The sequence below is a fragment of the Streptomyces sp. NPDC003691 genome (assembly GCF_053981115.1).
Genome location: NZ_JBSFNQ010000067.1, coordinates 1 through 41,672 on the forward strand (window position 1 = coordinate 1; position 41,672 = coordinate 41,672).

35 protein-coding genes and 1 CRISPR repeat array are annotated in these 41,672 nt (G+C 71.2%); of the genes, 24 read left to right on the forward strand and 11 right to left on the reverse strand.

What is annotated here, in order from left to right:
• Positions 1–93: 93 nt before the first annotated feature.
• Positions 94–365: direct repeats of the CRISPR family, unit length 28 nt; unit sequence GGACCATCCCCGCAGGCGCGGGGCCGAC.
• 347 nt (positions 366–712) lie between these two features.
• Positions 713–1,489 carry a GntR family transcriptional regulator gene (locus tag ACWDR0_RS25905; RefSeq protein WP_456354168.1) on the reverse strand — a complete coding sequence of 259 codons (777 nt, stop codon included), beginning with the start codon at positions 1,487–1,489 and terminating at the stop codon, positions 713–715.
• 169 nt (positions 1,490–1,658) lie between these two features.
• On the opposite strand from ACWDR0_RS25905, the gene ACWDR0_RS25910 reads away from it, so the two are divergent.
• From ACWDR0_RS25910 to ACWDR0_RS25925, 4 genes are all read left to right on the forward strand, one after another.
• On the forward strand, positions 1,659–1,997 hold the full coding sequence (locus ACWDR0_RS25910; RefSeq protein ID WP_456354169.1) for an SCO3933 family regulatory protein: 339 nt from the start codon (positions 1,659–1,661) through the stop codon (positions 1,995–1,997).
• Complete coding sequence (locus ACWDR0_RS25915; RefSeq protein WP_456354170.1) at positions 1,994–3,298, forward strand: FtsK/SpoIIIE domain-containing protein; 1,305 nt, start codon at positions 1,994–1,996, stop codon at positions 3,296–3,298. Before ACWDR0_RS25910 ends, ACWDR0_RS25915 begins: the two co-directional genes overlap by 4 nt.
• Positions 3,295–3,489 (forward strand): hypothetical protein, encoded by a 195-nt coding sequence (locus tag ACWDR0_RS25920; RefSeq protein ID WP_456354171.1) that lies wholly within the window; start codon positions 3,295–3,297, stop codon positions 3,487–3,489. Before ACWDR0_RS25915 ends, ACWDR0_RS25920 begins: the two co-directional genes overlap by 4 nt.
• 364 nt (positions 3,490–3,853) lie before the next feature.
• Complete coding sequence (locus ACWDR0_RS25925; RefSeq protein ID WP_456354198.1) at positions 3,854–5,140, forward strand: replication initiator; 1,287 nt, start codon at positions 3,854–3,856, stop codon at positions 5,138–5,140.
• A 163-nt stretch (positions 5,141–5,303) separates the two neighbouring features.
• Here the strand turns inward: ACWDR0_RS25925 and ACWDR0_RS25930 are convergent, their stop codons facing one another.
• From ACWDR0_RS25930 to ACWDR0_RS25945, 4 genes are all read right to left on the reverse strand, one after another.
• Positions 5,304–6,740, reverse strand: coding sequence for a recombinase family protein (locus ACWDR0_RS25930; protein WP_456354172.1), 1,437 nt, complete (start codon positions 6,738–6,740; stop codon positions 5,304–5,306).
• 179 nt (positions 6,741–6,919) lie between these two features.
• On the reverse strand, positions 6,920–7,855 hold the full coding sequence (locus ACWDR0_RS25935; RefSeq protein WP_456354173.1) for a Yip1 family protein: 936 nt from the start codon (positions 7,853–7,855) through the stop codon (positions 6,920–6,922).
• A 250-nt stretch (positions 7,856–8,105) separates the two neighbouring features.
• Positions 8,106–10,376, reverse strand: a complete 2,271-nt coding sequence (locus ACWDR0_RS25940) for a heterodisulfide reductase-related iron-sulfur binding cluster (protein ID WP_456354174.1) — start codon at positions 10,374–10,376, stop codon at positions 8,106–8,108.
• Between the two features lie 144 nt (positions 10,377–10,520).
• Positions 10,521–11,126 carry a sugar transferase gene (locus ACWDR0_RS25945; RefSeq protein ID WP_456354175.1) on the reverse strand — a complete coding sequence of 202 codons (606 nt, stop codon included), beginning with the start codon at positions 11,124–11,126 and terminating at the stop codon, positions 10,521–10,523.
• 300 nt (positions 11,127–11,426) lie between these two features.
• On the opposite strand from ACWDR0_RS25945, the gene dnaK reads away from it, so the two are divergent.
• From dnaK to ACWDR0_RS25965, 4 genes are read left to right on the forward strand one after another with little or no spacing between them, the layout of a single operon-like run.
• Positions 11,427–13,283 carry a molecular chaperone DnaK gene (gene dnaK, locus ACWDR0_RS25950; RefSeq protein ID WP_456354176.1) on the forward strand — a complete coding sequence of 619 codons (1,857 nt, stop codon included), beginning with the start codon at positions 11,427–11,429 and terminating at the stop codon, positions 13,281–13,283.
• Positions 13,280–13,969, forward strand: a complete 690-nt coding sequence (gene grpE, locus ACWDR0_RS25955) for a nucleotide exchange factor GrpE (protein ID WP_456354177.1) — start codon at positions 13,280–13,282, stop codon at positions 13,967–13,969. Before dnaK ends, grpE begins: the two co-directional genes overlap by 4 nt.
• 60 nt (positions 13,970–14,029) lie before the next feature.
• Positions 14,030–15,217 carry a molecular chaperone DnaJ gene (gene dnaJ, locus ACWDR0_RS25960; RefSeq protein ID WP_456354178.1) on the forward strand — a complete coding sequence of 396 codons (1,188 nt, stop codon included), beginning with the start codon at positions 14,030–14,032 and terminating at the stop codon, positions 15,215–15,217.
• A gap of 5 nt (positions 15,218–15,222) precedes the next feature.
• Positions 15,223–15,669, forward strand: coding sequence for a heat shock protein transcriptional repressor HspR (locus tag ACWDR0_RS25965; RefSeq protein ID WP_456354199.1), 447 nt, complete (start codon positions 15,223–15,225; stop codon positions 15,667–15,669).
• Between the two features lie 247 nt (positions 15,670–15,916).
• On the opposite strand, the gene ACWDR0_RS25970 is transcribed toward ACWDR0_RS25965, so the two are convergent.
• Entirely contained in the window at positions 15,917–16,915 is a 999-nt protein-coding gene (locus tag ACWDR0_RS25970; RefSeq protein WP_456354179.1) for a helix-turn-helix transcriptional regulator, read from the reverse strand.
• 356 nt (positions 16,916–17,271) lie between these two features.
• On the opposite strand from ACWDR0_RS25970, the gene ACWDR0_RS25975 reads away from it, so the two are divergent.
• A complete protein-coding gene (locus ACWDR0_RS25975; RefSeq protein ID WP_146481348.1) occupies positions 17,272–17,592 on the forward strand; it encodes a Rieske (2Fe-2S) protein in 321 nt (106 codons plus the stop codon).
• A gap of 267 nt (positions 17,593–17,859) precedes the next feature.
• Here ACWDR0_RS25975 and ACWDR0_RS25980 read toward each other — a convergent pair whose 3' ends face one another.
• Positions 17,860–18,273: a pyridoxamine 5'-phosphate oxidase family protein gene (locus ACWDR0_RS25980; RefSeq protein ID WP_456354180.1), complete on the reverse strand. Its 414-nt coding sequence runs from the start codon at positions 18,271–18,273 to the stop codon at positions 17,860–17,862.
• 285 nt (positions 18,274–18,558) lie between these two features.
• Here ACWDR0_RS25980 and clpB point away from each other — a divergent pair, with 285 nt between their 5' ends.
• Both clpB and ACWDR0_RS25990 read left to right on the forward strand, forming a co-directional pair.
• Positions 18,559–21,150, forward strand: coding sequence for an ATP-dependent chaperone ClpB (clpB, locus tag ACWDR0_RS25985; RefSeq protein ID WP_456354181.1), 2,592 nt, complete (start codon positions 18,559–18,561; stop codon positions 21,148–21,150).
• Positions 21,151–21,252: 102 nt separating this feature from the next.
• Positions 21,253–21,795: a YbjN domain-containing protein gene (locus ACWDR0_RS25990; protein ID WP_456354182.1), complete on the forward strand. Its 543-nt coding sequence runs from the start codon at positions 21,253–21,255 to the stop codon at positions 21,793–21,795.
• Positions 21,796–21,842: 47 nt separating this feature from the next.
• Here the strand turns inward: ACWDR0_RS25990 and ACWDR0_RS25995 are convergent, their stop codons facing one another.
• Together ACWDR0_RS25995 and ACWDR0_RS26000 are read right to left on the reverse strand one after the other, a co-directional pair.
• Positions 21,843–23,102: a mannosyltransferase family protein gene (locus ACWDR0_RS25995; protein ID WP_456354200.1), complete on the reverse strand. Its 1,260-nt coding sequence runs from the start codon at positions 23,100–23,102 to the stop codon at positions 21,843–21,845.
• Between the two features lie 212 nt (positions 23,103–23,314).
• The gene (locus ACWDR0_RS26000) at positions 23,315–24,604 is read right to left on the reverse strand and encodes a pyridoxal phosphate-dependent aminotransferase (RefSeq protein ID WP_456354183.1); all 1,290 of its coding nucleotides are present in this window, start codon (positions 24,602–24,604) and stop codon (positions 23,315–23,317) included.
• Between the two features lie 104 nt (positions 24,605–24,708).
• Between ACWDR0_RS26000 and ACWDR0_RS26005 the strand changes: the two genes are divergently transcribed.
• The 8 genes from ACWDR0_RS26005 to ACWDR0_RS26040 all read left to right on the forward strand — a co-directional run bounded on the left by ACWDR0_RS26005 (position 24,709) and on the right by ACWDR0_RS26040 (position 33,951).
• Positions 24,709–24,912, forward strand: a complete 204-nt coding sequence (locus ACWDR0_RS26005) for a hypothetical protein (protein ID WP_456354184.1) — start codon at positions 24,709–24,711, stop codon at positions 24,910–24,912.
• Between the two features lie 573 nt (positions 24,913–25,485).
• Entirely contained in the window at positions 25,486–26,034 is a 549-nt protein-coding gene (locus ACWDR0_RS26010) for a DUF2617 family protein (protein WP_456354185.1), read from the forward strand.
• Between the two features lie 345 nt (positions 26,035–26,379).
• Positions 26,380–28,035, forward strand: a complete 1,656-nt coding sequence (locus ACWDR0_RS26015; RefSeq protein WP_456354186.1) for a polyamine aminopropyltransferase — start codon at positions 26,380–26,382, stop codon at positions 28,033–28,035.
• Between the two features lie 75 nt (positions 28,036–28,110).
• Positions 28,111–29,256: an SRPBCC domain-containing protein gene (locus tag ACWDR0_RS26020; RefSeq protein ID WP_456354187.1), complete on the forward strand. Its 1,146-nt coding sequence runs from the start codon at positions 28,111–28,113 to the stop codon at positions 29,254–29,256.
• A gap of 56 nt (positions 29,257–29,312) precedes the next feature.
• Positions 29,313–30,119 carry an aldose epimerase family protein gene (locus ACWDR0_RS26025; RefSeq protein ID WP_456354188.1) on the forward strand — a complete coding sequence of 269 codons (807 nt, stop codon included), beginning with the start codon at positions 29,313–29,315 and terminating at the stop codon, positions 30,117–30,119.
• 44 nt (positions 30,120–30,163) lie between these two features.
• Positions 30,164–30,712: an orotate phosphoribosyltransferase gene (gene pyrE, locus ACWDR0_RS26030; protein ID WP_456354189.1), complete on the forward strand. Its 549-nt coding sequence runs from the start codon at positions 30,164–30,166 to the stop codon at positions 30,710–30,712.
• A 289-nt stretch (positions 30,713–31,001) separates the two neighbouring features.
• Positions 31,002–32,024, forward strand: coding sequence for a class II fructose-bisphosphate aldolase (gene fbaA, locus ACWDR0_RS26035; RefSeq protein ID WP_456354190.1), 1,023 nt, complete (start codon positions 31,002–31,004; stop codon positions 32,022–32,024).
• Positions 32,025–32,250: 226 nt separating this feature from the next.
• Positions 32,251–33,951 (forward strand): MFS transporter, encoded by a 1,701-nt coding sequence (locus ACWDR0_RS26040; RefSeq protein WP_456354191.1) that lies wholly within the window; start codon positions 32,251–32,253, stop codon positions 33,949–33,951.
• A 135-nt stretch (positions 33,952–34,086) separates the two neighbouring features.
• On the opposite strand, the gene ACWDR0_RS26045 is transcribed toward ACWDR0_RS26040, so the two are convergent.
• Together ACWDR0_RS26045 and ACWDR0_RS26050 are read right to left on the reverse strand one after the other, a co-directional pair.
• The gene (locus tag ACWDR0_RS26045; RefSeq protein ID WP_456354192.1) at positions 34,087–34,944 is read right to left on the reverse strand and encodes an ALF repeat-containing protein; all 858 of its coding nucleotides are present in this window, start codon (positions 34,942–34,944) and stop codon (positions 34,087–34,089) included.
• Positions 34,945–35,101: 157 nt separating this feature from the next.
• Positions 35,102–35,800 (reverse strand): hypothetical protein, encoded by a 699-nt coding sequence (locus tag ACWDR0_RS26050; protein WP_456354193.1) that lies wholly within the window; start codon positions 35,798–35,800, stop codon positions 35,102–35,104.
• A 286-nt stretch (positions 35,801–36,086) separates the two neighbouring features.
• On the opposite strand from ACWDR0_RS26050, the gene ACWDR0_RS26055 reads away from it, so the two are divergent.
• From ACWDR0_RS26055 to ACWDR0_RS26075, 5 genes are all read left to right on the forward strand, one after another.
• On the forward strand, positions 36,087–37,400 hold the full coding sequence (locus tag ACWDR0_RS26055; protein ID WP_456354194.1) for a sensor histidine kinase: 1,314 nt from the start codon (positions 36,087–36,089) through the stop codon (positions 37,398–37,400).
• A 308-nt stretch (positions 37,401–37,708) separates the two neighbouring features.
• Positions 37,709–38,488 (forward strand): response regulator, encoded by a 780-nt coding sequence (locus tag ACWDR0_RS26060; RefSeq protein WP_456354201.1) that lies wholly within the window; start codon positions 37,709–37,711, stop codon positions 38,486–38,488.
• A 100-nt stretch (positions 38,489–38,588) separates the two neighbouring features.
• Positions 38,589–39,947, forward strand: coding sequence for a ricin-type beta-trefoil lectin domain protein (locus ACWDR0_RS26065; protein ID WP_456354195.1), 1,359 nt, complete (start codon positions 38,589–38,591; stop codon positions 39,945–39,947).
• Positions 39,948–40,099: 152 nt separating this feature from the next.
• A complete protein-coding gene (locus ACWDR0_RS26070) occupies positions 40,100–40,513 on the forward strand; it encodes a DUF3151 domain-containing protein (RefSeq protein WP_456354196.1) in 414 nt (137 codons plus the stop codon).
• A 170-nt stretch (positions 40,514–40,683) separates the two neighbouring features.
• Positions 40,684–41,664 carry a tryptophan 2,3-dioxygenase family protein gene (locus tag ACWDR0_RS26075; RefSeq protein ID WP_456354197.1) on the forward strand — a complete coding sequence of 327 codons (981 nt, stop codon included), beginning with the start codon at positions 40,684–40,686 and terminating at the stop codon, positions 41,662–41,664.
• The last annotated feature ends 8 nt before the right edge of the window (positions 41,665–41,672 follow it).

The window sequence follows — 41,672 nt, forward strand, 5'->3', positions numbered from 1 at the left end:
CCACCCGCTACGAGAAGACCGCCGAGTCCTACCAAGCAGCCCTCACCCTGGCATCGCTCCTGATGTGGGCGTGACATTTGAAGACAACTCCTAGGACCATCCCCGCAGGCGCGGGGCCGACACCCCGCGCGCCAGCTGCTCGATCCGGCGCCGCGGACCATCCCCGCAGGCGCGGGGCCGACAGTTCGTCGAGTTCGCTGCGCAGGGTCCGGGAGGGACCATCCCCGCAGGCGCGGGGCCGACGTGATTACCCCGAACCGGCGGGCGGAGCCGTGCGGACCATCCCCGCAGGCGCGGGGCCGACCGACGATCGCCCGTCGCTGGCCGTTGGCGAACAGGACCATCCCCGCAGGCGCGGGGCCGACACTTGTTGACCTGGGGTTCTTTCAGCGGTTGACGTCGGTTTCGTTTAGTTGGAACGCGCGGTCACGGCTCCTGGCCGAGCCAGCGTGACGGGAATCGGGCAGCAGCGTCATGATCATCATGGCCGGGAGGCAGATGCGAGGCACTCGGCAACCCCTAGGTCCGGGAGATCGTGTCGTGTCGCCATCGTTCCTGACGGCGCCCGTTCCCGTCCAGCACGTCATGGTGGGGCGTGCGGGGGCTTGAGTGGCAAGGGGGCGGAGTGGTGGTGGGGCGGCAGATCGCCCGGCGCGCCGCAGGCGCGCCCTTGAAGTTAAGTGAAGAAGGTTTCGACCGATGCCCGCTCGGGTCAGCTGCTGACGGCCTGGAGGGGGCGCTTGGTGTCGGCGGTGATGCGGTAGGCGAGCTGGGCGTGGCTGCCGCTGGTGCGCAGTTCTTCCAGGAGCAGAGGGGCGTTCTTGGTGCCGTGTGTGACGAGGAGTGTGTGCAGGACTGGTGTTGCGTCGGGGAGTTCGAGGGCGGTTCGTTCGTCGCTCTGGGGCATGCGGGCTCGGACGGTCTCCGACCAGGTGAGCTTGTGTCCGGCCTGGGCCAGAACGGTATAGATCTCTTCGACCGGCATGCCGGGGTTCTTGGCGAGTGCGGGGGCCTGGTCGGCGGTGGCGAAGGGGATCAGCAGCGTGTGCAGCGCACGGACGGCTGTTGCGGGATCGGTCAGTGTGCGGTCGGCGCCGAAGAGTTCTTCTCCTTCTGCCAGTCCGAGGAGTGGTCCGGTTTCGGCTGTGGTCCGGGTCCGGTAGCGGGTGGCTTCGTGGGCTTCCTGCCATGCGGGCCCACCGTTGGTGTAGTCGGCCCCGGTCCGGCTGACGGTGCGCTCGATCGTCAGATGCGGCGTGGGGGCACCCTTCACGAAGCTGCCCTTGCCGTGCCGGACTTCGATGAGTCCCTCTGTCCGGAGTGCGGAGATGGCGTTGCGGACGGTGGGGCGGCTGACTTCGTAGCGCTCGATGAGCTGTGCTTCGGAAGGGAGGGGGCTTCCGGGCGGGTAGTCGCCGCTGGCGATGCCGTGCCGGATCGCGTCGGCCACCTGCTGATACAGGGGCCCGGGGCGCTCGATGCCTGCCATGTCGCTCGGCCTTCCCTCTCGGTCTGCGGGCTGGGGTCACCCCAGTTGCTTACGTCACTCGTCAGCATAAGTTGTTGCCTCCCTGAGTCAAGACATGCATAGTCGTCACTCGTAAGCACGAGTGACGTCAGATGGTCTGGCGTCCCTGAGGTCAAGGAGACCGCCACACATGCAGTCCATCCCTGTGGACACGGCCCGGCTGGGCATCCTGCGGTGCGCCATCGCGCCGGAGCTGAAGTACAGCAACGCGGAAACGAAGGAGGTCAAGAAGGACCGGGACGGCAACCCGGTGTGGACCGTCGCGGTATTGGTCCGGCAGGAAGCGCGCCGCATCTCGGTGATCGAAATCGCGGTCCCGGGCGAACAGAAGGGCGTCGTCGAGGGCGCGGAGGTCCGGGTGACCGGGCTGGTCGCGTTCGCCTGGGCGATGGGTGACCGGCACGGCATCAGCTTCCGCGCCGACGCCATCACCCCGGTCGTACACGGCAAGGCCGGAGGTGCCGCGTGAGTGCCGCGCTCCTGATCCTCGGCGTCGCCGCTCTGGCGTGGGTACTGGGCGGCGGCGAGCTGTTACGCCGACGCTGCCCCGTCGGGCACTGGTACATCGCTGGCTACCCGCTCGCCGTGTTGCGGGTGCTGTCGACCTGGCGCCGGGTGGCGGTCCACAACGGGCTCACCGTCAGCCGGCGTCCCGCACGCGCCCACCTCGGGGACCTGGTGGTCAAGGGAGAAGCCCTGCGGCCCGTCGTCCCCCGGATCTCCTTCCCCCGGGCCACGCGCTTCGGACTGACGGTTAACGTCCGGCTCTGCCCGGGGCAGACCCCGGCCGCCTACCGGGCCGCGGTGGAAGCCTTCACCCACACCTGGAGGGTCCACGCTGTCCGGGTCACCTCCCCGGAACGGGGCCTGGTCCTGCTCACCGCACTGGGCACGGATCCACTGGCTCGCCCCGGACTGGCCGTTGCCCCCGGCGCACTGCTGTCGGCACTGATCGGGGTCCGAGAGTCCGGCCGGGCCTGGGTTCTGGACCTGCTGGAGGTACCGCACTGGCTGATCACGGGTGCCACCCGGTCGGGCAAGTCCACTCTCCTGGCCCGGTTGATTAACGAATTGGCCCCGCAGGACGTGGCGCTGGTCGGGATCGACTGCAAGGGCGGCATGGAACTGGGCCCCTTCACTCCCCGGCTCAGCGCGCTGGCCACCTCCCGCCGGGAAGCGGTCGCCGTCCTCGGCGCGCTCCTGATCGAACTGCAACAGCGCATGCGGCTCTGCCGCGGGCACGACGCCCGCTCCATCTGGGAACTGCCTCCCAAGCTCCGCCCCGTCCCTGTGGTGATCATCGTCGACGAGGTGGCGGAGCTGTACCTCTCCGACGGAACCCGCGCGAGCCGGGCAGAGGCGGAGCAGTGCTCCACCATGCTCCTGCGCCTGGTGCAACTCGGGGCAGCGCTCGGCATGCACCTGGTGGTCGCCGGACAGCGCGTCGGCTCCGACCTCGGCCCCGGAGTCACCGCACTACGCGCACAACTCGGCGGCCGCGCCTGCCACCGCGTCCATGACCCCGGCACAGCGGAGATGACCCTCGGGGACTTCGACAAGGGAGCCGTAGAAGCCGCACAGTCGATCACCCCGGAAGAACCGGGCGTAGCGATCTGCATCGGCCCCGACGGCGGATGGGAACGTGCCCGCTCCCACCGACTCACTTCTGGGGAAGCAGCAGCCACAGCGGCCAAACACGCCGCTCTCACCCCCCACCTGCCCACCCTCGACCGGGCCTTGAACACGCCCGGGGAAGAAGGCGACGCATGAGCGAGGACGCTGCAATCCCCTTCGCGCTGATCTTCGGCATCGTGACCGTCCTCCTCGTCCGCTCCCGCGACGTGAAGGTCTGGGAAGCCATCACCATCGCTCTCTTCGGGATCTACCTCGGACAGACACCGGTGATCTTCACGGTCGACTCCCTCGTCACCTGGGTCGCCTCGGCCTTCACCAGCACCTGACAGGAGCCCGCATGCCGATGCGCCCCGTGTGCTGCCCCCACTGCAAGGGCGAACGCCACCGCCGAACCCCGACCGGCCGCCTGCGGCGCTGCCGCTGCTGCCGGGGCACCGGAACCATCCGCTAACCCCCCGACCGTCCACCAACCACAGGAGCAGCCATGAACGATCACGCCCCCGCTAACCTCCCCGCCGCTACTGCGGCCCACCCCGAAAGGGCCCCACCATCACCACCCCCAACCAGCACACCCCGGCGGGCAGGCGCGCCGAACTCGACCGCACCGCGCGCCTGCGCCGCCTCCCCGAAGCAGACCGCGACGCCATCCGCCTCGCCCAAGATCCAAAGTTCCCCCGCTGGCTCGAACAGATCACTGCTACCGGCGGCTGCACCCACCCGGTCCACCTCGCCGGAACCACCACCACCCGTGACACCGCAACCGGCGAGATACTCCGCCACTACACCACCCGCAACGAACCCGGCGAACGACTCCTCATCCGCTGCGGAAACCGCCGCGCCACCGTCTGCGCCCCCTGCTCCCGCCTCCACGCAGGCGACACCTACCACCTCGTCCGCGCGGGCCTCACCGGCGGCAAAACCGTCCCCGCCACCGTGCAAGAGCGGCCCCGTCTCTTCCTCACTCTCACCGCTCCCTCCTTCGGCCCCGTCCACCGAGCCACTGACGACCGGCCGTGCCGTCCCCGCCGCACCCCGGACGTCTGCGAACACGGCAGCCCCCTCGGCTGCACCACCCGACACCCGGCGACCGACCCACGCGCCGGACAACCCCTCTGCACCGACTGCTACGACTACCCCGCCCACGTCCTCTGGCACGCCCACACGGGCCAGCTCTGGGACCGATTCACCCGCGCCGTCCGGCGCCACCTTGCCGGAAAGGCCGGCTCCACCCAAGCCGGATTCCATGATCATGCCCGGCTCTCCTTCGCCAAGATCGCCGAATACCAACGCCGGGCCGCGATCCACCTCCACGCAGTCGTACGCCTCGACGGACCCAACGGCCCCGCCGACCCTCCACCCGCATGGGGAACCACCGACGCACTCACGACTGCTGTAGCAACAGCCGCCCGCCGCGTCAGCGTCCGCACCCCCTACAGCCCCGCCATCGGGGAACTGACCCTGCGCTGGGGAACCCAACTCGACACACGCCCCATCACCGACACCGACGACGGCACCAGCGGCGACGCGGTAGCCGCCTACATCGCCAAGTACGTCACCAAAGGCGCCCACGACACCGGAGCAGGCGCCGACCACCCCATCCGCCAACGCGCCGACATCAACACCACCCCCACCACCGAACACGCCCGCACCCTCATGCACACCTGCTGGCGACTCGGCACCCTCCCCGAATACCAACCCCTCCGCCTCCGCCACTGGACACACACCCTCGGCTACCGAGGCCACATCCTCACCAAATCCCGCGCCTACTCCACCACCTACACCGCACTACGCACTGACCGAGCTGCCCGTTGGGGCCACACGGTCACCGGTGATACGGCCACTGAACGGGACTGGCGTTACGTCGATTCCGGGCATACTCCCGGTGCCACCCTCATCGCGGCCGGAATCGCAGAAGACCTGAGCTTCAGCCGTGCCTTGAGCCGCGAGGCAGACATCGGCAGGCGAGCTCTTGGCTGAACCCAAGAAGATCATCAGTGGTGATGAGTGGCTCAGAAAGCATCTGTCCCGGGCCCCGGTGCGAAGCAAAGGGTGGGCAGAGCGTGTGCGGTTGCTGCACCGCAGGTCCACATGAAGATGCCCCCGGAATCCCGGGGGCATCTGTGTTACCACCTGGTCAGGGCTACTCCCGCCAGACAGGGTCGATCAGGTCTGGATCGAAGACCCTGCGGCCCCTCCCGGCAGGGTTGATGATCACCGCTGACAGGCTGTGGAGGATGATCTCCTGCCTGCGTTCGATGGGGAGGTCGAAGAACTCCTCCTCAGTCAGGTTGCTCGTGCGTCCCTTCGCCTCCCACTGCTTCTGCTCCTTGTGGAAGCGGGCGCGCTCCAGCTTCAGTTCTTCCCGGAGCCGTTCCTTGCTGGGGAGCAACTGCAAGAGCGTGGAAACCGAGATCTGCTTTGCCTTCTCCGCGCTCACGAGCTGGCCGATCTCGGCGATCACCTCCGCAAGCTCTCGCTCCTTCGGCCACCGCTGGTCGACCGGCCCCTCTGAAGCGGCGGCCTTCTCGCGCTGTTCCTTGAGAACCAGCCGCACGATCAACTGGTCAACGGGTTCACCGATCCTGCCTACCTTGCCGCATCCACCGTTCGAGACCGAGCACTGGTAGCTGTACCTCGAACCTTTGGAACCCGGCGTCCACCTACGGTTGACCTGGCCTCGGATCTTGGTTTTGCACAGCCCACACCGGGCGATGCCGGAGAGAAGGTAGACGCGAGCAAGCGCCCTGCCCGGGTACTTCTGCTTGCGCTCGGCGATCTCCTCGCACACCGCTTCCAACTCCTCGACGGTGTTGATCGTCTCCCACTCGCCCCTGACCGGCTGGCCGTCCTCCTTGTAGAGGATCTCCCCGTGGTACGTCCGGAACCCTGCCAAACGAGGGTTGGTCAGGATGTGCTCCACGTGATGGTGCGCCATGCGCTTGGTGCCCTCACGAGGGTTTCCGTGGCCTTCCCTCTGCCATCGTGTGCGAATAGTGCCGATGCGGACTCCCGACAGCACATCCCTCTGTGCCGCCCGAATGACTGCCATGGCCTCGGGGTCGACCTTGCGGGGATCGTCCTTCCGCCAGCCGTAGGGTGCCGGGCCACCGCTGCTCTTACCTTCCTGGGCCAGTTCCAGATGCTTGCGTGCGATGCGACGGGACGCATCCGCGGACGACTTGTTGGCGAACGCGACCATGACCCGAGCCATGGTCCGGCCGTCGGGTGTTCCCAGGTTCACGTCGTTGGTGACCGTGGCGAACTCCAGCCGTGGCCGGTCGTCGAAGATCTCGATCAGGCGCTCAAGATCGCGTGGCTGGCGGGCAAGGCGGTCGAGGTCGTACGCCACGACTCCGTCGATGAGCCCTGCCCGGAGGTCCTTGAGCATCAGCTCGAACTCTTTGCGCACGACGTTGCGCTTGTAGGCGGAGACGTCGTTGTCCTCGTACACCTTCACCGCGTGCCACGAGCGGAGATCCGCGAGGCGCTCGCAGTCCTCGCGCTGCCGGGCGACACCCAGCGATTCGCCTTCGTCATCCCGTGAGATGCGGGCATAGATACCCACCTTGCGTGCCACTGTCAGGGCCTCCCCCGCCTGCGACGTGCCGCGACGATGCCGGAAGAGACTACTACCGTCATTCGGTCCAGTCAGCCTGGTCCGTCGAAGCGCCGGTGGTACGCCGCGAGGGCCAGGTTCTCGACTCCTGACCTGCGGAACGCAGAGGAGAGGCCCGGGCCCGTCGGCCCGGGCCTTTCTCAGATCGTGCCCAGCTTGATCAGCGAGAGCAGCGCCAGCAGCTGGATGGCGGAGGCGCCCAGCGCCTTCGGCCAGGGCAGGTCGTGGGACTTGCTGACCATCGAGGTGAAGAGGGCCGCCGCGGCCAGCCAGGTCAGCCAGCCCAGCAGCTGGACCAGGGAGTTCTGGCCGCCCAGGAAGAGGGCGAAGAACAGGCGCGGCGCGTCCGTGACCGCCGTGATCAGCATGGCGAGGCCGACGGTCGGCTGCCAGGCCCCGCTGCCGCCGAACTGGCGGGCCAGGGTGTTGGTGACGGCGCCGAGGATCAGTCCGCCGATGACGAAGGCGACGGCCGTCATCAGTACGGCGGGGATCGCCGAGGAGAGCGTGGCGTTGATGATCTCCTCGCGCGGCTCGTCGAGGCCGAAGATCGCCAGCGCGCCGTAGATCAGCGTGACCACGAGCGCCGGACCCCAGACCGGGTAGTCCCGCATCTGGAGGAAGGTCTGCGCCGGGCGGGTGACGATGCCGCTCAGGAGCTGCTTCCAGGGCAGCCGGGGGCCCGCCGGAGGCGCGGTCGTGCTGCCCGCCTGGTAGGTCGCGCCCTGGCCGTACGGGTCGTCGACCGTGAAGGCCTGGGTGTGACCCGGGTTGTTGGCCGCGTAGGGGTCGTACGGCGGCTCGTACGGCGGATGCTGCTGCGGGTGCTGAGGGGGATGCTGCTGGTACTGCGGGGGGTGGTGGGGCTGCTGGTACTGCGGCGGGCCCTGCGGCCGGCCGCCCTGCTGCTGGTACGGGTCCCCGTAGTACTCGGGCTCCCCGGGGGCCTGCGGACGGCCGCCGCCCGCCTGGGGCCAGCTCTGCTGCTGCCCGTACGGCGCTCCCTGGGGCGGCCCCTGCGGGGGTCGCTGCTGCCTGCGGTTGTCCCGGCCGCGTCCGATCCTGAATCCAGCCACGCTTTCGAAAGTACCCCGTTCCGGCAGATCACGGGTCCACCGGGGGCGCGGGCGGGGGGCTTTGCGGCTGAGCTGTGACATCCCCTAGGGGGAGCCGGGAGAGCAGGAGGAGGGGCCGGGATAGCAGGAGGACGGGACGAGGGAGAGGGCGGAGGGGGATGAGAGAGGGAGGAGGGGGATGGGAGAGGAGGGGGTGCCGCGGAAGGACACGCTCCTTCCGGCGGCACCCCCTCCGGGGCCGTACGGGTCCTTAGCGGGCCGGCTCCGGCTCCGGTGCGTCCTCCGGCTCGTCCCGGGGCTCCGGGTCCGACGGTGGCGTCTTCACCGAGTCGAGGAGGAGCTGGGCCACGTCCACGACCTGGAGGGACTCCTTCGCCGTTCCGCTGTTCTTCTTGCCGTTGACCGAATCGGTCAGCATGACCAGGCAGAACGGGCAGGCGGTGGAGACGATGTCCGGGTTGAGGGAGAGCGCCTCGTCGACCCGCTCCTCGTTGATCCGCTTGCCGATCCGCTCCTCCATCCACATCCGCGCGCCGCCCGCGCCGCAGCAGAAGCCGCGCTCCTTGTGGCGGTGCATCTCCTGCTGGCGCAGCCCGGGGACGGCCGACATGATCTCGCGCGGCGGCGTGTAGACCTTGTTGTGGCGGCCCAGGTAGCAGGGGTCGTGATAGGTGATCAGGCCCTCCACCGGGGTCACGGGGATCAGCCGGCCCTCGTCGATGAGGTGCTGGAGGAGCTGGGTGTGGTGGATGACCTCGTACTCGCCGCCGAGCTGCGGGTACTCGTTGGCGATGGTGTTGAAGCAGTGCGGGCAGGTGGAGACGATCTTCTTGGCCGACTTGGGCTTCTTCGTCTCCGGGTCGTCCTCGTCCTCGCCGAAGGCCATGTTCAGCATGGCCACGTTCTCCTGGCCGAGCTGCTGGAACAGCGGCTCGTTGCCGAGGCGGCGGGGCGAGTCGCCGGTGCACTTCTCGTCGCCGCCCATGATCGCGAACTTCACGCCCGCGATATGCAGCAGCTCGGCGAAGGCCCTGGTGGTCTTCTTGGCCCGGTCCTCCAGGGCGCCCGCGCAGCCCACCCAGTAGAGGTAGTCGACCTCGGAGAGGTCCTCGATGTCCTGGCCGACGATCGGGACCTCGAAGTCGACCTCCTTGGTCCACTCGACCCGGGCCTTCTTCGCCAGGCCCCAGGGGTTGCCCTTCTTCTCCAGGTTCTTGAGCATCGTGCCCGCCTCGGACGGGAACGCGGACTCGATCATCACCTGGTAGCGGCGCATGTCGACGATGTGGTCGATGTGCTCGATGTCGACCGGGCACTGCTCGACGCAGGCGCCGCAGGTGGTGCAGGACCAGAGCACGTCCGGGTCGATGACGCCGTTCTCCTCCAGCGTCCCGATCAGCGGCCGCTCGGCCTCGGCCAGCGCGGCGGCGGGGACGTTCGCGAGGGCCTCGGCGCTCGCCTTCTCCTCGCCCTCCATCGTCTTGCCGCCACCGGCCAGCAGATAGGGCGCCTTGGCATGGGCGTGGTCCCGCAGGGACATGATCAGCAGCTTGGGGGAGAGCGGCTTGCCGGTGTTCCAGGCGGGGCACTGGGACTGGCAGCGGCCGCACTCGGTGCAGGTGGAGAAGTCGAGGATGCCCTTCCAGGAGAACTGCTCGACCTGCGAGACGCCGTAGACGTCGTCGTCGCCCGGGTCCTCGAAGTCGATCTCCTTGCCGCCGCTGGTCATCGGCTGGAGCGCGCCGAGCGCGGTGGCGCCGTCGGCGTTCCGCTTGAACCAGATGTTCGGGAAGCCGAGGAAGCGGTGCCAGGCGACGCCCATATTGGTGTTGAGCGAGACCGTGATCATCCAGATCAGCGAGGTGCCGATCTTCACCGCGGCGGTGAGGTAGATGAGGTTCTGGAGGGTGCCGGTGCTCAGCCCGTCGAAGGCGGCGACCAGGGGGTACGAGACGAAGTACCCGGCCTCGTAGCCGTCGACGTGGTGGATGGCGCCTTCGAGGCCGCGCAGCACCAGGATGGCGAGACCGATGGTCAGGATGACGTACTCGACGAAATACGCCTGCCAGGCCTTGGAGCCGGCGAAGCGCGATTTGCGGCCCGCCCGGGAGGGCAGGTTCAGCAGCCGGATCGCCATCAGGACGAGAATGCCGGCCACCGTCATCAGGCCGATGAACTCGGTGTACATCTCGAACGGCGCCCAGGAGCCGATGACCGGCAGCATCCAGTCGGCCCGGAACAGCTGGCCGTACGCCTGGACCAGGGTCGGCGGCAGGGTGAGGAAGCCGATCGCGACGAACCAGTGGGCGAAGCCCACGATGCCCCAGCGGTTCATCCGGGTGTGCCCCAGGAACTCCCTGGCCAGGGTGATCGTGCGCTGCTTGGGGTCGTTGGTTCGGCTGCCGGCCGGGACGGGCTGGCCGAGTTTCACAAAGCGGTAGATCTGCGCGACGGCTCGGGAGATGAGCGCGACGGCGACCACGGTCAGGACCAGCGACACGACGATCGCGGCGAGCTGCATTCCGGGCTCCTCGGGCCTGCGAGGGGGGTGGACCGCCGGGAACCGGGGCCCATCAAATTACTAAGCGGTAACTTAATCGCTTCGGGCCGAGACTACCCACTTATCGGGCCGCACTGTAGCCGCGCGGCCGGTGATCTGTGTCGCTCAGGCTTGCCTCAGCCCCTGGGTCGTCTCTTTCGGATCCTGCCGGGGCTTGCCCGATCCGAAAGAAACTTCCTGGGGGCGCGGTACGCGCGCCGGGGCCGTCGTACGGGCCGGGCGTCCGCGCCGTACCACCGGAAAGGTGCGGGCCAGGATCGCCAGGTCCATCCCCAGCCAGTGCTCCCTGACGTAGTGCAGGTCCTGGACGGCCATCTCCTCCCATGGCAGCCCGGACCGGCCGCCGGTCTGCCAGAGGCCGGTGATTCCGGGGCGTACGGAGGTACGTGACGGGCCGCCGGCCGGGATCCGGTCCACCGGCAGCGGGCGCGGGCCCACCAGGGACATCTCCCCCCGCAGTACGTTCACCAGCTGCGGCAGATGGTCCAGGTAGTGGCGGTGGAGCAGCCTGCCGGTACGGGTGCCGGGCGCGGCCCGGAGCAGCAGCATCGGGAACGGCCGCCCGCCCGCGCCCGTACACCGCCTCGATGTGAGTACGGACCCGCGCGCCGAGACGGCGACGGCGGCCAGGAGCACCGGCAGGACCGGGGCGAGGAGCAGCAGCAGAAGCCCGGCGCCCAGCAGGTCGACGGCTCTTTTGGAAGGGGACACGCTCTTCTCCCGCCGGAGGGTGCAGCAAGGGAAGTTTTCCGGAGTTGATGGTGGTGTGTAGGTGTTTGGTGCTGTCTGTGGGGGATGACTGTGGCAGATGTGGTTCCCGGAGGGGTGGCCGCCACGCGCGGCCGGTTGACGGACGCCCGGCCCGGCGGGGGTGCGGCCGCTCCGGGCCCCCGGGCTGCGGATAAGCCAGGGATAAAAGTTGAGTGGGGGCGACTCAGGTCTGTTGACTCCAGGAGAGTGGTGGGGCATCCTTGAGTCAGTTCCACTCAAGAAGTCTCTGGAGGAATTGACATGGCACGTGCGGTCGGCATCGACCTGGGCACGACTAACTCCGTCGTCAGCGTTCTGGAGGGCGGCGAGCCCACCGTCATCACCAACGCCGAGGGAGCCCGGACCACGCCGTCCGTCGTCGCCTTTGCGAAGAACGGTGAGGTGCTGGTCGGCGAGGTCGCCAAGCGCCAGGCGGTCACCAACGTCGACCGGACGATCCGATCGGTCAAGCGCCACATGGGCACTGACTGGAAGATCGAGATCGACGGCAAGAACTTCAACCCGCAGCAGATGAGCGCCTTCATCCTGCAGAAGCTGAAGCGCGACGCCGAGGCGTACCTGGGCGAGAAGGTGGCCGACGCGGTCATCACCGTCCCGGCGTACTTCAACGACTCCGAGCGTCAGGCCACCAAGGAGGCCGGTGAGATCGCGGGCCTCAACGTCCTGCGCATCGTCAACGAGCCCACCGCCGCGGCCCTCGCCTACGGCCTGGACAAGGACGACCAGACGATCCTCGTCTTCGACCTCGGCGGCGGCACCTTCGACGTGTCCCTGCTGGAGATCGGTGACGGCGTCGTCGAGGTGAAGGCCACCAACGGCGACAACCACCTCGGTGGCGACGACTGGGACCAGCGCGTCGTCGACTACCTGGTCAAGCAGTTCCAGAACGGCCACGGCGTGGACCTGGCCAAGGACAAGATGGCGCTCCAGCGGCTGCGCGAGGCCGCCGAGAAGGCCAAGATCGAACTGTCGTCCTCCACCGAGACGTCGATCAACCTGCCCTACATCACGGCCTCCGCCGAGGGCCCGCTGCACCTGGACGAGAAGCTCACCCGCGCCCAGTTCCAGCAGCTCACCTCCGACCTGCTGGACCGCTGCAAGACCCCGTTCCACAACGTCATCAAGGACGCGGGCATCGCCCTCTCCGAGATCGACCACGTGGTCCTGGTCGGCGGCTCCACCCGCATGCCCGCCGTCGCCGAGCTCGTCAAGGAGCTGACCGGCGGCAAGGAGGCCAACAAGGGTGTGAACCCCGACGAGGTCGTCGCCATCGGCGCCTCCCTCCAGGCCGGTGTCCTGAAGGGCGAGGTCAAGGACGTCCTGCTGCTCGACGTCACCCCGCTGTCCCTCGGTATCGAGACCAAGGGCGGCATCATGACCAAGCTGATCGAGCGCAACACCACGATCCCGACCCGCCGCTCCGAGATCTTCACGACGGCCGAGGACAACCAGCCGTCCGTCCAGATCCAGGTCTACCAGGGCGAGCGCGAGATCGCGGCGTACAACAAGAAGCTCGGCATGTTCGAGCTGACCGGCCTGCCGCCGGCGCCGCGCAACGTCCCGCAGATCGAGGTCTCCTTCGACATCGACGCCAACGGCATCATGCACGTGACCGCGAAGGACCTGGGCACGGGCAAGGAGCAGAAGATGACCGTCACCGGCGGCTCCTCGCTGCCGAAGGACGAGGTCGACCGGATGCGCCAGGAGGCCGAGCAGTACGCGGACGAGGACCACCGCCGCCGCGAGTCCGCCGAGACCCGCAACCAGGGCGAGCAGCTCGTCTACCAGACCGAGAAGTTCCTCAAGGACAACGAGGACAAGGTCCCCGGCGAGGTGAAGACCGAGGTCGAGACCGCCATCACCGAGCTGAAGGACAAGCTCAAGGGCGAGGACCCGGCCGAGATCCGCACCGCCACCGAGAAGCTCGGCGCCGTCTCGCAGAAGCTCGGCCAGGCGATGTACGCCGACGCCCAGGCCCAGCAGTCCGCCGCGGGCGGCGACGCCCCGCAGGGCGACGCCGGCCAGGCCAAGGCCGACGACGACGTCGTCGACGCCGAGATCGTGGACGACGAGAAGCCCAAGGGTGGTGCCGCGTGACGGAGGAGACCCCGGGCTTCGACGAGAAGCCCGACGTCCCTTCCGGCGCCACCTCCGACGACGCCGCCGAGACCGCCGCGCCCTCCGAGCAGGAGGGCGGGGCGGCCCCGGCAGGGGACGCTGCCAAGAACGCCGGTCTGACGGCCGAACTGGACCAGGCACGGTCGGCACTCGCCGAGCGCACCGCCGACCTCCAGCGGCTCCAGGCCGAGTACCAGAACTACCGCCGCCGGGTGGAGCGCGACCGCGTCACGGTCAAGGAGATCGCCACGGCGACCCTGCTGACCGAGCTGCTGCCGGTGCTCGACGACATCGGGCGGGCCCGTGACCACGGGGAGCTGGTGGGCGGCTTCAAGTCCGTCGCCGAATCCCTGGAGACGGCCGCGGCGAAGATGGGCCTCCAGCAGTTCGGCAAGGAGGGCGAGCCCTTCGACCCGACGATCCACGAGGCGCTGATGCACAGCTATGCGCCGGACGTCACGGAGACCACGTGCGTCGCGGTGCTCCAGCCGGGGTATCGGATCGGCGAGCGGACCATCCGCCCCGCGCGGGTGGCCGTGGCCGAGCCGCAGCCCGGTGCCGGTCCGGCACCGGCGGCCAAGGAGTCCAAGGAGACGAAGGACGCCAAGGGCGGCGAGGCCGGAGAGGCTGACGGCGAGGAGAGCGGTGGCCCGGACGAGGGCTGACGCAGACGGAGGCGTACGCGTACGGAGCGTGCGCGACACCGCCCGGGAGGAGGGACGTCGATGAACACGAAGGACTTCGTCGAGAAGGACTACTACAAGGTCCTCGGCGTCCCCAAGGACGCCACCGAAGCCGAGATCAAAAAGGCGTACCGGAAGCTCGCCCGCGAGTTCCATCCGGACGCCAACAAGGGCGACGCCAAGGCGGAGGAGCGCTTCAAGGAGATCTCCGAGGCGAACGACATCCTCGGCGACCCCAAGCGGCGCAAGGAGTACGACGAGGCGCGCGCCCTCTTCGGCAACGGTGGCTTCCGGCCCGGCGGCCCCGGCGGCGGCAGCTTCAACTTCGACCTGGGCGACCTCTTCGGAGGCGCCCAGGGCGGGGGCGGCGGCCAGCCCGGCGGGGCCGGTGGTTTCGGCGGCGGCCTGGGCGATGTGTTCGGCGGGCTGTTCAACCGCGGTACGGGCGCCGGGACCCGGGTCCAGCCGCGGCGCGGCCAGGACATCGAGTCCGAGGTGACGCTCAGCTTCACCGAGGCGGTCGACGGGGCCACGGTCCCGCTGCGGATGTCCAGCTCCGCCCCCTGCAAGCCCTGTTCCGGCACCGGCGACAAGAACGGCAACCCCCGGGTCTGCCCGACCTGCGTCGGCACCGGGCAGGTCTCCCGCGGCGGCAGCGGCTCCTTCTCCCTGACCGACCCCTGTGTGGACTGCAAGGGCCGCGGGCTGATCGCCCAGGACCCGTGCGACGTCTGCAAGGGCAGCGGACGGGCCCGTTCCTCGAGGACCATGCAGGTGCGGATCCCGCCGGGCGTCTCCGACAGCCAGCGGATCCGGCTTCGGGGCAAGGGCGCCCCGGGCGAGCGCGGCGGCCCGGCCGGTGACCTCTATGTCGTCGTCCATGTCGGCGAGCACCCCGTGTTCGGCCGCCGTGGCGACAATCTGACCGTCACCGTTCCCGTGACCTACGCGGAGGCCGTGCTGGGCGGCGAGATCAGGGTGCCCGTGCTCGGCGGTCCGCCGGTGACCCTGAAGCTGCCCGCGGGCACGCCCAACGGGCGCACCATGCGGGCCCGCGGCAAGGGTGCGGTCCGCAAGGACGGCACCCGCGGCGATCTCCTGGTCACCGTGGAGGTCGCGGTTCCCAAGGATCTGAGCGGCAAGGCGAAGGAAGCACTGGAGGCCTACCGCGAGGCCACCGCGGACGAGGACCCGAGGGCCGAGCTGTTCGAGGCCGCGAAGGGAGCATGAGGACGATGGACGGACGGCGCCGCAACCCCTACGAACTGACCGACGAGTCACCGGTGTACGTGATCTCGGTGGCCGCCCAGCTCTCCGGGCTGCACCCGCAGACGCTGCGGCAGTACGACCGGCTGGGCCTGGTCTCCCCCGACCGTACGGCGGGCCGGGGGCGGCGCTACTCCGCCCGGGACATCGAACTGCTCCGTACGGTGCAGCAGTTGTCCCAGGACGAGGGCATCAACCTGGCCGGCATCAAACGCATCATCGAGCTGGAGAACCAGGTCGCGGCGCTCCAGTCCCGGGTGGCCGAGCTGTCGGCCGCCGTCGAGGGCGCCGCGGCGGCGATGCGGCAGCGCGAATCGCAGGTCCATGCCTCGTACCGGCGCGACCTGGTGCCGTACCAGGATGTGCAGCAGGCGAGCGCGCTGGTGGTCTGGCGGCCCAAGCGCGGCGGCGAGTAGCCGCCGGCGGGCAGCCGGCGTCCGGCGCCGACGGCCCCGGCCGCCCCCGGTCGCTTCGGCTTCCGGGGGCGGCCGGGGCCGTGCGCGTGGCGCGGGGGCGGGTTACCCGGTCTGCGACGGCCGCCGGGCCTCCCGGGCCGGGAGGAACGTACCGGGACCGGGCGGCGGGTACCGGAACCGGTACCCGCGGCACCGGCCACCCGCCCGCGTACCGTTGCTTCAGCGAATCGGCGCGGGCGGGCGTCCGTCAGCCCGGCGTGGTCGGGCCGTCGTGCTCCAGAATCCCCGACTGGGCGATCAGATAGCCCAGTTGGGTACGGCTGCCGCTGCCCAGCGACGAGCCCAGCTTGGCGATATGGGCCCGGCAGGTACGGACGTTCATGCCCAGCCGGCGGGCGATCGCCTCGTCGACATGGCCTTCCACGAGCAGTTTGGCGATGGACCGCTGGACGCCGGTCACCCCGTTGAGGTCGGGGCCGTACGAGATCGGCTCGTCCCACGGCAGTCCGTGCAGCCAGAACTGCTCGAAGACGCCGACCAGATAGTCCACGATCCCCTTGTGCCGCAGCTCCAGGGCGAACAGCCGGTCGCTGCTGGCGGGGATGAAGGCCACCTTGCGGTCCACGATGATCAGCCGGTCGATGATCTCTTCGAGGGTGCGGACCTCCACTCCGGACGGGCCGACCTTCTCCATATAGGAGAGCGTGGCCGGATGGTGGCGGGCGGTGTGCTGATAGAGGGTGCGCATCCGGACCCCGCGTTCGATCAGGGGCTGCACCCGGTGCAGCGCCTTCTCCAGGGAGTGCGGCTGGCGTCCGCTGCCCGGCTGGACTGTGAGAAGCTCCTCCGTGCAGTCGGCGGTGACCTGGTCCAGGCTGGCGTTGATGCGGTTGAGGCCCTCCAGGACCGTGATCCCGTCGGGGACCGGCGAACCCTGGGCGCTGATCGACATGAACGGTTCGAGGGCATCGGTGAGGGCGAGGGCCCGCCGGCGGCGGTCCTGGATCTCCCTCTCGATGGGGTGAATCAGTTGGGCCAGTGCCGTGGTGGGCGCAACCGGCCGGAGCCACTGGGCGTCATACGGATCCGGATCGAGCAGTGCGAGGTCGAACAGGCAGGGCGCGGTCTCCGCCTCCAGCCGCGACAGCCGCCCGGTCCGCAGCGCGGTGATGTAAAGACTCTTTCCCGCCTCGCACAACTTGCCGTCTGAGTGAGGGTGTCCGAGTTCGCCCCCATGAGACGTCATATGTACCCCCTCATGTTCCTGCATTACAGGAACATGATGCCTGCCGTCGCTGGTGCAAGCGTTCGGAGTGAGACATCGTCTTATGCGCGGGGGAGGAGGAATGATCAAATGAGGTGGAGATCACCCATGTCTAGGACGCTACGTGCGCTTTGTGCTCTTGCCTTGGCGGGCGCCGCGCTGGGCGCGGTCGGCTTTGCCGGCGAACCCTCTTGGGAACGCGTCCCCGCAGCCGTCGCGGCGGCGGACCAGGGTGAGCCCTCGTGGGAGGTCGGTGGACCGTTCGCGGCGGCCACTGCCGGTGACGGCGAGCCTTCCTGGGAACTCACCACCGCACCCGCTTCCGAAGGTGCGGACGCATGACCGTGCCACCGGATGACCGGTCCTTCCGGCGCGAAATGGCCACGGCCTACCGCTCCGGGTGGCATTTCATCGACCTCGTCACGGCCATTCCCCACCGCGGCGACTCGCTGATGGTCACCCTGTTCGGCGAGCCGATCGTCGTGGCCCGCGAGGAGGACGAGGACGTCCGGGCCTACCGGTGCCTCCGCCGTCCGAGGGGTGCGCCGCAGCCCGTCCGTTGCGCCATCCGATACGGAATGATTTTTGTGAACCTCGACCAGCGCGACCACCGGCTGGCCGATCCGGACACCACCCGAGCCACCCCCCGAAGTGCCTGAGCGATTCCCCCGTCGTTCCAGATCGCTCCGGCACATCCCCCACACAGCGGCGCCATCGCGGACCTGAAACGCGATGGCGCCGCTGTGCGTCTGCGTACGGGTGCCGGGGCGTGGGGGTGCGGGTGCAGGTGTGCGGGTGCCGACGCGTGGGTGCGGCTGTACGGGTGTACGGGTGTCGGCGCGTGGGTGCGGGTGTACGGGTGGGGCCGGGGCGCCTTCGTACGGATCCGGGCCGCCCCCGGTGCCGCCGTACCCGCCGCCGGGCCCTCAGGCGCGGCCCAGGGCCCGTTCCACGGTGATCTCGACGACGACCCGGTCCGGGTTGGGCTTCGGGGTGCGCCCGTACCGCTCCGCGTAGCGCCGGACCGCGTCCTCGACGGCCGCGGGCTCCGTGACGATCCGGGCCCGGCCCTCCAGGGTGGCCCAGCGCCCCCGGTCCAGCTGGCAGACCGCGACCCGGGCGCCCCGCCCGTCCGCCGCGCCCGCGAGGACGTGCGCGACCTTGCGGCTGGACTTGTTGGTGATCACCCGGGCGAGGCCGGCCGCGGGGTCGAAGGTCACCCCGACCGGGACCACGTGCGGGGAACCGTCCGCCCGGAGCGTCGTCAGAGTGCACAGATGGTGTTCGCGCCAGAACTCCAGATAGCCGGGGGACAGCTCGCTCAGATCGGTGATCGCCATAAAAACCAGCCTAGGCCGTGCGTCCGGCGGTGCGCCGCGCCGGTCGGTACCGGCTGGTCGGTACCGCGCCGGGCCCCTGCCGACCGGTCGAGGCTCTGTTACGGCCCCGAACCGGCGGCGGAACGGTCCGGACCGGAGCCCCGAACAGGGCCCCGAACCGGTTGAGCCCACCCCTTGAGTGGAATAGACTCAACTTTGTGCAGGTTGAATGAGTCAGACTTAGTGACCGGCTACGGGCCCCGCCCGCAGCCCACGTGAGCGACCTGCGAGGAGGAGTAACCGGACGTGGACGCCGAGCTGACCAACAAGAGCCGGGATGCCATCAATGCCGCCACCAGCCGTGCGGTGTCGGGCGGTCATCCCGATCTGACCCCCGCCCATCTGCTGCTGGCGCTCCTCGCGGGCTCCGACAACGAGAACATCACCGATCTGCTGGCCGCCGCCGAGGTCGACCAGGCGGCGGTCCGGGCCGGGGCCGAGCGGGTGCTCGCCGGGCTGCCCAGCGTCACCGGTTCCACCGTCGCACCGCCCCAGCCGAGCCGCGAGTTCCTGGCCGTCCTCGCGGACGCCGCCGAGCGCGCCAGGGAGCTGGGCGACGACTACCTCTCCACCGAGCATCTGCTGATCGGTATCGCCGCCCGCGGCGGCCAGGCCGGTGAGGTGCTGGCCGGACAGGGCGGCACCGCGAAGAAGCTGCTGGCGGCGTTCTCCGCGGCCCGCGGCGGCCGCCGGGTCACCACCGCCGACCCCGAGGGCCAGTACAAGGCGCTGGAGAAGTTCGGCACGGACTTCACCGCGGCCGCCCGCGAGGGCCGGCTCGACCCGGTGATCGGCCGGGACCAGGAGATCCGCCGGGTGGTGCAGGTGCTCTCCCGGCGCACCAAGAACAACCCGGTGCTGATCGGCGAGCCCGGCGTCGGCAAGACGGCCGTCGTGGAGGGCCTGGCCCAGCGGATCGTGAAGGGGGACGTGCCGGAGTCCCTGAAGAACAAGAAGCTGGTCTCCCTGGACCTCGGCGCGATGGTGGCCGGTGCCAAGTACCGCGGCGAGTTCGAGGAGCGGCTGAAGACCGTCCTCTCCGAGATCAAGGAGAGCGACGGGCAGATCATCACGTTCATCGACGAGCTGCACACCGTCGTCGGCGCGGGCGCGGGCGGCGACTCCGCGATGGACGCGGGCAATATGCTCAAGCCGATGCTGGCCCGCGGCGAGCTGCGGATGGTCGGCGCCACCACCCTCGACGAGTACCGCGAGCGGATCGAGAAGGACCCGGCGCTGGAGCGGCGCTTCCAGCAGGTGCTGGTCGCCGAGCCGACGGTCGAGGACACCATCGCCATCCTGCGCGGCCTCAAGGGCCGTTACGAGGCCCATCACAAGGTGCAGATCGCGGACTCCGCGCTGGTGGCCGCGGCCACCCTCTCCGACCGTTACATCACCTCCCGCTTCCTGCCCGACAAGGCCATCGACCTGGTCGACGAGGCCGCGTCCCGGCTCCGGATGGAGATCGACTCCTCGCCGGTCGAGATCGACGAGCTGCAGCGCTCCGTCGACCGGCTGCTGATGGAGGAGATGGCGCTGAAGAACGAGTCCGACCCCGCGTCGCGCCAGCGGCTGGAGAAGCTCCGCCGCGATCTCGCCGACCGGGAGGAGGAGCTGCGCGGGCTGACCGCCCGCTGGGAGAAGGAGAAGCAGGGCCTGAACCGGGTCGGCGAGCTGAAGACCCGGCTCGACGAGGTCCGCGGCCGGGCCGAGCGGGCCCAGCGCGACGGCGACTTCGACACTGCTTCCAAGCTGCTGTACGGGGAGATCCCGGCGCTGGAGCGGGAGCTGGCGGAGGCGTCGGAGGCCGAGGCCGAGGCCCGTACGGACACCATGGTCAAGGAGGAGGTCGGCTCCGACGACATCGCCGATGTGGTGGGCTCCTGGACCGGGATCCCCGCCGGGCGGCTGCTGGAGGGCGAGACGCAGAAGCTGCTCCGGATGGAGGACGAGCTGGGGCGGCGGCTGATCGGCCAGGGCGAGGCGGTCCGGGCCGTCTCCGACGCGGTCCGGCGGACCCGCGCGGGCATCGCCGACCCGGACCGGCCCACCGGTTCCTTCCTCTTCCTGGGCCCGACCGGTGTCGGCAAGACCGAGCTGGCGAAGGCGCTGGCGGACTTCCTCTTCGACGACGAGCGGGCGATGGTCCGGATCGACATGTCGGAGTACGGGGAGAAGCACAGCGTCGCCCGGCTGGTCGGCGCCCCGCCCGGCTATGTGGGTTACGAGGAGGGCGGCCAGCTCACCGAGGCGGTGCGCCGGCGCCCGTACAGCGTGGTCCTGCTGGACGAGGTGGAGAAGGCGCACCCCGAGGTCTTCGACGTACTGCTCCAGGTGCTCGACGACGGCCGGCTCACCGACGGCCAGGGCCGTACGGTCGACTTCCGCAACGCCATCCTGATCCTGACCTCCAATCTCGGCAGCCAGTACCTGGTCGACCCCTCGACCTCGGCCGACGAGAAGAAGCAGCAGGTCATGAATGTGGTGCGGGCGTCCTTCAAGCCCGAGTTCCTGAACCGTCTCGACGATCTCGTGGTCTTCTCCGCGCTCGACAAGGACGAGCTGAAGCGGATCGCCGGACTCCAGCTCGACCGGCTGGCGCAGCGGCTCGCGGAGCGCCGGCTCACCCTGGACGTCACCCCCGCGGCGCTGGAGTGGCTCGCCGAGGAGGGCAACGACCCCGCGTACGGCGCCCGCCCGCTGCGGCGGCTGGTGCAGACCGCGATCGGGGACCGGCTCGCCCGGGAGATCCTGGCGGGCGAGGTCGCCGACGGTGACACCGTACGGGTGGACCGCTTCGAGGACGGGCTGATCGTCGGCCCGGTGCCCCCGGCCTGACCGGCCCGGACCCCAAGCGCCCCCGGGAATGACCCGGGGGCGCTTGGGGTCCCGCCCCGCCATGGTGGAGGATGGCGGCATCCGTACGAAGGGAATAACAGGGTGACCATCGATCCGTCCTCGATTCCGAATTTCGGGGGCCAGCCCCAGCCGCAGGCCGCGGGACCGGCGGGACCCGTCGTTCCCGACCAGGACCTGGTGAAGCAGCTCCTCGACCAGATGGAGCTGAAGTACGTCATCGACGACGAGGGCGACCTCGCCGCGCCGTGGGAGGAATTCCGCACGTACTTCATGTTCCGCGGCGAGAACGAGCAGCAGGTCTTCTCGGTCCGGACCTTCTACGACCGTCCGCTGGACGTCGACGACCGCAACCGGATCCTGGAGAAGATCGACGACTGGAACCGCCGCACCCTGTGGCCGAAGGTCTACACGCACCTCCACGAGGACGAGGAGGGCGGCGCCTCCGTCCGCCTCATCGGTGAGGTGCAGATGCTGATCGGCATGGGCGTCAGCCTCGACCACTTCGTCTCCTCCACCGTGAGCTGGGTGCAGGCGTCGATGGAGTTCGACAACTGGTTCGCCACCGAGATGGGCTTCAAGCCCGCGGACGGCGACTCCGAGGGTCCCGCCGCCGACGAGGCCTGAGCCACGGGCACCGGGCCACGAGGGCCGCGCCGCGGGCGCCGGGCCTTCTAGAGCGCCATCGGCGACAGCGTCAGCAGATAGGTGCCGTAGCCGAACGAGAGCCCGGCCAGGGCGGCGATCACCACGATCGCCGCCCGGGGCCGGGCTCTCGTCAGTGCCAGGGCCACCGGCAGCAGCAGCGGGAACGCGGGCAGCAGGAATCGCGGCTTGGACTCGAAGAACCCCGACCCGCCGACGGTGATCAGCACCAGCACCCCGGTGTGGACCAGCAGCGCGGCGGGCGGCCGGGCCAGTACCAGCAGCCCGAAGAGCACCACCGAGGCCAGCACGATCAGCAGCGCCATGGTCAGCGGCAGCGCGGCGGGCCGCAGCGCGATGTCCCGGACCACCCGGGCCGCCCCGGCGCCGAAGTCGAAGGTGGACGTCCAGCCCCGCTGGACCGCGAAGTAGCCGCCGAGCGGATCGCCGGTGCGGAACCCGACCCAGAGGACATAGCCGCACCAGCCGGTGGGAGCGAGTGCGGCGGCGGCCCACAGCCGGGGGTCGCGGCGGGACGAGCGGGGGCCGTACCCGCTGCCTTTCCCGTTCCCGTTCCCGTTCCCGCTCCCGGTGCCGGTGCCGCTGTTGCTCCGGCTGCCGCGGACGAGTTCGTACGCCACCACACAGAGCACCGCGGCGGCCACCGCGATCCCGTTGGGCCGTGAGATCCCCGCGAGCGCGGCCAGCGCCCCGGCCCAGAGCCAGCGGCGGGTCAGCAGCGCGTACAGCGCCCAGGCGGCGAAGGCGGTGAGCAGCGGCTCCGTATACGCCATCGTGAGCACTACCGAATGCGGCAGCAGCCCCCAGAGCAGCACCAGCACCGTCGCCGTACGGCGGCCGTGCAGCCGCTCGCCCACGGCGTAGATCCCGGCCGCCGCGGCCAGCGCCGCCGACCAGGAGATCAGCAGCCCGAGGGTGCCGCTGGTGATCCGGTCCGGGACGGCGTACGACAGGGCGCGTACCAGCCCGGGGTAGAGCGGGAAGAACGCCAGGTCGCTCTGGACCGCGCCGGGCCAGGTCAGCACCCGGCCGTAGCCGTGCTCGGCGATGAGCATGTACCAGTCCGCGTCCCAGGCCCGCCCGAGAATGGCCCGCGGCCGCCGTCCGATGTGCCAGGCCCAGACGCTCATCAGCGCCAGCCCGGTCAGCCGTGCCGCGGCGAACAGTCCGACGGCGGGCGCGACGCGCAGCAGGGCGGCCTGGAGGGGGTGGGGGGTCCGCCGCCCGGTCGCCGCCGCTGTGTCGTCGAAGGTCGTCTCGGCGGACAGGGGGCACCTCCGGGCGCGGGTCGTCTCCTCCGACCCAACATGGGCCGCGCGGGGGTGCGGCGCGAGTCACGCTGCGCCGACAGGCCGCGCCGCGCCGCGCTTCCCACCCGTACGGCGCACGCGGCACCGGAGGAGAGGCGCCAGAGGTGTCAGAGGCGTTAAAGGCGTTAGAGGTGTCGGAGGTGCCAGAGGCGTTGGAGGCGTCGGAGGTGTCAGAGGCCGCGCAGCCGGGCAGCCGCCTCCGCCAGGACGGCCGGGCTCTTGCAGAAGGCGAAGCGGATGTACGGGGCACCTTCGGCCGTGTCGTCGTAGAAGACGGCGTTGGGGACGGCGACCACCCCGCAGCGGCGCGGCAGCTCGCGGCAGAACGCGATGCCGTCGGTCGCGCCGAGCGGCCGGATGTCCGTGGTGATGAAGTACGTGCCCGCGGGCCGGTACACCGTGAAGCCCGCCGCCGTGAGGCCGTCCGCGAGCAGATCGCGGCCCGCCCGCAGGGAGGCCCGGAGCTCCTCGTAGTACGAGTCGGGCAGCCGCAGCGCCTCGGCGACGGCGTACTGGAACGGTCCCGCGGAGACGTACGTCAGGAACTGCTTCACCGTGCGGACCGCCGTGACGAGCGGGGCCGACGCGGTGATCCAGCCGACCTTCCAGCCGGTCAGCGAGTACGTCTTGCCCGCGCTGCCGATGGTGACGGTGCGCTCCCGCATACCGGGGAAACCGGCGATGGGGTGGTGCTCGCCCTCGAAGACGAGGTGCTCGTAGACCTCGTCCGTCACGACGAGCAGATCGCGTTCGACGGCCAGCCCGGCGATCGCGGCCAGTTCGTCACGGCCGAGGACGGTTCCGGTCGGATTGTGCGGGGTGTTGAGGAGGATGAGCCGGGTCCGGTCGGTGACGGCGTCGCGGAGTTCGTCCAGGTCGAGGTGGTACGCCCCGTCGCGGGGCCGCAGGGTGACGGGCACCCGCCGGCCGCCCGCCAGGGCGATACAGGCGGCGTACGAGTCGTAGTACGGCTCCAGGGCGATGACCTCGTCGCCGGGCTCGACCAGCGCGAGCAGGGCGGCCGCGATGGCCTCGGTGGCGCCCGCGGTGACCAGGACCTCGGTGCCGGGGTCGTGGTGGAGTCCGTAGCGGGCCGACTGGTGGTCGGCGATCGCGGCCCGCAGTTCGGGGATGCCGGGGCCCGGCGGGTACTGGTTGCCGCGGCCGTCGCGGATGGCGCGCACCGCGGCCTCGCGGACGGATTCGGGGCCGTCGGTGTCGGGGAATCCCTGGCCCAGGTTGATTGCACCGGTCTCCGCGGCGAGGGCCGACATCTCCGCGAAGATCGTGGTGCCGAAACCGTCGAGCCTGCTGGTGAGCAGGGGGCGGCCCGCGGTTCCGCGCGCGCCGGGGGCGGACCCGGGGGCGGAGCCTTGAGCGGACCCCGGAGCGGGCCCGGATCCCGGTCCGGTGGATGATCCGGTTGATGAGCCGGGGGTGAACTCGTCCGTCGTCGCCATACGGCCATCCTGGGCCGAAGCTCTGGACTTGCTCAAGTCTGCTTGGGGGCGTGGCGGGGTGGGAATCCCGGATACGGAGAAGCTCGGAAGGAACGGTGAAGGTCATGGGGGCAACGCTGGTCATCGCGCTGGTGATCCTGGCGGTCATCTGGTTCGGCGTGATGGCGCTGAACAAGCGCGGACCGAGCCGGCGGGAGCGGCGCTGGAGCAGCTCCGACTCCGGTTCGTGGTGGAGCGGGAGCGGCGACAGCAGCGGCCACAGCTGTGGCGGGGGCGGCGGCTGCGGAGGGGGCGGAGGAGGGGACTGAGCGGCCCGGTGGCCGGCCGTGCGCCGGACGTACCGGAGGTATCTGGAGGTATCGGGGGAGCCGCGGGGGAGCCGGGCGACCGGGGTGACCCGGGAGGCTCGGGCGACCCGGGCGATTCGGGGGCATCGAACGGCGGAAGCGGCTGACACGGGGCAGCCGATCCGCGAACCGGAGGCACCTGGCGGGAGGTAGCACCCTTCCGCCAGGTGCCGAAGTGTTCTCCGGGACAAGGGCGTTGGCGGGTGCCGGTACCGGGGGGAGGTTCCCGTCATTCGATACTACGTGCGGATTTTCTTGAACAGGTGAACCGCAAGGCCACCCAGGGGATGGAAACCCCGCCAACTTGGGTAAAAACGCTGTGAGCCCCGCGTACTTCGTGATTCCGTTGACGACGGAACCTGATGGAACCGTCCAGCCTTCGGGCCGGCACCCGGGCCCGGTCAGGCGCGTCCCTGTCGCCTTGTTCTTCCCGTTCCGCCCTCGTTGCTCCTTGCCGTTTTTGTCATCCTTGCCGCTCTGGGGCGCCTTCAGGTCCATGTATCCACCGCCGAAGCGTGTTTGCGGAGCCGATCCATGCTCACCACCCTCCATACCGCCTACACCGACACCCGTGCCGACGACCTCGCCTGGGCCCTCGGCCGGGAGCCCCTGCCCGCCCTGGCCGTCCTCGACCTCGAACTCGCCGGGGCCAAGCTCCAGCTCAGGCTGCTCGGCGCGTCCCATCAGGTGCTGCTCGAAGACGAGCAGGGCACCTGCTCCGAGACCGTGGCCTGTATGCCCGGCAGCAGAACGCCCCTGCCGCTGGGGGTGTCGGAGCGGCTGGGCGCCTGGGAGTACGAGTTCGCCGCACGCGTCGAGACGCTGTCCGAGGGGTCGTTCGCCGGGCGGGCCCAGGAGCTGCTGGCGCTGGTCGCGGACCATCCGAACTCCCTCGCCGGAACGTTTCCCGGGGACCCGCACGCGTTCACCGCGATGATGGCCCAGCGCCGGGGCCGGCAGGTGCTCTGGCGGACCTGGCACGCCTATCCGCAGGAAGGGCGGCTGGTCGTCACCCGGACCCGGGTGGGGGTGGCCGCCCGCGGCGCGGAGGTCGCCTGCTGTCCGGAGCAGGTGCTGCTGTAGAGGGTTCCACAGGGGGAGTCCGGAGAGGGGTTCCGCCGGGCGGTCCCGGCGGGCGGTCTGCGCGGGGCCGTTTTCGCGGGGCGAGGGGTCTCGCGGGGGCGCGGGCGGTGGTCGCGCGGTGTTCGCACGGCTCTTGCGCGCGGTCCCGGCGGGCGGCCTCGCGCGCGGTGTTCGCAGGCGGCCCTCGCGGGGCGCGGCCCGTGTTCGTACCGTCCCCGCGGGCGGCCCTCGCGCGCGCTCTTACCGGATGAGCCGGGGGCGCGAAAGGCGGCGGGCCGCTACCGCGCTCCAGGTGCACACGTGTGGGTGACAGGGTGCACGCGAAACGTGACGTAGCGTTACTGCATGATCGACCGGTCACCGCAGTTGTCCCCGCCTCCGGCGGCGCTTCCGCTGCCGGTGCGCCCGGACGCCGGCCGGTTCCTGGTGCTCCTCGGGGTCTTCGTCTGCGCCGCCTGCGGGCTGGTCTACGAGCTGGAGCTGGTCGCCCTCGCCTCGTATCTCATCGGCGACTCGGTCACCCAGGCCTCCGTGGTGCTCTCGCTGATGGTCTTCGCGATGGGCCTCGGCTCCCTGCTCGCGAAGCGGCTGCGCTGCCGGGCCGCCGTCGGCTTCGGCATGCTGGAGCTGGCGCTCGCGCTGGTCGGCGGCTGCTCGGCGATGGTGCTGTACGCGACCTTTGCCTGGCTCGGCGAGTCCCGGAGCGTCCTGGTCGCGTTCTCGCTGGCCATCGGCGTCCTCATCGGCGCGGAGATCCCGCTGCTGATGTCCCTCATCCAGCGCATCTCCCGCCGCGACGCCGAGGGGACGGTCGCCGATCTGTTCGCCGCGGACTACGTGGGCGCGCTGGTCGGCGGGCTGGCGTTCCCGTTCCTGCTGCTGCCCTGGCTCGGCCAGTTGACCAGCGGGCTGCTCACGGGTGCGGTCAACGCCCTGGTCGGCGGCGCCCTGGTGCTCTGGCTCTTCCGCCGCGACCTGACCCCCCGCTCCCGCACCTGGCTGCTCCTCGCCAACGCCCTGGTCCTCGCCCTGCTCGCCACGGCGACCGCCCTGGTCGGGGACTTCGAGCAGGCGGCGCGGCGGGCGATGTACGGGGACCGGGTGCGGGTCGCGGTCCAGACCGGCGTCCAGGAGGTCGTCCTGACCGGCGAGGGTTCCCGGCCGCCGGACCTCTTCCTGGACGGGCGGCTCAGGGTCAGCGGCGCCGACGAGTACCGCTATCACGAGGCCCTGGTCCACCCCGCGATGAACGGCCGCCACAGCCGGGTGCTGATCCTCGGCGGCGGTGACGGGCTGGCCGCCCGGGAGGTGCTGCGCCATCCGGGCGCGGCCTCCGTGACGATCGTCGAGCTGGACCCGTGGATCGTCCGGCTGGCCAGGACCGACCCCGCGCTCTCGGCGCTCAACGGCCGGGCGTACGAGGATCCGAGGGTCCGGGTGGTCACCGCCGACGCCTTCGCCTGGCTGCGGGATCCGGGGGGTGTGGTGCCCGGGGCGTACGACGTGGTGATCGCGGATCTGCCCGACCCCGAGTCCACCGAGGGCGGCAAGTTCTACTCCCAGGAGTTCTACGGGCTGGTCGCCGGGATCCTGGCGCCGGAGGGGCGGCTGGTGGTGCACGCGGGGCCGCTGGAGGGGCGCCGCCGGGCGTTCTGGACGGCCGAGGCGACGCTGCGGGCGGCCGGCTACGGCACCAGCCCGTACCGGGTGGGCCCTCCGGCCGGTCCCGGTGCGGCGGGTGCGCCGGGCCGGTCCCGCGGCGGCCCGGACGACCGGCTCAACGAGGACTTCGAGGCGCTGGGCGCGGAGTCGGCGCCCGAGGACTGGGGGCTGCTGCTGGCGGCCCCCGGCCGGGTGCCGCGGCTCGCCCTCGCCCCGGACACGCCTCCGCTCCGGTCGCTGACGGACGCGGCGCTGGCGGCGGACGCATGGGACGCCGAGCGGACCCGGATCACCGGGCTGCCGCCGTCGACGCTCGTCCATCCGCGCTACCCGGACTGATCACCGATCCGCTGCACGGACGGAATGCGGTGGGTGGGGAGACGGTACGGGGCGCCCTGGGTAGGCTCGCCTGTCATGGACCATGAGGTGTTCGTTCCGGTTCCGGCCGAGTCCGTACGACGGGTGCTCAGGGACCCCGCGCGGGCGGCGCGTTGCGTGCCGGGCCTTCAGCTCGACGCGGCCGGTGAGCCTGCGGAGACCGGGCCCGCATCGTCCGGGGCCGCGGTGACGGGGCGGCTGAAGGTCCGGGTGGGCAACCACACCATCACCTACCGGGGCCGGCTGCGGATCGAGGAGCGGGACGGCGTCTTCACGGTCGGGGCCGAGGGCGAGGAGGCGCGCGGCCCGGGGACGGTGCAGGCCGGGCTGACGGTCCTGGTCCGGGAGACGGACGGCGGCGCGACGCTCGCCTTCACGGGCACGGCGGCGGCGGAGGGACGGCTCGCGGGCCTGCCGCAGGCGTCGAGGGAGCAGTCGGCGCGGCGTCTGCTGGACCGTTTCGCCGAGTCGGTGGCGGCGTACGCCACCGAGGGCGGCACGCCTACGGGAGCGGCGGGGTCGGCCGGGCCGGCGGGAGCGGCCGGGGTGACGGGGTCGGCGGGAGCGGCCGGGGTGACCGGTGAGCCCGGGGGAGCCGAGGGGGCTGCCGAGGCCGACGGGACCGGTGCGTCTGCCGATGTCGGCGAGGCCGATGGGTCCGACAAGCCCGCGGGGGCCGCCGGGGCCGACGCGGCTGCCGAGGCCGACGGGCCGGACGGTAGCGACGCGGTGGGGCGGGCCGCTGGGACCGACGAGCCCGACGACGCCGACACCGGCGAGGTCGATGAGGTCGACGGTGACGGCGAGGCGGAAGCGGCCGGATACGACCTGCCGGTGCCGCCGCCCGGATTCGGCGAGGGCCTGAACGGCCTCGACGAGTTGAACGAACTGAACGAGTTGAACGAACTCAACGAACTCAACGAATTGAACGAGCTGGGTGGCCTGGGCGAGCCCGGCGGCCCCTCCGGCGACGAGCCGCTCGTCGAGGCCGCCCATGCCCGGCGCACGATGATCGGCCGCAGCGCGGAGGAGGTCGACCACGCCCCGCCGAGGGGCCGCTATGCCCCCCGCCCCGCCCCCGACGCGGGCAGCCGCAAGGTCCCCGCCCGCTGGGTCGCGGGCGCCGTGGCCGTGGGTTCCGCGCTGCTGCTCGCCCGCGCGCTGCGCCGCCGCCGCGCCTGAGGCCGCGGGCCGCCCGGCGGCCTCGTGATCGCCGCGCTCCCGTTAGGGTCGGGGGCGTGAGCAGCAGCAAGGGCAGCGAAGAGGGCGTACGGCTCCGGGCCGGGGACGCCGAGTTGACCGTACGGCCGGACCGCGGATGCCGGGTCTCCAGCCTGACCGTCGGAGGCACGGAGCTTCTCCGCCAGGGGGAGCGGTACGGGTCGTTCCCGATGGTCCCCTGGTGCGGCCGGGTGGACCACGGCCGCTTCCGGGACGGCGCCGTACGGCACCAGCTCCCGGTCAACGCCGATCCGCACGCCATCCACGGCACCGGCCGCGATGCCGTCTGGCGCACCCGCCGGGCGCCCGGCGAGAACGAGGCGGTGTTCACGTACGAACTCGGCGATCCCTGGCCGTACCCCGGTCTGGTCACCCAGGTCTTCGCGCTGACGGAGTCCTCGCTCACCATCACCCTGGCGGTCGAGGCGCGTGAGGACTCGTTCCCGGCCCAGGCCGGCTGGCACCCCTGGTTCCTGCGGAACATCGGTGGCCGGGACGCCGTGCTCGACTTCTCACCGGCCTGGCAGGAGGAGCGCGGCGGCGACCATCTGCCGACCGGGCGCCGGATCGACCCGCTGCCCGGGCCCTGGGACGACTGCTTCGGCATGCCCGACGGGGTGGCCGCCACCCTCACCTGGCCGGAGCAGCTCGAACTGAAGATCACCAGCCCCGCGCAGTGGGTCGTGGTCTACGACGAGCAGCCCGAGGCGATCTGCGTCGAGCCGCAGTCCGGGCCGCCGAACGGGCTGAACACCCTCCCCCGGCTGGTCACCCCGATCGAGCCGCTGGAGACGTCGACGACCTGGAGCTGGCGCCGCCTGTGAGCCGCCGGTGAGGAGCGGGCGGCCGGGGTTCTAAGCTCGTGGGCATGACTGACGTACGCGCTGACCTGCTCCAGCAGATCAAGGACAAGGCCGTGGTGCACGGCAAGGTGACCCTCTCCTCGGGCATCGAGGCCGACTACTACGTGGATCTGCGGCGGATCACGCTCGACGGTGCCGCGGCCCCCCTGGTCGGGCAGGTCATGTCCGATCTGACCGCGGACCTCGACTACGACTGCGTCGGCGGGCTGACCCTGGGCGCGGACCCGGTCGCGACCGCGATCCTGCACGCCGCGGCCGGCCGCGGCCGGAGCGTGGACGCGTTCGTCGTCCGCAAGGCCGCCAAGGCCCACGGGATGCAGCGCCGCGTCGAGGGCCCGGACATCAAGGGCCGCCGCTGCCTGGTGGTCGAGGACACCTCGACGACCGGCGGTTCGCCGCTGACCGCGGTCGAGGCGGTCCGCGAGGCGGGCGGCGAGGTCGTCGCGGTCGCGACGATCGTGGACCGGGCGACGGGCGCGGGCGAGAAGATCAGCGGGACGGCCGGGGTGCCGTACCTGTACGCGTACTCGCTGGACGAGCTGGGCCTGGACTGACCGCACCGGCGGCCGGGGCCACTGCGGTCGGTCCGCACCGGCGGCCGGCGCCCGGTGGCCGGGACCGGCCGCCGCGCCGCGGGTCCGGCTCCCCGCCGGGCCCTTGCCGCCCGGCGCCGGGCCCCTTGCCGCACCGGCCGGGCACGGCCGGGGGGACAGCTCGTACGTATGCCCGCAGACCGGACGGATGGGCCCGTCCGGAGTCTGCGAAGATGGGGGCCGACGATGACGTCGCCCCAAGGTCAGGGCCCGTACTTATCGCAGAACCGCAGACACAAGGAGCGGACAGATGCCCATCGCAACCCCCGAGGTCTACAACGAGATGCTCGACCGGGCGAAGGCAGGCAAGTTCGCCTACCCGGCCATCAATGTGACCTCCTCCCAGACCCTCCACGCCGCGCTGCGCGGCTTCGCGGAGGCCGAGAGCGACGGCATCGTCCAGATCTCCACCGGTGGTGCGGAGTTCCTGGGCGGCCAGCACAGCAAGGACATGGTGACGGGCGCGGTCGCGCTCGCCGAGTTCGCGCACATCGTCGCCGCGAAGTACGACGTCAATATCGCGCTGCACACGGACCACTGCCCCAAGGACAAGCTGGACACCTACGTCCGTCCGCTGGTGGCGATCTCCGCCGAGCGTGTCGCGGCCGGCCGCAACCCGCTCTTCCAGTCCCACATGTGGGACGGTTCCGCCGAGAACCTGGCCGACAACCTGGGCATCGCGCAGGAGCTGCTGCCGCTGGCCGCCGCCGCCAAGATCATTCTTGAGGTCGAGATCACCCCGACCGGCGGCGAGGAGGACGGCGTCACGCACGAGATCAACGACGAGCTGTACACCACCGTCGAGGACGCGCTGCGCACCGCCGAGGCGCTCGGCCTGGGTGAGAAGGGCCGCTACCTGCTCGCCGCCTCCTTCGGCAATGTCCACGGTGTCTACAAGCCGGGCAACGTCGTGCTCCGCCCCGAGCTGCTGAAGGACCTCCAGCAGGGCGTCGGCGAGAAGTACGGCAAGACCGCGCCCTTCGACTTCGTCTTCCACGGCGGCTCGGGCTCCACCGCCGAGGAGATCGCCATCGCGCTGGACAACGGCGTGGTGAAGATGAACCTCGACACGGACACGCAGTACGCGTTCACCCGGCCCGTCGTGGCGCACATGTTCCAGAACTACGACGGCGTCCTGAAGGTCGACGGCGAGGTCGGCAACAAGAAGGCGTACGACCCGCGGACCTGGGGCAAGCTGGCCGAGGCGGGTATGGCCCAGCGTGTGGTCGAGGCGTGTGGCGCGCTGCGTTCCACGGGTACGAAGCTGAAGTAACCGGCAGGCGTCACGGCACCGGCAGCCGTCACGGCACCGGTACCCGGACGCACGGACGGTCACCTTTCCGGTGCCGTCCGCCGTGCCGGACCAGCGGGCGGGGCCGGGGTGCGAAAGCGCTCCCGGCCCGGCCCGCTTTTTCATATTTTCGCTGGGGCGCCTGGTTGTCCACAGGCAGTTTTCCACAGGGGTCGCAGGGCGGGCGGGGTGCTGCGACCATCCCTTTATGGACGCGGATACGGGGGATACGGCCGCCGACGGCGGCGCGAGGGGCCGGGACGGCCCGGGGCCGGGCGCGGCAGGCACGGGCGCGGGCCCGTCGGATGCGGGCCCGGGCACCGGCAGGGATTACGGCACCGGCAGGGATTCGGGCACCGGCGGGGAGTCCGGCGCGGGCGGGGAGTCCGGCGCGGGCGGGATCAGACTGGGGTCCGTCACCGGCCGGTGGGTCGTGTTCACCACCGTGCTCGGCTCCAGCATGGCGCTGCTCGACTCCACGGTCGTCAATGTCGCGCTGCCGCATATCGGTGACGATCTGAACGCGGATCTCGCCGACCTCCAGTGGACCGTCAACGCCTACATGCTGACCCTGGCCGGGCTGATCCTGCTCGGCGGGGCACTCGGCGACCGCTACGGGCGGCGGCGGATCTTCCTCATCGGGGTGGTGTGGTTCGCCCTGGGCTCGCTGCTGTGCGGGATCGCCCCCAATGCCGGGGTGCTGATCGCGGCCCGGGCCCTGCAGGGCATAGGCGGCGCCCTGCTCACCCCGGGCTCGCTGGCGATCATCCAGGCGAGCTTCCACCGCGACGACCGGGCGCGGGCGGTGGGGCTCTGGTCCGGGTTCGGCGGTGTGGGCGCGGCGATCGGGCCGTTCGTCGGCGGCTGGCTGGTCGACGGACCGGGCTGGCGCTGGGTCTTTCTGATCAATGTGCCGCTGGCCGTGCTCTGTGTGCCGGTCGCCCTGCGGTACGTCCCCGAGACCCGGGACCCCGCGGCGCACAGCGGGCGCTTCGATGTCCTCGGCGCGGTGCTGGGCGCGGGGGCGCTCGCCCTGGTGACCTATGCGCTGATCGCGGCGGAGTGGTGGGCCGGGCTGGCCGGGGTGCTGGCCGGACTCGCCTTCGTGGGGGTCGAGCGGCGGAGCCGGGATCCGATGCTTCCGCTGTCGGTCTTCCGGTCGCGGATGTTCACCGTGGTCAATGTGGTCACGCTCTGTGTGTATGCGGCGTTCGGCGGGTTCTTCTTCCTCGCCGCGCTCCAGCTCCAGGTCGTCTCGGGCTACTCGGCCCTCCAGGCGGGTCTGGCGCTGCTGCCGACGACGCTGCTGATGCTGATGTTCTCGGCGGCGTCGGGAGAGCTGGCGGAGCGCACGGGACCACGGCTGCCGCTGACCGTCGGCCCGCTGCTCTGCGCGGGCGGGCTGCTGCTGATGCTGCGGGTCGGGCCGGACCCCTCGTATCTGACGGATGTGCTTCCGGCGCTGCTGGTGCTGGGGGCCGGGATGGTGACCCTGGTCGCGCCGCTGACGGCGACGGTGCTGTCGTCGGTGCCGACCGCGCGGGCGGGTATCGCCAGCGGGGTGAACAATGCGGCGGCGCGGGCGGCCGGTCTGCTGGCGGTGGCGGCGCTGCCGCTGCTGGTGGGGATGGGCCCGGAGGCGTACCGCTCGGCGTCCGAGTTCGATACCGCCTTCGACCGGGCGATGCCGATCTGCGCGGGGGTGCTGGTGCTGGGAGCCCTGGTGGCGGCGGTGTGGATCCGTAGCCCGAAGGCACCGTGCGCGCATCCGGAGTGCCGGGTCAACTGCGGGGTGGGCGCGCCGCCTCTGGAGTCGGGGGCAGCGGGTGACCGGGAGACGGGGGACGGCAGCCGGATCGGGGACGGGCGGGAGACGACGGGTGACCGGGAGCGGCACCGCCCGCCCTGAGGCGATGCGGTGCCGCGGTGACCGGGCCGAGTTGTGGTGCGGTGCCGCGACGGCCGGAGTCCGGCCGGGTCCGGTACCGGGTGCGCTGCGGTCCGGCGCCGCGTCACGGAAGGTGTCGCGGGGCGTCCGGCCGGGTCAGCGCTTGGGCTTGGCGGCCGCCTGGTCCTTGGCGCGGGCCTTGTGCTGGCCGCTGTCCAGGAAGGCGAGCACGGTCTGGTGATTGCCCTTGAGGGCGGCGTTGCCCGCGGCCTTCACGTACTTGCCGCCGTAGGAGACGATCCGGGCGACGCGGTTGCGGTCGTCCTTGTGGCGCGCGGTGTACTGGCCGACCTCGATGAAATCGGTGAGAGCCTTGTGGGTTCCGGCCTTGAAGGCGGCGGTGCCGGCGGCCTTCAGCTGGGGGCCGCCCGAGGAGAAGATCTGGACGGTGCGGACCCGGTCGTCCTCGTAGCGGGCCGTGTGCTGGCCCTTGTCGATGAAGTCGATCAGAGCCTTGTGGGTCTCGGCCTTGAGGGCGGCGATGCCGTCGCGCTGAACGGCCGTGCCACCGGTGGAGACGATCCGGCCGACGCGGACGCGGTCGTCCGTGTAGCGGGCCTTGTACTGGCCGGTCTCGATGAACTCGACCAGCTGCTTGCGGTTGCTGTCGTTCAGGGCGACCCTGCCGCCGTCCAGCAGGCTGCGGCCGCCGGTGCCGAGGATCCTCGCGACCTGGATCCGGTCGTCGTCGTGCCGCGCTATGTGCTGGCCGGCGTCGAGGAAGCGGGCACGGTCCTCGGGAGTGCCGTCGAGGGCCCGCTGAGCACCCTCGCGGACATTGGAGTTCGACCGGGGCTCGGCCAGGAGGTTCTCGATGGCGACGCGGTTCGCCGCGTCGACGTCGGCAACGGCTGCCGTCGACCCGGCGGACGCGTCGGCGGTGGCGGCGGTGGAGGAGGTGAGGGAGAGAACCAGCGCCGGGGCGACGGCCAGGGACGCGGCCATCGCGGTCATGCGTGTGAGCTTCAAAGAGTCCGCCTCGCAGAGGGAAAGTACTTGTTTGCGGGGCACAACTTTACGGTGAGGAGATGGGAGTGTCGTCTTGATAAGTAGTGATATCCGGTGATGGCCGGAGGGGTTGGCCAACCGATGCCCCGTGGTTACCGACCGGTTATCGGACGGGGATGGGCGGCACCTCGGCGTGGGTGACGCGGTAGCCGCCTTCGGTCGCGGGCGCGAAGGGCGCGGGCGCCACACAGGTACCGACTCCGCCGAGCCGGCCCTTGCTGTCGGTTCCGCCGTCGACGTTCGCGATGCCCCAGCTGAACCCGGCCCGGCTCGGGGCGCCGTGCTCGCCCTGCTGGAAGCTGATGCCGACCCGCTTGCCGACGCGTTCGACGTTCGTCTTGCGGATGACCGCGGTGACGGTCGCGGTCTTCCCGCCGGTCGACAGGCAGTCCACATCGGCGATGGCCCAGCCCGTCTTTCCCAGCTCCGGGATGTAGTGGGAGTAGCGCAGTGTGCCCCGGGCGTCCGTGGGCAGCCCGGTCGGTATGCCGGGGATCGGGTTGCTGTAGGGAACGCCCGTGGCGTCGACGGAGAACCGGATGGTGTCCTGGGGCCGGAGCGTGAAGTGGATCCGGGCCGAGCCCTTGACCCGGGGGGTGGCGGAACCGTGCTTTTGCCCGGCGGTGGCGGTCGTGGCGGTGCCGGTGGGGCCGGTAGGGGCGGTGGCGGAGGGGCGCTTGCCGTCCTGCCCGCCCGAACGGGATTCACCGGCCGCGGTGGAGGCGGAGATGGTGCCCGCGAGCAGGGCCGTGGTGGCGGCGGCGAGGGCGACGGCGCGAGGGGCGGTGAGGTGGCGGCGCATGGCGTTTCCGTTCGGAGAAGGGGTGTTGCGGTGACGGGTAACAGCCTCGCCCGGTGCGGGGGTCCGGGCCCATCCGCCGATCGGCAGAGAACGCTGAGGCGGGCAGCGTCCCGGCTGTGCCGGGCTCTGCCGTTCGGGGGAGGCGGCACGGCTCGTAGGCTGATCAGCGCTCGTACGGCGGGCGGTTGACGGTCCGCCACCCGTCGAACGGCCGTCGCGCGGCCGGTGGTGGGTGCGGACGGACCGGGCCGGGAGGGCCGGAGGGGGATTTATGGGGGCGTCGGACATGCCGTGGGACGTACTGGTCGCGCTGCCGGCACTTGCCTGCGCCGGAACGGCCGGACTGGCCGTGGCCCGGGTCCTGAAGGAGCGCCGGGCCACGGGTGTTCGGCGGATCGGAGCCGCGGGCGCCGGGCTCGCGCCCGCGACCGCCGTATGTGCGCTGCTCTCGCTCGCGTCGACGCTCCTCGTGCCGGTGGAGCCGGGGTCCGGAGACACTCCGGGCGACGAGGCCGTGCGGCGCTCCTACTGGAGCCTGGCCGAGGCCGGGCTGCTGCTGGTGCTGGTCGTCGCGGTGGTCAGATTCGCGCCCCGGGCGGAGATACGGTTCGCGGTACCGGCGGTCGCGCTCGCGGTCTCCCTCTGGCCCCTGGTGCTCATCGACGGTTCGTTCCTCGAAGGCATCGGCGTGGCCGCCTTCTGGCTGCTGCCGGTGGCGGGGGCCGTGGCGCTGGGCGCGTATCCGCGCCGGGCGGCGTCGCGCCACCGCCGGGCGGTCGACGAGGCGCGCCGGGACCAGAGGCTGCGGCTCTCCCGCGATCTGCACGACTTCGTCGCCCATGACATCAGCGGAATCGTGGTCCAGGCACAGGCGGCCCGTTTTGTCGCGGAAGCCGATCCCGGGCAGGCGCTCGCCGCGCTGGAACGTATCGAGCGGGCCGGGCTGAACGCGCTGGCTTCCATGGACCGTACGGTCGCGATGCTCCACGCGGACGGTGCCGGCGCCGCGGCCGACGGCCCCGACGGCGCTCTGCCGGGCTTGGCCCGGCTCCCGTCACTGGTGGCCGATTTCGCCGCGGCGGGCGGGCCGGACGCGGTGCTGGAGCCGGCCGACGGCGCGCCGGAAGCGCTGACCCGGGAGGCCGGAGCGGCGGCGTACCGGATCGTGGTGGAGGCGCTGACCAACGTACGGCGGCATGCGCCGGGCGCGACCCGGGTCGTCGTACGGATCCGGCGTACGGAAGAGGGCGGTGCCGAGGTCTCGGTATGCGACGACGGGGGCCGGGCCGGGGCCGCGCGGTTCCGGTTGCTCCGCCGGGCGCGCGGGGCCGGGGGGCTCGGCCTGCCCGCGCTCACCGAGCACATCACGGCCCTCGGCGGCACGCTCACGGCCGGCCCGATACCGGCCCCGGGCCCCTTGCCCGGCCGGGAACCGGACACCGGACCTCCCGCGGCACCGGGCGGGAGCACGGCACCGGGTGGGAACACAGCACCGGGCGGGAACACAGCGCCGGGCCGGGACACGGGACCCGCGGCGGGCGGCCGTGGCGGCTGGCGGGTCACGGCGGTATTCCCCGCGCCCGTGCGGGAGGGCGGGTGACGCGGGACGACATTGCACGACTGGCGGCGGTGTTCCCCGCACCCGCGCGGGCGGGCGCCCCGGACACCGGCCCCTCGCCGGGTGCGAGGGCGGGCGGGAGTCCGGGCCGTATCGCCGGACCGTCCGCCGCGACTCCCGCCCCGCCCCGCTCCGTACCCGCCCCCGGCTACCGGTTTTCCCCGTACCCCCGGCCCGAAAGGCATGAAGTGACGACCGACCCGACCGACCCCACCGCGCCCGGCCCGAACATCGCCGGCCCGAACATCGCCGGTCCGAACATCGCCGGTCCGCAGGCGTCCGGCCCGCAGGTGCCCGGCCCGAGAGCGCCCGGCTCACCGGCATCCGCCCCGGCGCCCGCCGGCCCGGCCCGGATCCTGCTCGCCGACGACCAGGACGACATCCGTAGCGGCTTCCGGCTGATCCTCGACTCCCAGCCGGATATGACGGTCGTCGGCGAGGCGGCGGACGGTCTCGCCGCCGTCGCCCTCGCCCGCGAACTCCGCCCCGATCTGGTCGTCGCCGATATCCGGATGCCCGGCCTCGACGGCCTGGAGGTCACCCGGCGGCTCGCGGGCCCCGAAGTCGCCGACCCCGTACGCGTACTGATCGTCACCACCTTCGACCACGACGACCAGGTCCGGACCGCCCTGCGCGACGGGGCCTGCGGCTTTCTGCTGAAGCGTTCCGGGCCCGGGCTGCTGATCGAAGGGGTACGGGCCGCGATGTCGGGCGATGTGCTGATCAGCCCCCAGCTGACGGTACGGCTCCTCCAGCAGCCCGCGCCCGCGCCGCACCCGGCACAGCCGCCCACGGCTCCCGGGCCGACGGCTCCGGGATCAGCGGGCCATGGACCCGCGGGCCCCGGATCCGCGGACCACGGCGCGGACTCCCCCCTGACACCGCGCGAGGCGGAGATCGTCCGCTTGGTGGCCGGGGGACTGACCAACGCGGAGATCGGCGCCACCCTCTTCATCTCCGCCGGGACGGTGAAGACGCATGTGGCGAACGTGCAGGCCAAGCTGGGGGTACGGAACCGGGTCGCGATGGCGGCCTGGCACTTCGACCGGTCCGGCCGCTCCACTTCATGATCATTTATTGATCGTTCATCGCGGCCCCGGAAGCTGAAGCGGTCTTGATCACGCAGGGCGCGCACCCCGCGCGCCCCGGCAGAAGGAGCGTACGGACCGCATGCGACAGAGGACTTCGGGCCAGGGACACCGATGGAGACCGACGGCCGGACTGCCCGGCCGGCTGACGGCGATTTGGCTGGCGGTGGTCTCCTTCCTGGCCTTCGGGATCGTCGTGGCACCGACACCCGCCCTGGCGGAGCCGCCGGACGGCTGGAACAACCGGCACCTCGACGAGATCACCCTGCTCGGCAGCCACAACGGCTTCGCCAACACCGCCGACGGCGTGTTCGGCGCCGGGCAGAACCAGAGCTTCTCGCTCGCCGACCAGCTCAACCAGCTGAACGTCCGCGCCACCGAGCTGGACATCTACGGCACGGCGAACGGGGTGTGGACCTACCACACCAGCACCTGGCACGGCGGCGGCAAGCGGCTGCGCCAGCACCTCCACACCATCAAGGACTTCCTCGACCGGAACCGGAACGAGATCTTCGTCCTCACCCTCCAGGACGAGACCACCCCCGAGCAGTTGCAGGCCGAGTTCGCCTCGGTGCCGGGCCTGACCGATCTGGCCCTCAATCCCTGGGAGTGGAACGTCCGGTTCCAGGGCTGGCCGAAGGTCTCCGACATGGTGGACCGGAACAAGCGGCTGCTGATGCTCTCCGGCAAGGGCGACAAGGGCCATCTGAACGTCCACCACATGCGGCAGTGGACGATTCAGAACCACTACAACGACGGTGTCGGCGTCTGTACCGACCGCAAGGGGGACGGGATCTCCACCCAGCTCGGGTACCCGGGGCAGGGCGAGACCTTCAACGGCCTCTCGAACACCAACGCCCGCGCCTTCCAGAAGCTCTTCTTCGCCAATAACTTCTCCGCCCGCTCCTACAACGACTTCCATGTGTCGGCGCGGGTCTGCGAGGGGAAGACGGAGGGCCGGATGCCGAACATGATCTCCACCGACTGGATCGGCCACGGCGGCAACCGCGAAGCGGAGCGGTTCGTCAACGGAGTCAACCGGTCCGTCAGCTGGACGATGGGCAGCCTCTGCATCGATGTCGAGGGCGGGCGCACCGGGAACGGCACCCCGGTACAGATCCACGGCTGCAACTGGAGCAATTCGCAGGCCTGGCGCCGGGTCCCGGTCGACGGCCAGGGCTCCGAACTGAGAGCCCTCGGTCAGTGCCTCGATGTGGCGAACGGCAGCGCGGTCCGCGGCAACAGGATCCAGATCTACGGCTGCAACGGCACCCTGGCCCAGCGCTGGGTCCATGAGGGCGGCAGCGGCAACCGGCTGCGGAACCTGGGCACGAACATGTGCATCGACCTGCCCAACCGGAACGGCACGCCCGGGACGGACCTCCAGCTGATGGACTGCAACGGCGACGTCGCGCAGCGCTTCGACTGGCGCCTCGCCTGATCCGGTAGCCGGTCCCGGTAACGAGCCCGGTAGCCGGTCCCGGGAGCGAGCCCGGGGCACCCCGCCCGATCCGAGGTCCGGTCCCGTGACCGGTCCCGGGGGCACCCCGCCGGGCGGCCGGGGTGCCCCTCCGCATGGGGGAGACTGGGCGTATGGCCATTCATGAGAACCTGCTCGGGGGACCGCCCCCCACGCATCTGCCCGACGAAGCCGGCCCCCGGGAGGCGCTCGCCGCCGGGCGCACCGCGACGGAGGTCGCCGCCCAGTACCCCACCTCGTCGCTGGCCTGGGCGCTCCTCGCCGACGAGGCGTTCGAGGGCGGCCGGACGGTCGAGTCGTACGCGTACGCCCGCACCGGCTACCACCGCGGACTCGACGCGCTGCGCCGCAACGGCTGGAAGGGCCACGGCCCGGTGCCGTGGGAGCACGAGCCGAACCGCGGCTTCCTGCGCGCCCTGCACGCCCTGGCCCGCGCCGCCGGTGAGATCGGCGAGAAGGACGAGTACGAGCGCTGCTCGACGTTCCTGCGCGACTCGTCGCAGCTCGCCGCCGACACCCTCGGCTGACGCACGGACCGCGCCGTACGGCTGACGCGCGGACGGCGACGCCCGTGTCCCCCGGGACGGATGTACCTGGAGGGGGCACGGGTATCGGTCTAGGATGCGCGTGGGGACCGGGGCTCCCACCCACCAACAGGAAGGGGCGGACCGCTACCCGGACACATCGAGGAGACGAGATGTCCCAGTCCGCTGCGCACGATTCCCCGGCGCGTGAAGTCACCGCGCCGCCCGCCGACCGCGGAGGAAGCGCGGAATCCCCCGGGCACGACCGGCCCGGCACCGAGCACACCGAGCACACCAAGCCCGCCGACGGCAGCACCCCCGGCGCCTCCGACGACGGCATTCCCGACGAGCCGACGGTCGACTTCGCCGGGACCACTCCCTACGAGGACTACGTCCAGGCCGATGTCCTCACCCACCTCCAGCGCCCGCTCTCCGACGACCCCGGCGAGATGGTCTTCCTCGTCACCACCCAGGTGATGGAGCTGTGGTTCACCGTTGTCGTCCACGAATGGGAGACCGCGGCCGCGGCCCTGCGCCGCGACGAGATCCCCGTCGCCATAGCCGCCCTCAAGCGCTCGGTGCGCGAACTGGAGGCACTCAACGCCTCCTGGCGCCCGCTCGGCCAGCTCACCCCGGCGCAGTTCAACTCCTACCGCGACGCGCTCGGCGAGGGCTCGGGCTTCCAGTCGGCGATGTACCGCCGGATGGAGTTCCTCCTCGGCGAGAAGTCCGCGTCCATGCTGGTCCCGCACCGCGGCGCGCCCCGTGTCCACGCCGAGCTGGAGCGGGCGCTGGCGGCGCCGAGCCTCTACGACGAGGTGCTCGCGCTGCTGGCCCGCCGGGGCCGGGCGATTCCGGAGGGCGTACTGAACCGTGATCCGGCCCAGCGGTACGAGCCGGACGAGGGCGTGGAGGCGGTCTGGTCCGACCTCTACCGCGACCCGGAGGCGGACCCGGAGCTGGTCCGGCTCGGTGAGGCGCTGACCGATGTCGCCGAGCTGGTGTGGCGCTGGCGCAACGACCATCTCGTGGCGACCCGCCGCGCGATGGGCGCCAAGACCGGTACGGGCGGCTCCGCCGGAGTGGCCTGGCTGGAGAAGCGGGCCCGCCGGAACGTCTTCCCCGAGCTGTGGACGGCGCGCAGCCATGTCTGAGATCTCCG

Coding starts and splice junctions, on each gene's coding strand:
- ACWDR0_RS25905 (WP_456354168.1), bottom strand. CDS start 1,489: ATGGCAGGCATCGAGCGCCCCGGGCCCCTGTATCAGCAGGTGGCCGAC.
- ACWDR0_RS25910 (WP_456354169.1), top strand. CDS start 1,659: ATGCAGTCCATCCCTGTGGACACGGCCCGGCTGGGCATCCTGCGGTGC.
- ACWDR0_RS25920 (WP_456354171.1), top strand. CDS start 3,295: ATGAGCGAGGACGCTGCAATCCCCTTCGCGCTGATCTTCGGCATCGTG.
- ACWDR0_RS25940 (WP_456354174.1), bottom strand. CDS start 10,376: ATGCAGCTCGCCGCGATCGTCGTGTCGCTGGTCCTGACCGTGGTCGCC.
- dnaK (WP_456354176.1), top strand. CDS start 11,427: ATGGCACGTGCGGTCGGCATCGACCTGGGCACGACTAACTCCGTCGTC.
- dnaJ (WP_456354178.1), top strand. CDS start 14,030: ATGAACACGAAGGACTTCGTCGAGAAGGACTACTACAAGGTCCTCGGC.
- ACWDR0_RS25965 (WP_456354199.1), top strand. CDS start 15,223: ATGGACGGACGGCGCCGCAACCCCTACGAACTGACCGACGAGTCACCG.
- ACWDR0_RS25970 (WP_456354179.1), bottom strand. CDS start 16,915: ATGACGTCTCATGGGGGCGAACTCGGACACCCTCACTCAGACGGCAAG.
- ACWDR0_RS25975 (WP_146481348.1), top strand. CDS start 17,272: ATGACCGTGCCACCGGATGACCGGTCCTTCCGGCGCGAAATGGCCACG.
- ACWDR0_RS25980 (WP_456354180.1), bottom strand. CDS start 18,273: ATGGCGATCACCGATCTGAGCGAGCTGTCCCCCGGCTATCTGGAGTTC.
- ACWDR0_RS26000 (WP_456354183.1), bottom strand. CDS start 24,604: ATGGCGACGACGGACGAGTTCACCCCCGGCTCATCAACCGGATCATCC.
- ACWDR0_RS26005 (WP_456354184.1), top strand. CDS start 24,709: ATGGGGGCAACGCTGGTCATCGCGCTGGTGATCCTGGCGGTCATCTGG.
- ACWDR0_RS26010 (WP_456354185.1), top strand. CDS start 25,486: ATGCTCACCACCCTCCATACCGCCTACACCGACACCCGTGCCGACGAC.
- ACWDR0_RS26015 (WP_456354186.1), top strand. CDS start 26,380: ATGATCGACCGGTCACCGCAGTTGTCCCCGCCTCCGGCGGCGCTTCCG.
- ACWDR0_RS26020 (WP_456354187.1), top strand. CDS start 28,111: ATGGACCATGAGGTGTTCGTTCCGGTTCCGGCCGAGTCCGTACGACGG.
- pyrE (WP_456354189.1), top strand. CDS start 30,164: ATGACTGACGTACGCGCTGACCTGCTCCAGCAGATCAAGGACAAGGCC.
- fbaA (WP_456354190.1), top strand. CDS start 31,002: ATGCCCATCGCAACCCCCGAGGTCTACAACGAGATGCTCGACCGGGCG.
- ACWDR0_RS26040 (WP_456354191.1), top strand. CDS start 32,251: ATGGACGCGGATACGGGGGATACGGCCGCCGACGGCGGCGCGAGGGGC.
- ACWDR0_RS26045 (WP_456354192.1), bottom strand. CDS start 34,944: ATGACCGCGATGGCCGCGTCCCTGGCCGTCGCCCCGGCGCTGGTTCTC.
- ACWDR0_RS26050 (WP_456354193.1), bottom strand. CDS start 35,800: ATGCGCCGCCACCTCACCGCCCCTCGCGCCGTCGCCCTCGCCGCCGCC.
- ACWDR0_RS26055 (WP_456354194.1), top strand. CDS start 36,087: ATGCCGTGGGACGTACTGGTCGCGCTGCCGGCACTTGCCTGCGCCGGA.
- ACWDR0_RS26065 (WP_456354195.1), top strand. CDS start 38,589: ATGCGACAGAGGACTTCGGGCCAGGGACACCGATGGAGACCGACGGCC.
- ACWDR0_RS26070 (WP_456354196.1), top strand. CDS start 40,100: ATGGCCATTCATGAGAACCTGCTCGGGGGACCGCCCCCCACGCATCTG.
- ACWDR0_RS26075 (WP_456354197.1), top strand. CDS start 40,684: ATGTCCCAGTCCGCTGCGCACGATTCCCCGGCGCGTGAAGTCACCGCG.